Annotated in this window: 60 protein-coding genes (1 of these 60 only partly in view); 19 read left to right on the forward strand and 41 right to left on the reverse strand. The window is 51.5% G+C overall.

Annotated elements, in window-relative coordinates:
* From BEA93_RS08860 to fkpA, 9 genes are all read right to left on the reverse strand, one after another.
* Positions 1–221, reverse strand: a 221-nt coding sequence (locus tag BEA93_RS08860) for a GTP-binding protein (protein ID WP_000031665.1), incomplete at its 3' end; no start/stop codon positions are given.
* 70 nt (positions 222–291) lie between these two features.
* Positions 292–2406 (reverse strand): elongation factor G, encoded by a 2115-nt coding sequence (fusA, locus tag BEA93_RS08865; protein WP_000124700.1) that lies wholly within the window; start codon positions 2404–2406, stop codon positions 292–294.
* Positions 2407–2502: 96 nt separating this feature from the next.
* Complete coding sequence (gene rpsG, locus BEA93_RS08870) at positions 2503–2973, reverse strand: 30S ribosomal protein S7 (protein WP_001138043.1); 471 nt, start codon at positions 2971–2973, stop codon at positions 2503–2505.
* 95 nt (positions 2974–3068) lie between these two features.
* Entirely contained in the window at positions 3069–3443 is a 375-nt protein-coding gene (gene rpsL / locus BEA93_RS08875; protein ID WP_000246815.1) for a 30S ribosomal protein S12, read from the reverse strand.
* Between the two features lie 125 nt (positions 3444–3568).
* Positions 3569–3856 carry a sulfurtransferase complex subunit TusB gene (gene tusB, locus BEA93_RS08880; protein ID WP_000903393.1) on the reverse strand — a complete coding sequence of 96 codons (288 nt, stop codon included), beginning with the start codon at positions 3854–3856 and terminating at the stop codon, positions 3569–3571.
* Between the two features lie 7 nt (positions 3857–3863).
* The gene (gene tusC / locus BEA93_RS08885; RefSeq protein WP_001517204.1) at positions 3864–4223 is read right to left on the reverse strand and encodes a sulfurtransferase complex subunit TusC; all 360 of its coding nucleotides are present in this window, start codon (positions 4221–4223) and stop codon (positions 3864–3866) included.
* On the reverse strand, positions 4223–4609 hold the full coding sequence (gene tusD / locus BEA93_RS08890) for a sulfurtransferase complex subunit TusD (protein ID WP_001209699.1): 387 nt from the start codon (positions 4607–4609) through the stop codon (positions 4223–4225). Before tusD ends, tusC begins: the two co-directional genes overlap by 1 nt.
* Positions 4609–5331, reverse strand: coding sequence for a helix-turn-helix transcriptional regulator (locus tag BEA93_RS08895; protein WP_000091466.1), 723 nt, complete (start codon positions 5329–5331; stop codon positions 4609–4611). The genes tusD and BEA93_RS08895 overlap by 1 nt, the downstream gene beginning before the upstream one ends.
* A 166-nt stretch (positions 5332–5497) precedes the next feature.
* Positions 5498–6310, reverse strand: coding sequence for an FKBP-type peptidyl-prolyl cis-trans isomerase (fkpA, locus tag BEA93_RS08900; protein WP_000838277.1), 813 nt, complete (start codon positions 6308–6310; stop codon positions 5498–5500).
* Between the two features lie 219 nt (positions 6311–6529).
* Between fkpA and BEA93_RS08905 the strand changes: the two genes are divergently transcribed.
* Complete coding sequence (locus tag BEA93_RS08905; protein ID WP_001153620.1) at positions 6530–6748, forward strand: protein SlyX; 219 nt, start codon at positions 6530–6532, stop codon at positions 6746–6748.
* A 48-nt stretch (positions 6749–6796) separates the two neighbouring features.
* On the opposite strand, the gene slyD is transcribed toward BEA93_RS08905, so the two are convergent.
* The 4 genes from slyD to kefG form a co-directional block, all read right to left on the reverse strand.
* Positions 6797–7387, reverse strand: a complete 591-nt coding sequence (slyD, locus tag BEA93_RS08910; protein WP_000861334.1) for a peptidylprolyl isomerase — start codon at positions 7385–7387, stop codon at positions 6797–6799.
* A 94-nt stretch (positions 7388–7481) separates the two neighbouring features.
* Positions 7482–7682 (reverse strand): YheV family putative zinc ribbon protein, encoded by a 201-nt coding sequence (locus tag BEA93_RS08915; RefSeq protein ID WP_001007731.1) that lies wholly within the window; start codon positions 7680–7682, stop codon positions 7482–7484.
* Positions 7683–7691: 9 nt separating this feature from the next.
* On the reverse strand, positions 7692–9497 hold the full coding sequence (kefB, locus tag BEA93_RS08920) for a glutathione-regulated potassium-efflux system protein KefB (protein WP_000399145.1): 1806 nt from the start codon (positions 9495–9497) through the stop codon (positions 7692–7694).
* On the reverse strand, positions 9497–10048 hold the full coding sequence (kefG, locus tag BEA93_RS08925) for a glutathione-regulated potassium-efflux system ancillary protein KefG (RefSeq protein WP_001517205.1): 552 nt from the start codon (positions 10046–10048) through the stop codon (positions 9497–9499). Before kefG ends, kefB begins: the two co-directional genes overlap by 1 nt.
* Positions 10049–10177: 129 nt before the next feature.
* On the opposite strand from kefG, the gene BEA93_RS08935 reads away from it, so the two are divergent.
* Genes BEA93_RS08935 through BEA93_RS08950 form a run of 4 tightly spaced genes read left to right on the forward strand, consistent with a single transcriptional unit; the run spans position 10178 to position 14248 of the window.
* Positions 10178–12091: an ABC transporter ATP-binding protein gene (locus tag BEA93_RS08935; protein WP_000634831.1), complete on the forward strand. Its 1914-nt coding sequence runs from the start codon at positions 10178–10180 to the stop codon at positions 12089–12091.
* Entirely contained in the window at positions 12091–13113 is a 1023-nt protein-coding gene (locus BEA93_RS08940; protein WP_000079999.1) for a hydrolase, read from the forward strand. The genes BEA93_RS08935 and BEA93_RS08940 overlap by 1 nt, the downstream gene beginning before the upstream one ends.
* A complete protein-coding gene (locus BEA93_RS08945) occupies positions 13107–13325 on the forward strand; it encodes a YheU family protein (protein ID WP_000907082.1) in 219 nt (72 codons plus the stop codon). Before BEA93_RS08940 ends, BEA93_RS08945 begins: the two co-directional genes overlap by 7 nt.
* Positions 13326–13378: 53 nt before the next feature.
* Positions 13379–14248: a phosphoribulokinase gene (locus BEA93_RS08950; RefSeq protein WP_001274686.1), complete on the forward strand. Its 870-nt coding sequence runs from the start codon at positions 13379–13381 to the stop codon at positions 14246–14248.
* Between the two features lie 54 nt (positions 14249–14302).
* On the opposite strand, the gene BEA93_RS08955 is transcribed toward BEA93_RS08950, so the two are convergent.
* Positions 14303–14707 carry an OsmC family protein gene (locus BEA93_RS08955; protein WP_001148907.1) on the reverse strand — a complete coding sequence of 135 codons (405 nt, stop codon included), beginning with the start codon at positions 14705–14707 and terminating at the stop codon, positions 14303–14305.
* Positions 14708–15008: 301 nt separating this feature from the next.
* Between BEA93_RS08955 and crp the strand changes: the two genes are divergently transcribed.
* On the forward strand, positions 15009–15641 hold the full coding sequence (crp, locus tag BEA93_RS08965; protein ID WP_000242755.1) for a cAMP-activated global transcriptional regulator CRP: 633 nt from the start codon (positions 15009–15011) through the stop codon (positions 15639–15641).
* 50 nt (positions 15642–15691) lie between these two features.
* Complete coding sequence (locus BEA93_RS08970) at positions 15692–17782, forward strand: YccS/YhfK family putative transporter (RefSeq protein WP_001517208.1); 2091 nt, start codon at positions 15692–15694, stop codon at positions 17780–17782.
* 109 nt (positions 17783–17891) lie between these two features.
* Here BEA93_RS08970 and argD read toward each other — a convergent pair whose 3' ends face one another.
* The 5 genes from argD to ppiA form a co-directional block, all read right to left on the reverse strand.
* On the reverse strand, positions 17892–19112 hold the full coding sequence (gene argD, locus BEA93_RS08975) for a bifunctional acetylornithine/succinyldiaminopimelate transaminase (protein ID WP_000190011.1): 1221 nt from the start codon (positions 19110–19112) through the stop codon (positions 17892–17894).
* Between the two features lie 85 nt (positions 19113–19197).
* On the reverse strand, positions 19198–19761 hold the full coding sequence (pabA, locus tag BEA93_RS08980) for an aminodeoxychorismate synthase component 2 (RefSeq protein WP_000601889.1): 564 nt from the start codon (positions 19759–19761) through the stop codon (positions 19198–19200).
* A gap of 31 nt (positions 19762–19792) precedes the next feature.
* A complete protein-coding gene (locus BEA93_RS08985) occupies positions 19793–20395 on the reverse strand; it encodes a putative adenosine monophosphate-protein transferase Fic (RefSeq protein ID WP_016249274.1) in 603 nt (200 codons plus the stop codon).
* On the reverse strand, positions 20385–20552 hold the full coding sequence (locus tag BEA93_RS08990) for a YhfG family protein (RefSeq protein ID WP_000736867.1): 168 nt from the start codon (positions 20550–20552) through the stop codon (positions 20385–20387). Before BEA93_RS08990 ends, BEA93_RS08985 begins: the two co-directional genes overlap by 11 nt.
* 104 nt (positions 20553–20656) lie before the next feature.
* On the reverse strand, positions 20657–21229 hold the full coding sequence (gene ppiA, locus BEA93_RS08995) for a peptidylprolyl isomerase A (RefSeq protein ID WP_105224513.1): 573 nt from the start codon (positions 21227–21229) through the stop codon (positions 20657–20659).
* Between the two features lie 264 nt (positions 21230–21493).
* Between ppiA and tsgA the strand changes: the two genes are divergently transcribed.
* The 6 genes from tsgA to BEA93_RS09030 all read left to right on the forward strand — a co-directional run bounded on the left by tsgA (position 21494) and on the right by BEA93_RS09030 (position 28568).
* Positions 21494–22675 carry an MFS transporter TsgA gene (gene tsgA, locus BEA93_RS09000; protein ID WP_105224512.1) on the forward strand — a complete coding sequence of 394 codons (1182 nt, stop codon included), beginning with the start codon at positions 21494–21496 and terminating at the stop codon, positions 22673–22675.
* Between the two features lie 260 nt (positions 22676–22935).
* A complete protein-coding gene (gene nirB, locus BEA93_RS09010; RefSeq protein ID WP_000049234.1) occupies positions 22936–25479 on the forward strand; it encodes an NADPH-nitrite reductase large subunit in 2544 nt (847 codons plus the stop codon).
* Positions 25476–25802, forward strand: coding sequence for a nitrite reductase small subunit NirD (nirD, locus tag BEA93_RS09015; protein WP_000084764.1), 327 nt, complete (start codon positions 25476–25478; stop codon positions 25800–25802). The genes nirB and nirD overlap by 4 nt, the downstream gene beginning before the upstream one ends.
* 124 nt (positions 25803–25926) lie before the next feature.
* The gene (gene nirC, locus BEA93_RS09020; RefSeq protein ID WP_000493561.1) at positions 25927–26733 is read left to right on the forward strand and encodes a nitrite transporter NirC; all 807 of its coding nucleotides are present in this window, start codon (positions 25927–25929) and stop codon (positions 26731–26733) included.
* Positions 26734–26750: 17 nt separating this feature from the next.
* Positions 26751–28124 (forward strand): siroheme synthase CysG, encoded by a 1374-nt coding sequence (cysG, locus tag BEA93_RS09025; RefSeq protein ID WP_000349875.1) that lies wholly within the window; start codon positions 26751–26753, stop codon positions 28122–28124.
* 276 nt (positions 28125–28400) lie between these two features.
* Positions 28401–28568 (forward strand): YhfL family protein, encoded by a 168-nt coding sequence (locus tag BEA93_RS09030; protein WP_001031834.1) that lies wholly within the window; start codon positions 28401–28403, stop codon positions 28566–28568.
* Between the two features lie 108 nt (positions 28569–28676).
* On the opposite strand, the gene BEA93_RS09035 is transcribed toward BEA93_RS09030, so the two are convergent.
* The 20 genes from BEA93_RS09035 to hofM all read right to left on the reverse strand — a co-directional run bounded on the left by BEA93_RS09035 (position 28677) and on the right by hofM (position 46502).
* Entirely contained in the window at positions 28677–29762 is a 1086-nt protein-coding gene (locus BEA93_RS09035) for an aminotransferase class I/II-fold pyridoxal phosphate-dependent enzyme (protein ID WP_000847166.1), read from the reverse strand.
* 11 nt (positions 29763–29773) lie between these two features.
* Complete coding sequence (locus BEA93_RS09040) at positions 29774–31078, reverse strand: YhfT family protein (RefSeq protein WP_000366842.1); 1305 nt, start codon at positions 31076–31078, stop codon at positions 29774–29776.
* Positions 31079–31089: 11 nt separating this feature from the next.
* Positions 31090–31443 (reverse strand): DUF2620 domain-containing protein, encoded by a 354-nt coding sequence (locus tag BEA93_RS09045; protein WP_001517214.1) that lies wholly within the window; start codon positions 31441–31443, stop codon positions 31090–31092.
* 10 nt (positions 31444–31453) lie between these two features.
* Positions 31454–32332 carry a phosphotriesterase-related protein gene (locus tag BEA93_RS09050; RefSeq protein WP_000151144.1) on the reverse strand — a complete coding sequence of 293 codons (879 nt, stop codon included), beginning with the start codon at positions 32330–32332 and terminating at the stop codon, positions 31454–31456.
* Positions 32329–33555 carry a phosphopentomutase gene (locus BEA93_RS09055; RefSeq protein WP_001517216.1) on the reverse strand — a complete coding sequence of 409 codons (1227 nt, stop codon included), beginning with the start codon at positions 33553–33555 and terminating at the stop codon, positions 32329–32331. Before BEA93_RS09055 ends, BEA93_RS09050 begins: the two co-directional genes overlap by 4 nt.
* Entirely contained in the window at positions 33556–34719 is a 1164-nt protein-coding gene (locus BEA93_RS09060) for a YhfX family PLP-dependent enzyme (RefSeq protein WP_001517217.1), read from the reverse strand.
* A gap of 83 nt (positions 34720–34802) precedes the next feature.
* Positions 34803–35165: a hypothetical protein gene (locus BEA93_RS09065; protein WP_000450044.1), complete on the reverse strand. Its 363-nt coding sequence runs from the start codon at positions 35163–35165 to the stop codon at positions 34803–34805.
* Positions 35166–35181: 16 nt separating this feature from the next.
* Positions 35182–36087 (reverse strand): GntR family transcriptional regulator YhfZ, encoded by a 906-nt coding sequence (gene yhfZ, locus BEA93_RS09070; RefSeq protein WP_001254804.1) that lies wholly within the window; start codon positions 36085–36087, stop codon positions 35182–35184.
* 282 nt (positions 36088–36369) lie between these two features.
* Positions 36370–37374 (reverse strand): tryptophan--tRNA ligase, encoded by a 1005-nt coding sequence (gene trpS, locus BEA93_RS09080; RefSeq protein WP_000165548.1) that lies wholly within the window; start codon positions 37372–37374, stop codon positions 36370–36372.
* Positions 37367–38125, reverse strand: a complete 759-nt coding sequence (gene gph, locus BEA93_RS09085) for a phosphoglycolate phosphatase (RefSeq protein WP_001517219.1) — start codon at positions 38123–38125, stop codon at positions 37367–37369. The genes trpS and gph overlap by 8 nt, the downstream gene beginning before the upstream one ends.
* Positions 38118–38795: a ribulose-phosphate 3-epimerase gene (gene rpe / locus BEA93_RS09090; RefSeq protein ID WP_000816280.1), complete on the reverse strand. Its 678-nt coding sequence runs from the start codon at positions 38793–38795 to the stop codon at positions 38118–38120. Before rpe ends, gph begins: the two co-directional genes overlap by 8 nt.
* Positions 38796–38812: 17 nt before the next feature.
* The gene (dam, locus tag BEA93_RS09095; protein WP_000742158.1) at positions 38813–39649 is read right to left on the reverse strand and encodes an adenine-specific DNA-methyltransferase; all 837 of its coding nucleotides are present in this window, start codon (positions 39647–39649) and stop codon (positions 38813–38815) included.
* 106 nt (positions 39650–39755) lie between these two features.
* The gene (gene damX, locus BEA93_RS09100) at positions 39756–41054 is read right to left on the reverse strand and encodes a cell division protein DamX (protein WP_016249277.1); all 1299 of its coding nucleotides are present in this window, start codon (positions 41052–41054) and stop codon (positions 39756–39758) included.
* Between the two features lie 91 nt (positions 41055–41145).
* Positions 41146–42234, reverse strand: coding sequence for a 3-dehydroquinate synthase (aroB, locus tag BEA93_RS09105; protein WP_000439860.1), 1089 nt, complete (start codon positions 42232–42234; stop codon positions 41146–41148).
* A gap of 56 nt (positions 42235–42290) precedes the next feature.
* Entirely contained in the window at positions 42291–42812 is a 522-nt protein-coding gene (gene aroK, locus BEA93_RS09110; RefSeq protein WP_000818619.1) for a shikimate kinase AroK, read from the reverse strand.
* A gap of 400 nt (positions 42813–43212) precedes the next feature.
* A complete protein-coding gene (hofQ, locus tag BEA93_RS09115) occupies positions 43213–44454 on the reverse strand; it encodes a DNA uptake porin HofQ (protein WP_000815959.1) in 1242 nt (413 codons plus the stop codon).
* On the reverse strand, positions 44363–44770 hold the full coding sequence (locus BEA93_RS09120; RefSeq protein ID WP_016249278.1) for a HofP DNA utilization family protein: 408 nt from the start codon (positions 44768–44770) through the stop codon (positions 44363–44365). Before BEA93_RS09120 ends, hofQ begins: the two co-directional genes overlap by 92 nt.
* Positions 44760–45200, reverse strand: coding sequence for a HofO family protein (locus BEA93_RS09125; RefSeq protein WP_001517223.1), 441 nt, complete (start codon positions 45198–45200; stop codon positions 44760–44762). The genes BEA93_RS09120 and BEA93_RS09125 overlap by 11 nt, the downstream gene beginning before the upstream one ends.
* Positions 45184–45723 carry a PilN domain-containing protein gene (locus BEA93_RS09130; protein WP_105224511.1) on the reverse strand — a complete coding sequence of 180 codons (540 nt, stop codon included), beginning with the start codon at positions 45721–45723 and terminating at the stop codon, positions 45184–45186. The genes BEA93_RS09125 and BEA93_RS09130 overlap by 17 nt, the downstream gene beginning before the upstream one ends.
* On the reverse strand, positions 45723–46502 hold the full coding sequence (gene hofM / locus BEA93_RS09135) for a DNA utilization protein HofM (protein ID WP_105224510.1): 780 nt from the start codon (positions 46500–46502) through the stop codon (positions 45723–45725). Before hofM ends, BEA93_RS09130 begins: the two co-directional genes overlap by 1 nt.
* A 119-nt stretch (positions 46503–46621) precedes the next feature.
* Here hofM and mrcA point away from each other — a divergent pair, with 119 nt between their 5' ends.
* Positions 46622–49174, forward strand: a complete 2553-nt coding sequence (gene mrcA, locus BEA93_RS09140; protein ID WP_016262610.1) for a peptidoglycan glycosyltransferase/peptidoglycan DD-transpeptidase MrcA — start codon at positions 46622–46624, stop codon at positions 49172–49174.
* A gap of 151 nt (positions 49175–49325) precedes the next feature.
* Here the strand turns inward: mrcA and nudE are convergent, their stop codons facing one another.
* A complete protein-coding gene (nudE, locus tag BEA93_RS09145; RefSeq protein ID WP_000045743.1) occupies positions 49326–49886 on the reverse strand; it encodes an ADP compounds hydrolase NudE in 561 nt (186 codons plus the stop codon).
* A gap of 321 nt (positions 49887–50207) precedes the next feature.
* On the opposite strand from nudE, the gene igaA reads away from it, so the two are divergent.
* The 4 genes from igaA to hslO all read left to right on the forward strand — a co-directional run bounded on the left by igaA (position 50208) and on the right by hslO (position 54390).
* Complete coding sequence (gene igaA / locus BEA93_RS09150) at positions 50208–52343, forward strand: intracellular growth attenuator protein IgaA (protein ID WP_105224509.1); 2136 nt, start codon at positions 50208–50210, stop codon at positions 52341–52343.
* A 63-nt stretch (positions 52344–52406) separates the two neighbouring features.
* Entirely contained in the window at positions 52407–53075 is a 669-nt protein-coding gene (gene yrfG, locus BEA93_RS09155) for a GMP/IMP nucleotidase (RefSeq protein ID WP_000547898.1), read from the forward strand.
* A gap of 10 nt (positions 53076–53085) precedes the next feature.
* Positions 53086–53487 (forward strand): ribosome-associated heat shock protein Hsp15, encoded by a 402-nt coding sequence (hslR, locus tag BEA93_RS09160; RefSeq protein WP_000660493.1) that lies wholly within the window; start codon positions 53086–53088, stop codon positions 53485–53487.
* A 24-nt stretch (positions 53488–53511) separates the two neighbouring features.
* Positions 53512–54390 (forward strand): Hsp33 family molecular chaperone HslO, encoded by an 879-nt coding sequence (gene hslO / locus BEA93_RS09165; protein ID WP_105224516.1) that lies wholly within the window; start codon positions 53512–53514, stop codon positions 54388–54390.
* 149 nt (positions 54391–54539) lie between these two features.
* Here hslO and BEA93_RS09170 read toward each other — a convergent pair whose 3' ends face one another.
* Positions 54540–56264, reverse strand: coding sequence for a DUF4153 domain-containing protein (locus BEA93_RS09170; RefSeq protein ID WP_105224508.1), 1725 nt, complete (start codon positions 56262–56264; stop codon positions 54540–54542).
* A 377-nt stretch (positions 56265–56641) separates the two neighbouring features.
* On the opposite strand from BEA93_RS09170, the gene pckA reads away from it, so the two are divergent.
* A protein-coding gene (gene pckA / locus BEA93_RS09175; RefSeq protein ID WP_001517232.1) for a phosphoenolpyruvate carboxykinase (ATP) crosses the window boundary here: on the forward strand, positions 56642–56853 show its 5' end (the start). Its footprint extends 1411 nt past the window's final position; only the first 212 of its 1623 coding nucleotides appear in the window; the start codon lies at positions 56642–56644; its stop codon lies off the right edge, out of view.

Consider the following 56853-nt stretch of genomic DNA (forward strand, 5'->3'; position numbering starts at 1 on the left):
GTCGGGGTGTCGTATTCAACGTGAGAAGTGTTGATGGTGATACCACGAGCTTTTTCTTCCGGCGCGTTATCGATCTGGTCGAATGCACGAGCAGCACCGCCGTAGGTTTTAGCCAGTACGGTGGTGATTGCAGCGGTCAGAGTAGTTTTACCGTGGTCAACGTGGCCGATAGTACCAACGTTAACGTGCGGTTTTGTACGTTCAAATTTTTCTTTAGACACGGCTATATTCCTTACTATAGTGCTCTCCCCTTCAGGAGAGAGCACGGGACTTTGGTATTAACCCTGAGGCTTATTTACCACGGGCTTCAATTACGGCCTGAGCAACGTTACTCGGCGCTTCATCATACTTCAGGAATTCCATAGTGTATGATGCGCGACCTTTGGTCAGAGAGCGCAGCTGAGTTGCATATCCGAACATTTCAGACAGCGGTACTTCAGCGTGGATCTTAACGCCAGTAACTTCAGATTCCTGACCTTTGAGCATACCACGACGACGGCTCAAGTCACCGATAACGTCACCGGTGTTCTCTTCAGGAGTTTCTACTTCAACCTTCATGATCGGCTCAAGCAGAACTGGTTTCGCTTTCTTAAAGCCTTCTTTAAAGGCGATAGAAGCAGCCAGTTTAAACGCCAGTTCAGAGGAGTCAACGTCATGGTAAGAACCGAAGTGCAGACGAATACCCATGTCTACTACCGGGTAGCCTGCCAGCGGGCCAGCTTTCAGTTGTTCCTGGATACCTTTATCAACGGCCGGGATGTATTCGCCAGGGATTACACCACCTTTAATGTCGTTGATGAACTCGTAGCCTTTCGGGTTTGAACCCGGCTCCAGCGGGTACATGTCGATAACAACATGACCATACTGACCACGACCACCAGACTGTTTCGCGTGTTTACCTTCAACATCGGTAACTTTCTGGCGGATAGTTTCACGGTAAGCAACCTGCGGTTTACCTACGTTCGCTTCAACGTTGAATTCACGCTTCATACGGTCAACGATGATGTCGAGGTGCAGCTCACCCATACCCGCGATGATGGTCTGGTTAGATTCTTCGTCAGTCCATACACGGAAAGACGGGTCTTCTTTAGCCAGACGGCCCAGAGCCAGACCCATTTTTTCCTGGTCAGCTTTGGTTTTCGGTTCTACTGCGATGGAGATTACCGGCTCAGGGAATTCCATACGTTCCAGAATGATCGGCGCATCCGGGTCACACAGGGTGTCACCAGTGGTTACGTCTTTCAGACCGATTGCAGCAGCGATGTCGCCCGCGCGAACTTCTTTGATCTCTTCACGTTTGTTAGCATGCATCTGAACGATACGGCCGAAACGCTCACGTGCAGCTTTCACGGAGTTCAGTACGGTATCACCAGAGTTAACCACACCGGAGTACACACGGAAGAAGGTCAGGTTACCAACAAACGGGTCGGTAGCAATTTTGAACGCCAGTGCAGAGAACGGCTCGTCATCACTTGCGTGACGTTCAGCCGGAGTGTCTTTACCGTCGTCCAGGATACCGTTGATCGCAGGTACGTCAACCGGGGATGGCAGGTAATCAATTACCGCATCCAGCATCGCCTGAACACCTTTGTTCTTGAACGCAGAACCACAGGTTACCAGGATGATTTCGTTGTTCAGAACGCGCTGACGCAGAGCACCTTTGATTTCTGCTTCAGTCAGTTCTTCACCACCCAGGTATTTTTCCATCAGCTCTTCAGAAGCTTCAGCCGCGGATTCGATCAGGTTCTGGTGCCATTCGTTAGCCAGTTCAACCATGTCTGCCGGGATATCTTCGTATTCGAAGGTTACGCCCTGGTCAGCATCGTTCCAGTTGATAGCTTTCATTTTCACCAGGTCAACAACACCGGTGAAATGTTCTTCAGCACCAATCGCCAACTGCAGCGGAACCGGGTTCGCGCCCAGACGGGTTTTGATCTGGTTAACAACTTTCAGGAAGTTCGCACCCATGCGGTCCATTTTGTTAACGAACGCAATGCGCGGAACTTTATATTTGTTTGCCTGACGCCATACGGTTTCAGACTGCGGCTGAACACCACCAACTGCGCAGTAAACCATTACCGCACCATCGAGAACACGCATGGAACGTTCTACTTCGATTGTGAAGTCAACGTGCCCCGGGGTGTCGATGATGTTGATGCGATGCGGCTCATACTGCTTAGCCATACCAGACCAGAATGCAGTAGTCGCAGCGGAAGTGATGGTAATACCACGTTCCTGCTCCTGCTCCATCCAGTCCATGGTTGCAGCGCCGTCATGAACTTCACCGATTTTATGGTTTACACCGGTGTAGAACAGAATACGTTCGGTAGTAGTGGTTTTACCGGCGTCGATGTGCGCACTGATACCGATGTTACGGTAGCGTGCGATGGGTGTTGTACGAGCCATTTGTTTCCTCGTTTATCTTTTAGGCGTTCAATTTAAGTAGCCCAAAGCGGGCTGCTTACTGGAAGCGCCCGCCTGGTGACTAAAACTCCGAAGGGATTACCAACGGTAGTGTGCGAACGCCTTGTTGGCTTCGGCCATACGGTGAACGTCTTCACGTTTCTTAACTGCAGTGCCTTTGTTTTCTGCAGCATCGGAAAGTTCGTTCGCCAGGCGCAGAGCCATGGATTTATCACCGCGTTTACGAGCAGCTTCAACGATCCAACGCATTGCCAGAGCATTACGACGAACCGGACGGACTTCAACTGGGACCTGATAAGTAGAACCACCAACGCGGCGAGACTTAACTTCGACAGTCGGGCGCACGTTTTCGAGAGCTACTTCGAATGCTTCCAGTTCAGATTTACCAGAACGCTGAGCCAGGGTCTCCAGCGCGCTGTATACGATAGATTCAGCAGTAGATTTTTTACCATCTACCATCAGGATATTTACAAATTTAGCCAGCAGTTCTGATCCGAACTTCGGATCTGGCAGAATTTTACGCTGACCAATGACGCGACGACGTGGCATGGAAATACTCCGTTGTTAATTCAGGATTGTCCAAAACTCTACGAGTTTAGTTTGACATTAATTTAAAACGTTTGGCCTTACTTAACGGAGAACCATTAAGCCTTAGGACGCTTCACGCCATACTTGGAACGAGCCTGCTTACGGTCTTTAACGCCGGAGCAGTCAAGCGCACCACGTACGGTGTGGTAACGAACACCCGGGAGGTCTTTAACACGACCGCCACGGATCAGGATCACGGAGTGTTCCTGCAAGTTGTGACCTTCACCACCGATGTAGGAAGTCACTTCGAAACCGTTAGTCAGACGAACACGGCATACTTTACGCAGTGCGGAGTTCGGTTTTTTAGGAGTGGTAGTATATACACGAGTACATACGCCACGTTTTTGCGGGCATGCTTCCAGCGCAGGCACGTTGCTTTTCGCAACTTTGCGAGCACGTGGTTTGCGTACCAGCTGGTTAACTGTTGCCATTAAATAGCTCCTGGTTTTAGCTTTTGCTTCGTAAACACGTAATAAAACGTCCTCACACAATATGAGGACGCCGAATTTTAGGGCGGTGTCGAAAAGGTGTCAAGAAATATACAACGATCCCGCCGTCACCAGGCCATCTGACTGGTGTGCTTAACCGTAAGTCTGACGAAATCAGTATAGTCAATTCGGATGATATCGTTCGAAATTTGACCACTCAAACCGCGAGCAATGAGGTCTTCGTTCAGGGCATAGACCTTAATGGGGGCATTACGTAGACTTTCAAGGTAGCGGTTACCGTCAACTGCGGCAGTTACGCCATCCTGCAATAACAGCAGTTCGTCGCCCTCGCCGAGCAGACGCAGCAGTGCAGAAAAATCCGTCAACCAGGGGGAGCGATGTAATGTGTGCAGCATGGACGCCTCAAAATCTTAAAATAACATCATAATTGCCAAGCTCACGACGTAATGTTTCAGCTTCGAGCGGCGTGGCTTCCACGACCAATGGTGTCTCCGGATTTAACCCGCGTTCACGTAGTGAAGCCGCACAAACCCAACACTGTTCAATGTCGTAAAGCCCTAGCAGTTTAAAGGTAGCGATGTAATCACGCGCCAGCACTACATCGGGCTTTTGGCCTGGCAGAATTTGAAAAACACCATCGGCAATAAAGAAAACTGCAATATCGTCAGTTAATGCGGAGGTTGCGAGTAATGCATCTAATCCTTCACGGCCAGCCGCTGTGCCGTGGGGTGCAGTAGAAAAGACAAACGCAATTCGTTTCATCAGAACTGTACCACCCTGTCGCAGGTCAGCGAGGCTTCCGCCAGAGCGCCAAGGCCACTTAAGGTAAAGCCCGGCTGGAGATTAGCTGATGCCAGACCTAATCTTCCAGCCTCAGTTTCATCGACAATACCGCGACGTAATGCTGCCGCCACACAGATATTCAGCATCACGCCGTGTTGTGTATTCAATTGCTGCCAGCCGCGCACAAGGTCAAATTCATCACTCGCGGGAGAGGTCAACTGGTTGGCGTTGTAGACACCTTCCCGGTAGAAAAAGACGCTACTCAGCTCATGACCTTCGGCTATCAGCGCCTGCGCAAACTGAAAAGCACTACTCGCCTGTTGCGTACCGTATGCTGGCCCGGTTACCACGATGGCAAAACGCATTACTTATCTTGCCCCTGGAAATCACCGCTCTTGAACTGACGGATATAGAGATAGACAGTATGTTTGGAGATATTCAGACGGTCAGCCACCTGGTTGATCGCGTCTTTGATGTCGAAGATGCCTTTCTCGTAAAGATTCAGCACGATCTGGCGATTTTTGGCGTTATTAGAAACATTGCGATCGGCGTTCACTTCTTCAATGGTGAACTCCAGCGTTTGGGTAACCAGATCTTCAACAGAAGAGGCAAAGTTGACGCTTGAACCGACATCCGGGGTTTCTGGCGGCACAAAAGTGCTCATAATCTGCGAGAAAGGAACATCAAGATTCATATTGATACATAGCAGACCAATCACTCGCTGTTCGCGGTTACGAATGGCGATTGTCAGGGACTTCATTAATACTCCGCTTTTGGCGCGAGTAAAGTAGCATTTAGAAACGCTGCTATCCGCCCCCGTCATATCGTGCAGCATACGCAGCGCCAGATCGGTAATTGGCGAACCAATCTTCCGGCCTGTATGTTCACCGTTGGCAATACGAATGGCTGAACATTTTAAATCCTGCAAAGAGTGCAAAACGATTTCACAGTGGGAGCCAATGAGCATCGCTAACCCGTCCACCACCGCTTCGTAGGATTTCAGAATATCAAAATCGGTCTGGTCGAAAGGACGTTGATCCAGTAAATCCAACTCACTGGTTTCGTTGGTTAAAAGCGACCTGGACATGAAAAAAAACACTCCTTTTCAGGAGCCTGTCGTTAACTTTTCAGGGCAGGCTCATTAATGATGCGGGTAATTAAATTAATACAGCGGAGGTTCCGCTTTCCAGCACTAATTATATCCGGCCTGCAATAAAAAAACCGCCGCCTGGTCAGGCGGCGGTTTTTAATGCTTATTTTTTAGCAGAATCTGCTGCTTTAGCATCTGCTTCTGGCTTCGTATCAGCCTTCGGCGCTGGTTTCACATCCAGCAGCTCTACGTCAAACACCAGGGTAGAATTCGGTGGGATCCCCGGAACACCCGCTTTGCCGTAAGCCAGTTCTGGTGGAATAACCAGCTTAATCTTGCCGCCTTTCTTAATGTTCTTCAGACCTTCAGTCCAGCCCGGGATTACACCATCCAGACGGAAGGAGAGCGGTTCACCACGGGTGTAAGAGTTATCGAACTCTTTACCGTCGATCAGCGTACCTTTGTAGTTCACCACAACAGTGTCGCTGTCTTTCGGTGCTTCACCTTTACCGGCATCCAGGACTTGATACACCAGGCCAGTAGAAGAGGTTTTCACACCTTTCTCTTTGGCAAATTTCTCGCGGTACTCTTTACCTTTCGCTTCGTTATCAGCCGCATCTTTTTCCATCTTCGCCTGAGCGGAGGATTTCACGCGTGCTTCAAACGCTTGCAGAGTCTGTTCGATCTCTTGATCGGAAAGTTTGCTCTTATCAGCAAATGCATCCTGAACGCCAGCGATCAGCTGATCTTTATCCAGTTTAATGCCCAACTTTTCTTGTTCTTTCAGAGAATTTTCCATGTAACGACCCAGCGAAGCGCCCAGTGCGTAAGCTGATTTCTGATCGTCATTTTTGAACGCTGCTTTGCTGTCAGCAGTTGTAGCAGGTTTCGCCGCTTCGGCAGCAAAAGTGATTGGTGTATGCAGGGCAACAGCCATTGTGGTCGCCAGCAGCGTTACTTTAAACAGTGATTTCATCCATATCTCCAGGATCGGGGCATCTCACCCCAGGGTTAACTATTATCAGAAGGGTACTATAAAGCGTTGTCGGATAAATCTACATACAGACACGCCCTATTATCATCTATTTTCAGACTCTTTTTGTTTAAATTAGTTTCGATGCAACAAAATGAGTGCTGTCTCTGGCAACAAAGTTAAGTAGAATCCGCGGCGACCATTCGACAAAAGAGGTGAATCATGCAGGATTTATCAATGGAAGCACGCCTGGCAGAGCTGGAGAGCCGACTGGCTTTTCAGGAAATCACCATTGAAGAACTGAACGTCACGGTGACCGCTCATGAAATGGAGATGGCAAAACTGCGCGATCATCTGCGTCTGCTGACCGAGAAGTTAAAAGCCAGTCAGCCGTCGAACATCGCGTCACAGGCTGAAGAAACGCCACCTCCGCACTATTGAGGCGAAAAAAAGCGGGGAATTCCCCGCTTTTTTGTCACCTGTTCTGCCTTAGTGGCAACCGCAACCGCCGTTACCTTTACCGCCACAGCAACCTTCGCCACCGTGTTCATGACCGTGATCGTGGCCATGACCGCCGCAGCAACCGTCGTGGTCGTGATCGTGGTGATGATCGTGCGCACCATGAACGTGACCGTGAGCCAGTTCCTCTTCGGTCGCTTCACGAATCGCCACAACTTCAACGTTGAATTTCAGATTCTGACCAGCCAGCATGTGGTTACCGTCAACCACAACGTGATCGTCTTCAACGGCAGTGATTTCAACCGGTACTGGCCCCTGGTCGGTTTCAGCCAGGAAGCGCATACCCACCTGCAGTTCGTCAACGCCCATAAATACGTCTTTAGGAACGCGCTGAACCAGGTTTTCGTCGTACTGACCGTAAGCGTCGTTCGCGCCAACAGCGACATCAAATTTGTCGCCAACTTCATGACCTTCCAGCGCCGTTTCCAGGCCAGAGATCAGGGAACCGTGACCATGCAGGTAGTCCAGCGGCGCACTCACCGGAGACTCATCAACCAACACACCGTCTTCTGTACGTACCTGATAGGCCAGGCTGACCACCAGGTCTTTTGCTACTTTCATGATATCTCCTGAGCATGGGAAGAATTGTGGCGCAGATTGTAGCGGAATTCTGCAGCCGTGTACTCACTAGCTTAAAAAAACTCAGCGCATATCGCTAGTCCGGATAAAAAATCCCGATAACTTGCTCATCTTTGCGAACGTGATCGCGGGCTTCTTTATCCGCTTCCCGCATTTGGTGTCCGCACTTAACGCATTCAACAATATCAATATTATTTTCGCGCCACATCGCCATTGAATCCTGCGCCTGACAGGCTGGACATTTTGCACCAGCGATAAAGCGTTTTCGTATTGCCATATTCACCCTCTACTCAAATTCATCCCAGCCGTCGAACTGACGTCGTTCTTGTTGCATCTCACGCTGGAAAATCTCTTCCAGTTCGCGTCGGGCTTCCCTGGCGCGAGAAATTTGTACGGTATCGGCATGCATCGGGATTAACTCCCGCAACATACGCATATCCAGGCGACGAAAATGGAGCTGTGCCCGCTGTGCCTGATGCGGGTGCATCCCAAGCGTAACCAGCGTTTTGCGCCCCAGCTCTAACGCACTGGAGAATGTTTCACGGGAAAACTGCGTCACCCCTGCCTGTAATAACTCATGCGCTTCCACACGTCCGCGCGCTCGCGCAAGAATATGCAAATGCGGGAAGTGTTGCTGGCATATTTCCACCAGTTTCATGGTGTCTTCCGGTTCATTGCAGGTAATGACGATGGATTCTGCGGCTTCTGCACCCGCAGAGCGCAACAGGTCAACTTGCGTAGCGTCGCCGTAATATACTTTGTAGCCATATTTGCGCATCAGGTTAACCGCGCTGATATCCCGCTCCAGCACGGTAATGCGCATTTTATTCGCCATCAGCAAACGACCAATCACCTGACCAAAACGTCCGAAGCCCACCACAATCACTTGCGGTTTATCATCGTTTACCCACGGTTTTTCATCCTCTTCTTCCGGGGCGTTGAACTGGCGGGATAGCCACTTATCCACAAGCTTCATCAACAGCGGTGTGGTCATCATGGAAAGCGTAACTGTCACCAACAACAGCGCCATCTGATCGCCCTGAAACAATCGTTGTGAAGAGGCTGTAGAAAAGAGCACAAAGGCAAACTCACCGCCCTGACTCAGCACACCAGCAAACTGCATCCGCTCGGAGCTGCGCACGCCATACAGCCTCGCCAGCAGATACAGCACGAGAATTTTCACCGCTACCAGCACAACCACACTTATCACCACCCACAGAAGATGGGTATAAAGCACCCCAAGGTTGAGCGACATCCCGACGGAGATAAAAAACAGTCCAAGCAGCAAGCCTTTAAACGGATCGATAGCCGTTTCCAGTTCATGGCGATATTCGCTCTCCGCCAGCAACACGCCCGCAATAAACGTACCGAGCGCCATCGACAGCCCCAGCGCATCCATAAATAACGCAGACCCCAGCACCAGCAGTAACGTCGCGGCGGTGAATACTTCCCGCACACCTGAAGCCGCAATAAAACGAAATACCGGGCGCAGCAAATAGCGCCCGCCGATCAACATGCCGACAAACGCCAGCACCTTCATACCGACCTTCATCCAGTCGAAATGTTCGTCTGCCGATCCCGCCAATAACGGCACTAACGCCAGCGCCGGGATCACCGCCAGATCCTGAAACAGCAACACCGAGAAACCTAACTGACCGGATTCGCTGCGATTCATCCCTTTCTCGCGCATTAGCTGCAACGCCATTGCGGTTGAAGACATCGCCAGACCAATTCCCCCCACAACTGCCGCCTGCCAGGCGAAATCCGTCAGCATCAATAATCCTGCCAGCAACGCCGCGCTTAACAGCACCTGCGCTGCGCCGACGCCAAAAATGGAGCGCCGCAATTGCCAGAGCTTGGAAGGATTCAACTCGAGCCCGATGATAAACATCAGGAACACCACGCCAAGTTCCGAAAAGTGGAGGATCTCATCGACGTCGCTAATAAACCCCAGTCCCCACGGACCAATCGCAATTCCAGCCAGCAAATATCCCAACACCGCACCAATGCCCAGCCGCGATGCCAGTGGCACCGCAGCCACCGCCGCGAAGAGAAACAGCACTCCTGCAAGTAAAAAATCGGAACCTTCCATCAGCGACCTCCCACGGGCAGCGGATTTGCCAGCCAGTCGCTGTAGGCTCTGGCGTGACTCGCCAGCTCCTGTGCGCTTTGCCGTCTCGCCCAGTAAATAATGATGGGGCTTAACCAATGCATCCGGCACATGCCCGCCGCCAGTTCAAAGGGGCGCAGAACATCGCTCATCGGATAACGATTCAGCGCGTCATAACGGTAGGCACTTTCTGGTTCGCCGGTGGTGATCACGCTACGCCAGTACTTTCCCGCCAGTTGGTTTCCTCCCGGCCCGCTGGCAAACCCACGGCTTAACACCCGGTCAAGCCACTCTTTCAGTAACGCCGGGCAACTGTAGGTATAAAGCGGATGCTGAAAAACAATCACCTCGTGCTCACGCAGTAATGCCTGCTCACGGGGAATATCAATAAAAAAATCGGGATAGTGCGCGTAAAGGTCGTGCACGGTAACATTGCTGAGCTGCGTGGCCGGTTTAAGCAGTACCCGGTTTGCCACCGAGTCCTGAGATTCCGGATGGGCATACAGCAGCAAAACTTTCGCTGGCTGAGACATCATCCCCCTCCCGGTATGGTTTTGTGTATAGTCGCTGTTTTGGGCTACCATTGCGCCCGGAGCGGCAGCTCGCCCATACACTACATTATCATAATGATAATTTAACATAGTCTGAACATACGGCGCCTTATGATTGTTTTCTCCTCGTTACAAATTCGTCGCGGCGTGCGCGTCCTGCTGGATAATGCCACCGCCACTATTAACCCTGGCCAGAAAGTCGGCCTGGTGGGTAAAAACGGCTGCGGTAAATCTACCCTACTGGCATTGCTGAAAAATGAAATCAGCGCCGACGGCGGCAGCTACACCTTTCCTGGTAGCTGGCAACTGGCGTGGGTGAATCAGGAAACGCCGGCGCTACCGCAAGCGGCACTGGAATATGTCATTGATGGCGACCGCGAATATCGCCAACTGGAAGCGCAACTTCAGGATGCTAACGAACGTAACGACGGACATGCCATTGCGACCATTCACGGCAAGCTGGATGCTATCGACGCGTGGAGTATTCGCTCCCGCGCCGCCAGCCTGCTGCATGGCCTCGGTTTCAGCAATGAGCAACTGGAGTATCCGGTGAGCGATTTCTCTGGTGGCTGGCGAATGCGCCTTAACCTCGCCCAGGCACTGATTTGCCGTTCAGACTTGCTGCTGCTCGACGAACCGACTAACCACCTCGATCTCGATGCAGTTATCTGGCTGGAAAAATGGCTGAAGAGCTATCAGGGCACGCTGATCCTTATCTCTCACGACCGCGACTTCCTCGATCCGATCGTCGATAAAATCATTCATATCGAACAGCAAAGCATGTTCGAGTACACCGGCAACTACAGTTCGTTTGAAGTGCAGCGCGCCACCCGTCTGGCGCAGCAACAGGCGATGTACGAAAGCCAACAGGAGCGCGTGGCGCATCTGCAAAGTTATATCGACCGTTTCCGCGCCAAAGCCACCAAAGCGAAGCAAGCCCAGAGCCGCATTAAGATGCTCGAGCGCATGGAGCTGATTGCCCCCGCGCACGTCGATAACCCTTTCCGTTTTAGCTTCCGCGCGCCGGAAAGCCTGCCTAATCCATTGCTGAAGATGGAAAAGGTCAGCGCGGGTTATGGCGATCGCATTATTCTCGACTCGATCAAACTGAATCTGGTCCCCGGTTCGCGCATTGGTCTGTTAGGCCGCAACGGCGCAGGTAAATCAACATTAATCAAATTGTTAGCCGGTGAACTTGCGCCGATTAGCGGTGAAATTGGCCTGGCGAAAGGGATTAAACTCGGTTACTTCGCCCAGCATCAACTGGAATACCTGCGCGCAGATGAATCGCCCATTCAACATCTGGCGCGTTTAGCACCGCAAGAGCTGGAACAAAAACTGCGAGACTACCTCGGCGGCTTTGGTTTCCAGGGCGATAAAGTAACGGAAGAAACCCGCCGTTTCTCCGGTGGGGAAAAAGCACGGCTGGTGCTGGCGCTGATCGTCTGGCAGCGTCCGAATCTGCTGCTGCTCGACGAACCGACCAACCACCTTGACCTCGACATGCGCCAGGCACTAACCGAAGCGTTGATCGAGTTTGAAGGCGCACTGGTTGTCGTTTCGCACGACCGTCACTTACTGCGTTCCACCACTGACGATCTCTATCTGGTTCACGATCGTAAAGTCGAACCGTTCGATGGCGATCTGGAGGATTATCAACAGTGGTTGAGCGACGTTCAGAAGCAGGAAAACCAATCTGACGAAGCGCCGAAAGAAAACGCTAACAGCGCCCAGGCACGTAAAGATCAGAAGCGTCGGGAAGCAGAGCTGCGTGCGCAAACCCAGCCGCTACGTAAAGAAATCGCCCGTCTGGAAAAAGAGATGGAAAAGCTGAATGCACAACTGGCACAGGCAGAAGAAAAATTGGGCGACAGCGAGCTATACGACCAGAGCCGTAAAGCAGAACTGACCGCTTGTCTGCAACAGCAAGCCAGCGCCAAATCCGGGCTGGAAGAGTGCGAAATGGCATGGCTGGAAGCCCAGGAGCAACTGGAACAAATGCTGCTGGAAGGCCAAAGCAACTAATGGCGCAAGTAACGACGACCGATCTTAACGACGCCAGCAGTAGTGCTGAATTCACCCCCATGCGCGGCTTCAGTAATTGCCATTTGCAAACCATGCTACCGCGTCTGTTTCGTCGTCAGGTGAAATTCACCCCACACTGGCAGCGGCTGGAATTGCCTGACGGTGATTTTGTCGATCTCGCGTGGAGTGAAGATCCCACACAAGCGCAACATAAACCGCGTCTGGTGGTTTTTCATGGTCTCGAAGGCAGTCTGAATAGCCCTTACGCACATGGTCTGGTCGAGGCAGCGCAAAAGCGTGGTTGGCTTGGCGTAGTGATGCATTTTCGCGGTTGTAGCGGTGAACCAAACCGGATGCACCGCATTTATCACTCTGGTGAAACGGAAGATGCCAGTTGGTTTTTACGCTGGCTACAACGCGAATTTGGTCATGCGCCAACGGCTGCCGTGGGCTATTCGCTTGGCGGTAATATGCTGGCTTGTCTGCTGGCTAAAGAAGGCAATGACGTCCCGATTGAGGCGGCGGTAATTGTCTCCGCGCCGTTTATGCTGGAAGCCTGTAGCTATCACATGGATAAAGGCTTCTCCCGCGTTTATCAGCGTTACCTGGTGAATCTGTTAAAAGCCAATGCAGCGCGTAAACTGAAGGCGTACCCCGGAACACTGCCGATAGATCTCTCGCAGTTGAAATCGGTGCGCCGCATCCGCGAATTTGACGATCTGATCACCGCCAAAATTCACGGCTATGCTGACGCCATCGACTATTATCGTCAGTGTAGCGCCATGCCGCTGCTCAATCGGATCGCCAAACCGACACTAATTATTCATGCCAAAGACGATCCGTTTATGGATCATCAGGTGATCCCTAAACCGGAAAATTTACCCACGCAGGTGGAGTATCAACTGACCGAACATGGCGGTCACGTTGGCTTCATTAGCGGTACGTTACTCCACCCGCAAATGTGGCTTGAGTCACGTATTCCTGACTGGTTATCAATGTATCTGGAGGCGAAATCATGTTGATTCCCTGGCAAGACCTCTCCCCCGAAACGCTGGAAAATTTAATTGAAAGTTTTGTGTTACGCGAAGGCACAGATTATGGTGAACATGAGCGTACACTTGAACAGAAAACCGCCGACGTCAAACGCCAGCTACAATGCGGAGAAGCGGTGCTGGTATGGTCGGAGCTGCACGAAACGGTCAATATCATGCCGCGTAGTCAGTTTCGCGAATAACCTGCAACCGTCGGCGGACAAGATAATAATGATAGCCAGGTCATGGAGTTACTATGTCTGCCAAACATCCGGTCATTGCAGTAACAGGATCCAGCGGCGCGGGGACCACCACCACCAGCCTCGCGTTTCGTAAAATATTCGCGCAGTTAAATCTGCATGCAGCCGAGGTGGAAGGCGACAGTTTTCACCGTTACACCCGCCCGGAAATGGACATGGCGATCCGCAAAGCGCGCGATGCCGGGCGGCATATCAGCTACTTCGGTCCCGAGGCCAACGACTTCGGCCTGCTGGAACAAACCTTCACTGAATACGGGCTGAGCGGCAAAGGCCAGTCGCGCAAATATCTGCACACCTACGATGAAGCCGTGCCGTGGAACCAGGTGCCCGGTACGTTTACCCCGTGGCAGGCGCTGCCAGAACCGACCGATGTGCTGTTTTATGAAGGATTGCACGGCGGCGTGGTTACGCCACAACATAACGTCGCGCAGCATGTAGATTTATTGGTTGGGGTCGTGCCTATCGTTAACCTGGAGTGGATTCAAAAACTCATCCGCGATACTGGCGAGCGCGGACACTCACGAGAAGCAGTGATGGACTCGGTAGTGCGCTCAATGGAAGACTATATCAACTACATCACGCCGCAGTTTTCCCGAACTCATATCAACTTCCAGCGCGTCCCCACTGTTGACACGTCTAACCCTTTCGCTGCAAAAGGCATCCCGTCGTTGGATGAAAGTTTTGTGGTGATTCATTTTCGTAATCTGGAAGGGATCGATTTCCCCTGGCTGCTGGCGATGTTACAAGGCTCATTCATTTCCCACATCAATACGTTAGTGGTGCCGGGAGGTAAAATGGGTCTGGCAATGGAGTTAATTATGCTGCCGCTGGTACAACGACTGATGGAAGGGAAGAAAATCGAGTAAATGTTCTTATATGCCGGATAAAATAATATCCGGCATCATATTTTAATCATTAAATCACGCGGCTATCACTTCATAGGAGTGGGTAATATTCACGGCTTTCTCTAGCATCAGCGCTACCGAACAATACTTCTCGGCAGAGAGATCCACCGCTCGCGAAACCGCCGCGTCCTTCAGGTCGTGACCTGTGACGATAAAATGCAAATTGATGTGCGTAAACAGGCGCGGTGCCTCTTCGCGGCGTTCAGAGGTTAATTTTACTTCACAATCGACCACATCCTGACGCCCTTTTTGCAGGATAGAAACCACATCAATGGCGCTGCAACCGCCTGCCGCCATCAACACCATTTCCATCGGACTTGGCGCTTTATCGCCAGAGTTACCGTCCATTAAAATCTGGTGACCCGAGGCGGACTCGCCCAAAAAAGTTAACCCTTCGACCCACTTCACACGCGCTTGCATAATCGGAACTCCATTGCGTCAATTTTCCTGACAGAGTACGCGTACTGACCAAATCGCGCAACGGAAGGCGACCTGGGTCATGCTGAAGCGAGACACCAGGAGACACAACGCGAAAGCTATGCTAAAACAGTCAGGATGCTACAGTAATACATTGATGTACTGCATGTATGTAAAGGACGTCACATTACCGTGCAGTTCAGTTGATAGCCCCTTCCCAGGTAGCGGGAAGCACATTTCGGCAATCCAGAGACAGCGGCGTTTTCTGGCTCTGGAGAAAGCTTATAACAGAGGATAACCGCGCATGGTGCTTGGCAAACCGCAAACAGACCCGACTCTCGAATGGTTCTTGTCTCATTGCCACATTCATAAGTACCCATCCAAGAGCACGCTTATTCACCAGGGTGAAAAAGCGGAAACGCTGTATTACATCGTTAAAGGCTCTGTGGCAGTGCTGATTAAAGACGAGGAGGGTAAAGAAATGATCCTCTCCTATCTGAATCAGGGTGATTTTATTGGCGAATTGGGCCTGTTTGAAGAAGGCCAGGAACGTAGCGCATGGGTACGTGCGAAAACCGCCTGTGAAGTAGCTGAGATTTCCTACAAAAAATTCCGTCAATTAATTCAGGTGAACCCGGATATTCTGATGCGTCTCTCCGCACAGATGGCACGTCGTCTGCAAGTCACTTCAGAGAAAGTGGGCAACCTGGCATTCCTTGACGTTACAGGTCGTATTGCACAGACACTGCTGAATCTGGCGAAACAACCCGATGCCATGACTCACCCGGACGGTATGCAAATCAAAATTACCCGTCAGGAAATCGGTCAGATTGTTGGCTGTTCTCGTGAAACCGTGGGACGTATTCTGAAGATGCTGGAAGATCAGAACCTGATCTCTGCACACGGAAAAACCATCGTCGTTTACGGCACCCGTTGATCCCATCGGAGTGGCGCGTTACCTGGTAGCGCGCCGTTTTGTTTAAGCCGATGTGGCGCAGACTGATTTATCATCCCGACATCAACTACGCACTACGACAAACACTGGTGCTATGTTTGCCCGTGGCCGTTGGTCTATTGCTTGGCGAATTAAGACTCGGGCTGCTCTTTTCTCTCGTCCCCGCCTGTTGCAATATTGCGGGGCTTGATACTCCTCATAAGCGTTTTTTCAAACGCTTAATCATTGGTGCGTCGCTGTTTGCCACTTGTAGCTTGCTAACGCAACTGCTGCTGGAAAAAGATATCCCCCTACCCTTTCTGCTGACGGGGTTAACGTTGATACTTGGCGTCACTGCTGAGTTAGGGCCATTGCACGCAAAATTACTTCCCGCATCGCTACTCGCCGCCATTTTTACCCTCAGTCTGGCGGGATATATGCCGGTCTGGGAACCGTTGCTCATCTACGCGTTAGGCACGCTCTGGTATGGACTGTTTAACTGGTTCTGGTTCTGGCTCTGGCGTGAGCAACCGTTACGCGAGTCGCTTAGCCTGCTGTACCGTGAACTGGCGGATTACTGTGAAGCCAAATACAGCCTGCTTACTCAGCACACCGATCCCGAAAATGCTCTGCCACCATTGTTGGTGCGTCAGCAAAAAGCGGTCGATTTAATTACCCAGTGTTATCAGCAAATGCATATGCTTTCCGCGCAAAATAATACGGACTACAAGCGGATGCTGCGTATTTTCCAGGAGGCGCTGGACTTACAAGAACATATCTCGGTCAGTTTGCATCAGCCGGAAGAGGTGCAAAAGCTGGTCGAGCGGAGCCATGCGGAGGAGGTTATCCGCTGGAATGCACAAACTGTCGCCGCCCGCCTGCGCGTGCTGGCTGATGACATTCTTTATCATCGCCTGCCGACACGTTTTACGATGGATAAGCAAATTGGCGCGCTGGAAAAAATCGCCCGCCAGCATCCGGATAACCCCGTGGGACAATTTTGCTACTGGCACTTTAGTCGCATCGCCCGCGTGCTACGAACGCAAAAACCACTTTATGCCCGCGATCTGCTGGCAGATAAACAGCGGCGAATGCCGTTACTCCCGGCGCTGAAAAGCTATCTTTCCCTGAAATCGCCAGCGCTGCGTAATGCCGGACGATTGAGTGTGATGCTAAGTGTTGCCAGCCTGATGGGCACCGCGCTGCATTTGCCGAAATCCTATTGGATATTAATGACGGTATTGTTGGTGACGCAAAATGGTTATGGCGCTACTCGCCTGCGGATTGTGAATCGTTCTGTGGGAACCGTGGTCGGGTTAATCATTGCGGGTGTTGCGCTGCACTTTAAAATTCCCGAAGGTTACACCCTGACGTTGATGCTGATTACCACGCTCGCCAGCTATCTGATATTGCGTAAGAACTACGGCTGGGCGACGGTCGGTTTTACCATTACCGCTGTGTATACCCTGCAACTGCTGTGGCTGAATGGTGAGCAATATATCATCCCACGCCTCATTGATACCATCATCGGCTGTCTGATTGCCTTCGGTGGCACGGTATGGCTGTGGCCGCAGTGGCAGAGTGGTTTACTGCGCAAGAACGCCCATGACGCCTTAGAAACTTACCAGGAGGCTATTCGTCTGATCCTCAGTAAAGATCCGCAACCCACGCCACTTGCCTGGCAGCGAATGCGGGTGAATCAGGCGCATAACACCCTGTATAACTCGCTGAATCAGGCGATGCAGGAACCGGCGTTTAACAGCCATTATCTGGCAGACATGAAACTGTGGGTAACACATAGTCAGTTTATTGTTGAACATATCAATGCCATGACCACACTGGCGCGGGAACACCGGTCATTGCCGCCGGAACTGGCGCAGGAATACTTGCAGTCTTGTGAAATCGCCATTCAGCGTTGTCAGCAACGACTGGAATATGATGAACCGGGTAGTTCTGGTGACGCCAATATCATCGACTCGCCAGAGATGCTGCCACACGAAGGTGCGTCCGGCACGCTGGAGCAGCATTTACAACGCGTTATTGGCCATCTGAATACGATGCACACCATTTCAGCAATGGCCTGGCGGCAGCGACCACACCACGGGATTTGGTTGAGTCGCAAGTTGCGGGATTCGAAGGCGTAATTTATTCATCGCCAGAACAAAATCGAGGGTCAGATAAGGCACATACACCGTATCCGACGCCCTTTGCCTGGTGCGACGCTTACCGCGTCTTATCAGGCTTACTCCCGTTTTACGCCGCAATCACCTTCGCCACTGCGCGGGCAAAACGCTGCATCCCTTCGTCGATATCCGCATCTTCCACCACCAGCGACGGCGCAAAACGCACCACATCTGGTCCGGCGTTCAGCACCATTACACCTGCATCCGCACCCGCATAAAGGAAATCACGCGCCTTACCTTTGTATTGTGGTTTCAACTCCGCACCAATCAACAGCCCCATGCCGCGAATATCGCTAAACACATCGTACTGCTGATCAATCTTCTGCAAATGCTCAACAAAACGCTGACGTTTCGCCTGAATGCCTTCCAGCACGACCGGCGTATTGATGATATCAAACGCCGCCCCAGCGACCGCACAGGCTAGTGGATTACCACCGTAGGTGGAACCGTGCGAGCCAGGATGAAACGCAGACGCAATCTCCGCCGTGGTCAGCATGGTGCTAATCGGGAAACCACCGCCTAACGCTTTGGCGGAGGTCAGAATATCCGGCGTCACACCGTAGTGCATATAGGCAAATAAATCGCCTGTCCGCCCCATCCCGCACTGCACTTCATCAAATACCAGCAATGCCTGATGTTGATCGCACAGTTCACGCAAGCCCTGCAGAAACTCCGGCGTCGCAGCCGTCACGCCGCCCTCGCCCTGAATCGGCTCAACAACCACTGCGCAGGTATGATCATCCATCACTGCTTTCACCGCGTGGAGATCGTTAAAGGGAACATGAATAATGTCTGCCGGTTTTGGCCCAAAGCCGTCAGAATATTTCGGCTGGCCGCCCACCGAGACGGTAAACAATGATCGGCCATGAAAGGCGTTATGGAAGGCAATAATTTTGGTTTTGAACGGGCTATGGCGCACACAAGCGTAATGACGTGCCAGTTTAAAGGCAGTTTCGTTGGCTTCCGTCCCGGAGTTCATAAACACCACTCGTTCGGCAAAGGTCGCCTCAATCAGTTTACGCCCAAGACGTAATGCTGGTTCATTGGTGAAAACGTTGCTGATATGCCACAAGGTTTCGCCCTGGGTTTTTAACGCTTCCACCAGCGCCGGATGGCAATGACCTAACGCCGTAACCGCAATCCCCCCCGCGAAATCGACATACTCCTTACCCTGTTGATCCCAGATTCGGCTACCCTGGCCTTTTACTGGAATAAACTCTGCCGGTGCATAAATCGGCAGAATCACTTCATCGAAAGTCGCGCGTGTAATTGCTGTTTGTTCAGTTGCCATCTCATGATCACCCTGTTACGCATAAATCATTATGAAATTATAATCACAAAATATGCATAAAAAATCATTAAATGGCAACCAGAAATCAGCGATGCAGGAAATTAGCCAGCAACTGATGCCCCTGTTCGCTAAGAATACTTTCCGGATGAAATTGCACCCCTTCGAGATCCCACTGGCGATGGCGAATCCCCATAATCTCGTGGGTCTCGCTCCAGGCGGTCACTTCAAAACACTCCGGCAGCGAGTCGGGGTCCACCACCAGTGAATGGTAGCGCGTCACGGTTAATGGATTTGCCAGCCCCTGAAATACGCCTTCGCCGTTATGCGTAATGGGTGAGGTTTTGCCGTGCATTACCTTTGCGGCGCGTACCACTTTAGCGCCGAAAACCTGCGCCATCGCCTGATGCCCCAGGCAAACGCCAAGAATCGGCAACCGTCCGGCATAGTGACGAATAACCTCAAGGGAAATCCCGGCTTCATCTGGCGTACAGGGTCCAGGCGATATGACAATTTTCTGCGGTTTAAGGGCGTCAATATCCGTCAGCGTCAACGCATCGTTGCGCTTAACCAGCACATCCGTCCCCAGTTCACAAAAATACTGGTAGAGGTTCCAGGTGAAAGAATCGTAGTTATCAATAAGCAGGATCATGGCGGCTCCGGTACGAAAGAACCGCGCTATTTTACTCAGATTCCCCGGCTTCGCTTACCACTTTGCTAAATATCGTCTTCAGCGCAGAGAGATCGCCCATTGCCCCGCTCTGATTAGCCTGATTCCACACCTCTTTTTCGATGCCCTGCCAGCTCAATTGATAGCCAGCATGAATCGCCAGTTGTTCGAAGAAGATACGCTGCGCAAGGCCACTTCCCGCGCGGAATGGGTGCAGGACGTTGATTTCACAATAGTAGTGTGCCAGCCGCTCAACGAACTTCTCTTTCTCAAGGCCGACCAGATAACCTTCTTCCTCCAGATCCTGCATCAGGGCATTGCCCTCTTTTTCGATATAGGCAAAGTGGCAGAATGGTGTATCTCCTTGATAAATGTCAACTTCGCGTAATTGGCCCGCCCAGTCGAAAATATCCTGATAAAGCTGGCGATGAATAGCACGCAAATGGGGTAAACCGCGCATCAGCGGACCAAGCTCAATGGTCGCGGCGCGCAGCGCCGTCATTTCGTAAGCGGCCTGCTCCAGTCGCTGCTGTTGGCGGATATCCAGTCGGTTACGCATGATGTCGAGGCCAGGATAAAGATACGGGTCGCGCCCTTCTCCGAACTTATCGCTCATAGTGCCTCCTTAGCTCTTCAAGGCGCACCAAAGCCTCAGCGGCAGTAAGCGTCACCAAGGGGCTCTCGACACCTTCGAGACGGCGGCTGGCCTGGAAATTACGATTACGCTGAAGTTCCCAAAGACGGGACTTTTGCTTATCGGTGAGTTTCTTCACTTGATGCCTCCCTGAACGTGTCCGTTTGCCACAAGTATAAGCGGCAAATGCAGGTTACGCCGGGAGAGCAGATGCGCGGACAATATTGCCCGCGCGAGAAATCGTTACGGCAGGACTTTAGCGGAAAGGATAACGACCGGCTTTGACGGCACATTCTGGTATGGACCAACATCATGAGTCGGCACCTGGGAAATCTTGTCTGCGACATCCATCCCTTTTACCACTTTACCAAAGACGGCGTAGCCGAAATCACGCTGACCGTGGTCGAGGAAGGCGTTATCGGCAACGTTAATAAAAAACTGGCTGGTTGCGCTGTCTTTATCAGCAGTACGCGCCATAGCAATCGTGCCGCGCGTGTTGCGCAGACCGTTATCAGCTTCATTTTTGATCGGCGGATTCGGTTTTTTCTGCTGCATCTGCTCGGTGAAACCGCCGCCCTGAATCATAAAGCCCGGGATCACCCGGTGAAAAGTGGTGTTGTTATAAAAACCGCTGTTCACATAATCGACAAAGTTTTTCACTGATACCGGTGCTTTCTGGCTATCCAGCTCCAGTTCGATATTACCAGCAGAGGTTGTTAACAATACGTGCGGGTCCCCTTTCGCTGCCATTGCTACAGGTGAGAGAGCAGAAAGAGCGAAAACAGCTACAAAAGCTGCCAGGGTCGATTTGAACATGAGATTTCCTTAACAGAGCAGAAAAAAAGCAAGTGAAGAGATTCTAAATAGCCTTCAATGACAAGGCCATTCCTTTACCTAATTTTACGTACTTGAAATATATGTAACCTGATGATCACTTATATTCCGTGATCAGAATCACTTTAAATATTGCAAATTAGCAACCGTTTGCAATTAGATATTTAATCAGATCACAAAATCACCTAAAATCGCCCGCTCGCGGCATACCCACTATGCCATTTTCTCTTTCAACGCAGGCCAATCATGACTAACAGCAATCGCATTAAGCTCACATGGATTAGCTTTCTTTCCTACGCACTCACCGGTGCGTTGGTTATTGTCACCGGGATGGTGATGGGGAATATTGCAGATTATTTCCATCTGCCCGTTTCCAGTATGAGTAACACCTTCACCTTCCTCAATGCCGGAATTTTAATCTCTATCTTCCTCAACGCCTGGCTGATGGAAATCGTCCCGCTGAAAACGCAGTTACGTTTTGGCTTTCTCCTGATGGTGCTGGCGGTTGCTGGTTTGATGTTCAGCCACAGTCTGGCGTTGTTCTCGGCGGCGATGTTCATCCTCGGGGTGGTCAGTGGTATCACCATGTCGATTGGTACGTTCCTGGTTACACAAATGTATGAAGGGCGTCAGCGCGGTTCTCGCTTGCTGTTTACCGACTCCTTCTTCAGTATGGCCGGGATGATTTTCCCGATGATCGCGGCATTTTTGCTGGCACGTAGCATTGAGTGGTACTGGGTTTATGCCTGCATCGGGCTGGTGTACGTCGCTATTTTTATTCTGACCTTCGGCTGTGAGTTCCCGGCACTGGGCAAACATGCGCCAAAAAATGACGTTCCGGTAGTGAAAGAAAAATGGGGAATTGGCGTGCTGTTTCTCTCCATTGCGGCGCTGTGCTACATCCTCGGTCAGTTAGGTTTTATCTCCTGGGTGCCGGAGTACGCCAAAGGTCTGGGCATGGGCCTGAACGACGCAGGAACGCTGGTAAGCAACTTCTGGATGTCGTACATGGTCGGCATGTGGGCCTTCAGCTTTATTCTGCGTTTCTTTGACCTGCAACGTATTCTGACCGTGCTGGCAGGACTGGCCGCGATTCTGATGTATGTCTTTAACACTGGAACACCGGCACATATGGCGTGGTCTATTCTCGCTCTGGGCTTCTTCTCCAGCGCGATCTATACCACCATCATCACCCTGGGTTCACAGCAAACCAAAGTGCCGTCCCCAAAACTGGTTAACTTCGTCCTCACCTGCGGAACCATCGGCACCATGCTGACCTTTGTGGTTACTGGCCCGATTGTAGAGCATAGCGGTCCACAGGCGGCGCTGCTCACTGCAAATGGTCTGTACGCTGTGGTATTCGTGATGTGCTTCCTGCTGGGTTTTGTCAGCCGTCACCGTCAGCATAACACCCTGACCTCTCATTAATTGCCAATATCGGGCGGCGCTTTCGTCGTCCGGTTTTTTCCTCTCTTCCCCTCAACCTATCCTCATATCTTTAAACTCTCTTATTTTGTCTATTTTTTGCACACACACGAAATGTCAGACAATTCCGTAACTTAAGAATATTTATACAAATCAGTAATATACCCCTTAAGAGGTATATAAAGGTGAATTTGATTTGCATCAATAAGTGGGGTTGCTGAATCGTTAAGGTAGGCGGTAATAGAAAAGAAATCGAGGCAAAAATGAGCAAAGTCAGACTCGCAATTATCGGTAACGGTATGGTCGGCCATCGCTTTATCGAAGATCTTCTTGATAAATCTGATGCGGCCAACTTTGATATTACCGTTTTCTGTGAAGAACCGCGCATCGCTTATGACCGCGTACACCTCTCGTCTTACTTCTCTCACCACACTGCCGAAGAGCTGTCGCTGGTGCGCGAAGGCTTTTATGAGAAACACGGCATTAAAGTTCTGGTCGGTGAGCGCGCGATTACCATCAACCGTCAGGAGAAGGTGATCCACTCCAGCGCCGGACGTACCGTTTATTATGACAAGCTGATCATGGCGACCGGTTCCTACCCGTGGATCCCGCCGATCAAAGGTTCTGATACCCAGGACTGTTTTGTCTATCGCACCATTGAAGACCTCAACGCCATTGAATCCTGCGCCCGTCGCAGCAAGCGCGGTGCCGTTGTTGGTGGCGGCCTGTTAGGTCTGGAAGCCGCTGGCGCGCTGAAAAACTTAGGCATTGAAACCCACGTTATCGAATTTGCCCCTATGCTGATGGCGGAACAGCTTGATCAGATGGGCGGCGAACAGCTTCGTCGCAAAATCGAAAGCATGGGCGTGCGCGTTCACACCAGCAAAAACACCCTCGAAATTGTGCAGGAAGGTGTCGAAGCACGTAAAACCATGCGTTTTGCCGACGGTAGCGAGCTGGAAGTTGACTTTATTGTCTTCTCTACCGGTATCCGTCCGCGCGATAAGCTGGCGACTCAGTGTGGCCTGGACGTGGCTCCGCGTGGGGGTATCGTTATTAACGATTCCTGCCAGACTTCCGATCCGGATATCTACGCCATCGGTGAATGCGCAAGCTGGAACAACCGTGTGTTTGGTCTGGTAGCACCGGGCTACAAAATGGCTCAGGTGGCTGTTGACCACATTCTTGGTAGCGAAAACGCATTTGAAGGTGCAGATCTTAGCGCCAAGCTGAAACTGCTGGGCGTAGACGTGGGCGGTATTGGCGATGCGCATGGTCGTACACCAGGCGCGCGTAGCTATGTTTACCTCGACGAAAGCAAAGAGATTTACAAACGTCTGGTTGTCAGCGAAGACAACAAAACGTTGCTCGGTGCGGTACTGGTGGGCGATACCAGCGACTATGGCAACCTGCTGCAACTGGTACTGAACGCCATTGAACTGCCGGAAAACCCGGACTCGCTGATCCTGCCTGCCCACTCTGGCAGCGGTAAACCATCTATCGGTGTTGATAAACTGCCGGACAGCGCGCAAATCTGCTCCTGCTTCGACGTCACCAAAGGCGATCTGATTGCTGCCATCAACAAAGGCTGCCACACCGTTGCAGCGCTGAAAGCCGAAACCAAAGCGGGTACAGGCTGCGGTGGTTGCATTCCGTTGGTTACTCAGGTGCTGAACGCCGAACTGGCGAAACAGGGCATCGAAGTCAACAACAACCTGTGCGAACACTTCCCATATTCGCGCCAGGAACTGTTCCATTTGATTCGCGTTGAAGGCATTAAAACCTTCGAAGAACTGCTGGCAAAACACGGCAAAGGCTACGGTTGTGAAGTGTGTAAACCCACCATCGGTTCGCTGCTGGCGTCCTGCTGGAACGAATACATTCTGAAACCGCAGCATACTCCGTTGCAGGATTCTAACGATAACTTCCTCGCTAATATCCAGAAAGACGGCACCTATTCGGTGATCCCGCGTTCTCCGGGTGGTGAAATTACCCCGGAAGGTTTGATGGCTGTAGGTCGTATCGCACGTGAATTTAATCTCTACACCAAAATCACCGGCTCCCAACGTATTGCGATGTTTGGTGCACAGAAAGACGATCTGCCGGAGATCTGGCGTCAACTGATTGAAGCGGGATTCGAAACCGGTCATGCCTATGCGAAAGCGCTGCGTATGGCGAAAACCTGCGTGGGTAGCACCTGGTGCCGCTACGGTGTTGGCGACAGCGTCGGCCTCGGCGTAGAACTGGAAAACCGCTACAAAGGCATCCGCGCACCGCACAAAATCAAGTTCGGTGTCTCTGGTTGTACCCGTGAATGTTCAGAAGCGCAGGGCAAAGACGTAGGTATCATCGCCACTGAAAAAGGCTGGAACCTGTACGTTTGCGGTAACGGCGGCATGAAACCGCGTCATGCGGATCTGCTGGCAGCGGATATCGATCGCGAAACGCTGCTCAAATATCTCGACCGCTTCATGATGTTCTACATCCGTACTGCCGACAAACTGACCCGTACCGCACCGTGGTTAGAAAACCTCGAAGGCGGCATCGATTACCTGAAAGCGGTGATCATTGATGACAAACTGGGTCTGAACGCACATCTGGAAGAAGAGATGGCGCGCCTGCGTGAAGCTGTAGTGTGTGAGTGGACTGAAACGGTCAATACGCCGTCTGCACAGACTCGCTTCAAGCACTTCATCAACAGCGACAAGCGTGACCCGAATGTGCAGATGGTGCCTGAGCGCGAACAGCACCGTCCGGCAACGCCGTATGAACGTATTCCGGTAACTCTGGTGGAGGACAACGCATGAGCCAGTGGAAAGACATCTGCAAAATCGATGACATCCTGCCTGAAACCGGCGTCTGCGCGCTGTTAGGTGACGAGCAGGTGGCAATTTTCCGTCCGTATCACAGCGACCAGGTGTTTGCTATCAGCAATATCGATCCGTTCTTCGAATCCAGCGTACTGTCACGCGGGCTGATTGCGGAACATCAGGGTGAGCTGTGGGTAGCCAGCCCGCTGAAAAAACAGCGTTTTCGCTTAAGCGACGGCTTGTGCATGGAGGACGAACAGTTCTCCGTCAAGCATTACGAAGCACGAGTGAAAGACGGCGTAGTACAACTGCGCGGTTAATGTTTTAACGGGAGGCGCAATGCCTCCCCTTTTTGCATTGTCCTGTAATAACCTTCGGTATATTGCAGGACATTTTTTAAACTCTTTGTTTTATTTTTTGTTTTTATTTTTTAAGGATAATCAAATGTTTACAGACACTATCAATAAGTGTGCGGCGAACGCTGCGCGCATCGCACGCCTGTCGGCAAATAACCCGCTTGGCTTTTGGGTCAGCTCCGCAATGGCGGGAGCTTATGTGGGTCTTGGGATCATCCTGATTTTCACGCTCGGCAATTTGCTCGATCCGTCCGTGCGTCCGCTGGTGATGGGGGCAACTTTTGGTATCGCCTTAACGCTGGTGATTATCGCCGGTTCTGAACTGTTCACCGGACACACCATGTTCCTCACCTTTGGGGTGAAAGCTGGCACCATCAGCCACGGGCAAATGTGGGCAATTCTGCCGCAAACCTGGCTGGGTAATCTGGTCGGTTCCATCTTCGTAGCGATGCTCTATAGCTGGGGCGGCGGTAGCCTGCTACCGGTGGATACCAGCATCGTCCATTCTGTCGCGCTGGCCAAAACCACCGCACCGGCGATGGTACTGTTCTTCAAAGGCGCATTGTGTAACTGGCTGGTTTGCCTGGCAATCTGGATGGCGCTGCGCACCGAAGGCGCGGCGAAATTTATCGCTATCTGGTGGTGTCTGCTGGCGTTTATCGCCTCCGGCTATGAGCACTCCGTTGCCAACATGACGCTGTTCGCCCTCTCCTGGTTCGGCAACCATAGCGAAGCCTACACTCTGGCGGGCATTGGTCATAACCTGCTGTGGGTGACGCTGGGTAATACTTTATCTGGCGCCGTATTCATGGGATTGGGTTATTGGTATGCTACGCCGAAAGCTAATCGTCCGATTGCGGACAAATTTAATCAAACTGAAACGGCTGCAGGTTAATCAGTAAGGGGTTTTACGTGGATCATTTGCCTATATTTTGCCAATTACGCGATCGCGACTGTCTGATTGTCGGCGGCGGTGATGTCGCGGAACGCAAAGCCAGGTTGCTGTTGGACGCAGGCGCTCGCTTAACGGTGAATGCATTAGCGTTTATTCCGCAGTTTACCGCATGGGCAGATGCTGGCATGTTAACCCTCGTCGAGGGGCCATTTGATGAAAGCCTTCTCGATACCTGTTGGCTGGCGATTGCGGCTACTGATGATGATGCGCTTAACCAGCGCGTCAGCGAAGCCGCTGAATCTCGTCGTATCTTCTGTAACGTGGTAGATGCACCGAAAGCCGCCAGTTTCATTATGCCGTCCATTATCGACCGCTCACCGCTAATGGTAGCGGTCTCCTCCGGCGGCACATCTCCAGTCCTGGCGCGCCTGCTGCGCGAAAAACTCGAATCACTACTGCCTCTCCATCTGGGTCAGGTGGCAAAATATGCCGGACAGTTACGCGGTCGGGTGAAACAGCAGTTCGCCACAATGGGTGAGCGTCGCCGTTTCTGGGAAAAACTGTTCGTCAATGACCGTCTGGCGCAGTCGCTGGCGAACAACGATCAGAAAGCCATTACTGAAACGACCGAACAGTTAATCAATGAGCCGCTCGATCATCGTGGTGAAGTGGTGCTGGTTGGCGCAGGTCCAGGCGATGCCGGGCTACTGACGCTGAAAGGCCTGCAACAAATTCAGCAGGCTGATGTGGTGGTCTACGACCGTCTGGTTTCTGACGATATTATGAATCTGGTACGCCGCGATGCTGACCGCGTTTTCGTCGGTAAACGCGCGGGATACCACTGCGTACCGCAGGAAGAGATTAACCAGATCCTGTTGCGGGAAGCGCAAAAAGGCAAACGCGTGGTGCGTCTGAAAGGCGGCGATCCGTTTATTTTCGGGCGTGGCGGCGAAGAGCTGGAAACGCTGTGCAATGCAGGCATTCCGTTCTCGGTGGTTCCGGGCATTACCGCAGCTTCTGGTTGCTCTGCCTATTCGGGTATTCCGCTAACACATCGCGATTACGCCCAGAGCGTGCGCTTAATCACCGGGCACTTAAAAACGGGTGGCGAGCTGGACTGGGAGAATCTGGCGGCAGAAAAACAGACGCTGGTGTTCTATATGGGGCTGAATCAGGCCGCGACCATTCAGCAAAAGCTGATTGAATACGGAATGCCAGGTGAAATGCCGGTGGCGATTGTCGAAAACGGTACGGCGGTTACGCAACGCGTGATTGACGGTACGCTCGCGCAACTCGGTGAACTTGCGCAGCAAATGAACAGCCCGTCTTTGATTATTATTGGTCGGGTCGTTGGCCTGCGCGATAAATTAAACTGGTTCTCTAACCATTAATTTAAAAAAAATTATCTAAGGCCGGATATTTCTGGCCTTTTTATTTACAATAATCACCATATTAATTTTTATTTTCAGCAGACATAAAACAACTTTTTAACTAATTTGTTTTTTAACAACTCCCCACAGTTACAGTGGCTTACAAATATAATTGAATTATTAATAGTCCACTCACTGACGTGTCATAGATATTCCTGTATTGTCTCTAACGAGCTATTTGCTTATATTCACATAATTAATGAATATTACTCGATATATTTTACATAGGGAATGAGAATGAACAAGTTTATTAAAGTAGCATTGGTAGGTGCGGTACTGGCAACGTTAACTGCATGTACTGGTCATATTGAAAACCGTGACAAAAACTGCTCTTATGATTACCTTCTGCATCCGGCAATTTCTATTTCTAAAATCATTGGCGGCTGCGGTCCGACTGCACAGTAATCTCTTAACAGAGATCGGTTAATGCTGTTTTAATTACCTGACGCCCTCTATTTTTACCAGAGGGCGTATTTGTTTTTACCTTGCCTTTAAAAATATCGTTCACAGCAGTTAAATACAGGCAATACTCTCGCGCAAAATACGCAGCACTGTCTCCTCACCACTACGATTAGGATTAATACGAATCGCACAATGTTCTAATTGTGGATTCGCCTGACGAAATGTCCCGGAAAGACGATAAAAGAGCGGCGGAATTTCATATTTCGACTCCGCACCAACTGGATATGGCAATGCACCGCGTTTCTGCGCTTCTTCCAGTACCCTTGCAGCAATCGGCTGATGGAACTCCACAATCAACACCTTCGACTGCGCATTGGCAATGACGGCGCTTTTAACTTGTGGCACTGCGCCACCGTTGAGCAAGGTCAGCAACCTTTCAGATACCCTCGCCTGTACCGCATGCATCACCGGCGCAAAAACCAGTCCGCGCAAGACTTCCAGCGCCTGAGCGCCCTGAATCTGGCTGCCTCCGGAGTAAAGCGTGGCACGAATACGGTTGATGGCATCAGCATCGCCTACCACCGCACCAACACCCTCCGGCCCAAACAGCTTGAAGCAGGAAAAAGTTGAGACATTCGCCCCGCATTCGCAGCCAATCCGCGCCACCTTCATCACCGCATAGTTGTCATCAGTTAACGCTGGAACACCCGCCAGGCGCAACGTTGCCAGCACATCTGCCAGAATGTAGCGATCCTGCGGCTGCTGGCGTGTATGTTGTACCAGTGCCGCATCTGGTTGTTGCTCTTCGACGATTTGCTTAAGTGCCGACAGGTCATTGAAATCAGCGGTAATAAGCGTCAGCCCCATCTGCTCAATAATGACCCGCGTAGTCGGATAAACAGGCGCATCATGTACCAGAAGACGCTGCCCGGGCTTGAGCAAAGCTGCCAGCCCGGCACGGATCGCCCCAGTGCCAGCGCCTTGCACCAGCGCCGCCGCTTGCGCATGAAACACACCCGCCAGTACCTGTTCCACACGTTGAGTAATGCGCGGTTGATTCAACCCCGGCGTTAATCCCAAATCACCACAGGTAAGGAACTCACCGCCAGGGAAATAGCGGCAAATCGTGTCCACCAGCGCAAACTGCTTTTGCTGTGCTTCAGCAAGAGTCAGGCTTTGCAAGGGAAACGTCTTCATAAGTGCATTCCTTAAGCCGGAACAAACAAGCCAAGCCAGTAAAGAACATTCAGCAGAATGCCGGTGATCATCACTGCCACCACAGGTGCCGCCATTTTCTGTACCGGACGCCCCAGAGATTCGTTGAGGAAGTAAATGGCGACCGCAATAGAGAATCCGGTATAACCCGCCATTTTGATTGCCGCGAAAATCGAACCGACCAACAGAGCCACTTCCATCAGCATATTCATGGCGTTACGAATGTTATCCGACGCATTACGCACTGACGGGTAGCGCCCCAGCCATTTACCTATCGACCGTAACAACAAAACTTCCGCCGAAATAACCACTGCGCCCAATACCGCCGCAACCATCGGATTAGGCGAGAGATAGCCCACCGCATAGACAAAGGTAAAGCCAGCAACCGCATACACCCCCGTGGCTAACGCAGTGGTGGCAATCAACGGCACAAAACCCAGCCCGCGCATAAATTCTGCCAGCGCCGCCTGATTGATCAGCGTTTGCGATTGCTCCGGCGTGACGCCTGCGGAGTACGCTTTCTCAAGGGTGAAGATCGACACTTCGCTACCAGCAAAAATTTTCATACTGGCAACAGCAGCGATCAGCGCTCCGACAATGGCGATATACGGAAGATTTTTGATAATCCGCGACGTGCGCTCTTCAAAGACCGAAAATCCGCTGGCATCGATATCATTTTCATCACGATGACGCAGGTCGTGAGTTATCGCGATCCCCAGCAGCATTACCATGCCAATAAAGATTTCGATGGATTCCGGATTAAGATGCGGGAAATAACGCACCACCACGACGCGAGTCATCAACACGACGGCGGCAGCGATCAGGCTTTGCTTCCAGCCAAACTGGTAGAAAATCGCCACCAGCGGGAAGAGTGCAAAAGCAGAAACTACCGGAGAGCTTAATTCCCCCAGACTACCTAAAACATCAACCGGCAGCGCAGTCAGCAACTGGTTTACCGGCAGCAGGCAGGTGAGGATCAGTATCCCCCAGATTGCGCCAAGGCCAAACGCCATCAGGCTGTTTATCGCCAGTACGCCGAGGATATCGGTAGGAAGAAAAAGTAACCATGCGTTGAGCAGGCCGGTTTTCAGGGTAAAGGAGATCCCCACCGATGCCACAAAACCAATACTCAAACCGAAAGCGATACTCCCCGCCTCGCGACGGTTCATATAGCCTTCAATCAATTGTGGCAGGATCGGGCGAATACCATCATGAAATACGGCCGCCGAGCGATGTGCCAGAAGTGATGTCATACCGGTCAGGCACGCCACCACGATAATCTGAATATACAGATCCATAGTCGTGCCTTTTATTTCAGATGGTTAATCAGCATCGGAATCGCGTGTTCAACGTGCTCAACGGAAAGCCCAAACGCCACCTTTCCTTCAGCGATCATTTTGGCGATATGCTCGTCTTTCGCTTTAATACCAGGCCTGGCAATGGTGCAACTTTTGTTATAACCAATCACCGCGATAGCAATCGACAATGCCGCACCTGCGCCGGTATTACACGCGCCGATGTAGTAATCCAGTTGCCCGGATTTCACTTTCATTGCCGCTTCCATGTCGTTATAAATGAAAACTTCAAAACAGCCAGGAGCCGTCGTTTCAATGGTTTTTTTAATCTGCTCACGCTGTAAGCCTGCAACGCCAATCTTTTTCATGAGTCTGTCCTTATTGGAAAAATTGAGAGGGAGTTTCACGTAACATCACATCCACATCGGCCTGACTGAATCCTGACTGGCGCAACTGCGGAATAAAGGTGGTAAATAAAAAGTCATAGCCATAACCACCGTTGGCTTTTAAATGGGAACGACGAGTAATATCCATCGACAGCATGACGCGGTTAAGCAATCCACGGTCGCGGAGCGCGTGAAGCATCGCAATACGCTTCTCATCCGGGTAGTAACTGTTCTTGCCAATGGTGTCGAACTGCACATACGCGCCGAGATCGATCATCTTTAAAATGTTGTCGAGGTTGTCTTTAAGATCGCAGTGCCCGAGGGTGACCCGCGAAAGATCGACACCGTGGGATTGCAGTAGAGCCAGTTGTTCCAACCCCATAGTGCTAAAAGATGTATGAGTGGAAATGGGCCGTCCGGTCTGGTTATGCGCCAACGCGGCGGCAATGAAAACTTTCTCTTCCAGCGGCGTGATTTTGCCCTCACTGGAGCCAATCTCCGCGATGATCCCGGCTTTCAATTCCGTGCCATCGATACCCTGTTCAATTTCATCGACCATCTCTTGCGCCAGCTCCTGCACGCTGCGGGTCGCCACATGCTCCGGGAAAAAGGCATCCTGGTAATAACCAGTACAAGGCACCACGTTGATTCCCGTCTCACGCATCACATCGAGCATAAATTGCGCATTGCGGCCCATGTAACGATTGGTCATCTCAATCACATTACGAACGCCCTGCGCCATCAGGTCGTTCATCTCCTGGCAAATGAACGCATATTGATCAAGGCGGCAATCCACGTTGTTTTTAAAGCCGGAGAGATCAATATGCAGATGCTCATGAGCAAGGGTGTAGCCGGTCGAATCGATGGTCATAAAGAGTCACCCTGAAAGCGAAGGGAAGATAAAAAAGAGCTGCCGTTTTGTGGCGGCGAAGCACGGAAAAATTCACATACTGTGGCTCCAACATCAGAGAGCGTGGGATACACACCCAGACGAGTGGCAGCCAATCCACGCTGATAAACCAGCACAGGCACTACTTCGCGGGTATGGTGGCTGTGGCCGATAGTCGGATCGTTACCGTGATCAGCCATGACGATCAGGCAATCATCCGGCTGCATCGCCTCAACAAGCCGGGCAAGATTACGGTCAACGACCTGCAAACGTTCGGCATAACGTGCGACGTCTTCTGCGTGGCCGGCGAGGTCGGTTTCCTGAATATTGGTGCAAATAAAGGCTGTCGGATGGGCGTTAAATTCGTCGAGAGTGATATCCATAATCCGTTGGCTATCCACCAAATTTTGCCAGCTCATTCCATGAGGATTGCTGACGATATCCGCCACCTTACCCACCAGCACCGTAGGTACGCCTACCTGATGCAGTTGTTGCGGCACCTGCACTTTTTCATCGACACCGTAGCCCATATGTACAACCTGGAAACCGCTGTCATAAGCGCCGGAACGCGGTGCATTTATGCCAATAAAACGCCCTTCCTTGCTTTCTGCGGCATCAAGAATGCGCTGGCTGTCCTGCAACAGGCCGCCAAAAGTAATAACCCTGCCAACCTGTACCTGCTCACGCACCACACGACCAATCTTGACAACTTCATCGAACGGTATCGCAGAGAGATTGGCGGTAACGTTATAGACCTGGCCTAAATCCGCTTCGAGATTGTCGCCAACTGCCACGGCCTGGTTTACCCACAGAAATTGCAACGCATCGCCACGGCGTTCGACCTGCCAGCCCGCAGCCATTAAGGCTCGTTCAACACGATCAATAACGTCGCGAAAGGGCATCCGCAGCGGCGGCAAGGGGCGCGTACCTAAAATTTCCTGATGCCCCATAAAGGTATCGCCACCTTCATGTTGCAGTTCTGCTACGCCCCAGACTGCGCAATCCGATGGCTGCATATCACCCGGCGCATAACCCAATGCATTGATTAGCCCCAACTTCTCAAGAGTCGGCAACTGTAAATGCGGCAACTGGCTAAGAATGTGACCACAGGTATTCGCCCCGGCATCCTGTGGGCGTACCCGCGCAACATCTTTCATTGCGCCTACGCCAAAACTATCGATCACTAACACCACAAATCGCGCCATTTACGCCTCCAGAAGGTTGCCGAGGCTGTCATAGCGACCAACAATTTCCGCCGCGCCGCGCTGAATACCGGACACCAACACCACATCGCTACGGGTGACAAAAATCTGCGTACGAAAACAGAGCACCACCGCGCTACTTACCGGAAACTCACCAGCCAACGGCAGGTAATAGTCGATACTGTTGTCATCCACTGTTTTGAGAAGTGTTTCTGTGATGCTTTGATTTTCTGGAGTAAAAATAAGAGCGTGATGTGCATGACCACGGCGATAGTAACCACCGCCATAGCAATAACTGTCGCCACGGAAGTGGTGGGAAATTTCACTTAACCAAAGCATGGCGATACGTTCGGGTTGATCGCCCTGCTGGTTTGCCGGAATAGTGCCGGTCAGCGCATGACCAGGTTCGGCATGGGTAACACCATATTGCGCTAACACCGGCAACGAAGTGCAACTGGTCGCTGAAGGCGCGTTTAGTTGCTCAAGGGCAGTGCCAGATTTAGCCAGTTGATCCCGCGCCTGTACCAGCGTGTGAAGATTCGGCGTGGGTAAAACTTTCCCGCTTGTTTCATCCCAAAGCAGGCAAGGGAAATGGGTAAGTCCCGCTAAATGTAGTCCTGGTAGTTTTTGGATTTCAGCGACAATGTCATGCAGCGTATTTTGGGTAAAACCGCTCTCCTGCCCTGGATAAAGGAAATCATCGTCGCTATAAACTTTGAGCAGCACAGACTGTACGCATCCAGCCTTCACCGCTGCCGCAGAAATTTCCCGTGCTTTATCGAGGGTAAACACAGTGATAACACCGGTTCCCTGTTCAACGGTGTCAGATACCTGGTGACAAGGGATTTGTACCAGATGCCCCTGATGCGCCACCGGCAAACCGGCGCGACGCATCACTCGTGCCTCTTTGTAGTCCACCGCCACAATGCCGCTGTAGCCCAGCGCCAGCAGCTTTTCCGCCAGCCACGGGTTACGACCGAACTGCTTAGTCATCAGATACAGTTCAATACCGTAAAGCCGTGCTGTCTCAATGAGCCGCTTACCGTTTTCCAGTACCTGATCCACGTCGATCACCCAACAGTCCGGGGCGATCTTGCCCTGCTGCCACAGGCTTAATGCGGCAGAAATCAGCGCCGGGTTCTGGCGTTTCAATGCTTCTACAAACATCTTGTTGCCTCGTTTCCGTTCCTTAATTCAAATATTCATTTTTTTGAATATTTAAGATGTACGACGTGGATTTGCCATGTGCTTCAAAGGTCTTCGTTAGCGGCCATCCATAATCCATAAAGGTTGGCCAGCAGATATCCTTCTTCACACGGGTTAACTTCCAACGCGAATCCCTGCAATAACACCCGATGCAACTGCATGATCGCTGGCCAGTGGCTGGATTGCGCCAGTTCCGTCAGTAATTCGTCATCCAGCGGCAGTATCTGTTCACCGCGACGGCTGCGCATCAGCGCACTCGCCATATGCGTCATCGCCATCGTTCCCTGCTCGCTACGTATGGGCAGATGACATTCTGTTTCCAGAATCTTGACAACCTGCATCATGCCTTTACAGATGTCCTTATCTATGACCCCTGCATCGCAAAGCAGGTTGAGTCTGGTTTCCATTTTAGATGCCTTTTATTTAATAACTGGGTTCCTGTTCCCCGCTGACCACCCGCTGTTGATGGGCAAGCAGGGCGTGTTTATCAACAACCGCACGCAGTAATTGTTGCATTGGGTAATCATCAGCTCGCGTCAGGATCACGGCTTCGGTGGCCTGCAAAAATCGCGGATCGTCTGTGAGCGGCGTCGCTTCTAATCCAAGCATGGCCAGTTCGCTTTCTGCCACCACATTCCAGATCACCGCATCGACATCACCTTTGACAATGCGCTGCAAACTCTCGTGATAGGAGAGATCGACGCGCTCCACACTGCGATCACCAAAAAAGACATCGGTCATGATTTTCTGATCCGCCGAGCGACTATCCAGCCCAACACGCTGCACATTACCGGATTCACCTTTGCGACAAATCAACTGGTGCTCGCCAACGTAGGTGTGCGGCCCCAACTCCAGTGCGAGGCATAAACCTTTTTGTGTGAGATAACTTTCTGCCGCCAGCCGGGAAACCACTGCCATGTCATACACACCGTTAAGCAAACACTCCACGCGAATATCCGCGCCGCGCATATGCGCATAGTAAAAAGGAATGCCATCAAACTGGGCTTTTAACCCGCTCGCCAACCCTTCGTACAGACGGGTATAAGGCAGAGGCATCGCACAGACTACATTGTTGATATCGACATGGCTCAACAGCGCTTTGTTATCCATCTCCGCCAGGAAACTGCCATTACGCCCGCGACGTTCAATGCGTATCGCGCCGCTTGATTCCAGCGTTTTTAGCGCGGCCTGCGTCAGGCCAACGGACGAGCGGCATTCAGTTGCCAGCTCATCAATCGTTTTCAGGCGATTACCGCATTTTTCACCCAACAAATAACGGGCCAGCGTCGTGATGACGACACCTTCTTTTTTGATAAACGTTCGGCGCATAGTAAATTTTCAATAAAGTGAATATTTATATATTCATTAAAATGAAGATAAGTGGCAACCACGAGAGATGGAAACGGCGAGATGCTTCACATTTTTCCGGATTACTGCGAAAAAGGGACAAAAAAACCGGGTTTCCCCGGTTTCAGAGTGATGATAAAAGCAAAACTACATGATGCGCTACGCTTTCCTTCAACATGTTGAATTTACAACATTTTGTAGGCCAGATAAGGCGTTCACGTCGCATCTGGCATAAACAAAGCGCACTTTGCCAACAATGTTGAATTACGGCTTCGCTACAAAACCAATTGCTTCGTAAACCGCTTTCAGCGTGCGGGAAGCGTGTGCGCTGGCTTTTTCTGCGCCGTCTTTCATCACCTGTTGCAGGAAGGCTTCGTCATTGCGGAAACGGTGATAACGCTCCTGCAATTCAGTCAACATTCCGGAAACCGCTTCTGCCACTTCGCCTTTCAAATGACCATACATTTTGCCTTCGAACTGTTTTTCCAGCTCCGGGATGCTCTGGCCAGTCACTGCAGAAAGGATATCCAGCAGGTTAGAAACCCCCGCTTTGTTCTGCACGTCGTAGCGAACTACTGGCGGCTCGTCGGAATCAGTGACCGCACGCTTGATTTTCTTCACTACCGATTTCGGATCTTCCAGCAGGCCGATAACGTTATTGCGGTTATCGTCAGACTTGGACATCTTTTTGGTCGGCTCCAGCAAAGACATTACGCGCGCGCCAGATTTCGGAATATACGGCTCTGGCACTTTAAAGATATCGCCATACAGCGCGTTGAAACGCTGGGCGATATCACGGCTCAGTTCCAGGTGCTGTTTCTGATCCTCACCGACCGGCACCAGGTTGGTTTGATACAGCAGGATATCTGCTGCCATCAGCACCGGATAGTCAAACAGACCAGCGTTGATATTCTCAGCGTAACGTGCAGATTTATCTTTGAACTGAGTCATGCGGCTCAGCTCACCGAAATAGGTATAGCAGTTCAGCGCCCAACCTAACTGTGCGTGTTCCGGTACGTGGGACTGAACAAAGATGGTGCTTTTCTCAGGATCGATGCCACAAGCCAGATACAGTGCCAACGTATCCAGCGTCGCTTTACGCAGCTTCTGTGCATCCTGGCGCACGGTAATAGCGTGTTGGTCAACGATACAGTAAATGCAATGGTAGTCATCCTGCATGTTTACCCACTGACGCAGCGCACCCATGTAGTTACCAATGGTCAATTCACCTGAAGGCTGTGCGCCACTAAAAACGATGGGCTTAGTCATTTTTCGATTCCTGATTTTCGCTTTGCGGAAGCCCTAATGCGGGCAGAAGGTCATTGAGAGACTGATAAATTACATCAGGCTGGCTAAGTTCGATAGCCTCGCCGTAGTTATATCCATAGGTTAAGCCAACAGAAGGACAACCGGCCGCTTTTGCCGCCTGAATATCATTGCGAGAGTCGCCAACAAACAGCATTTGTTGTGGAGCAATGCCCATACGTTCAGCCACCAGTAACAGCGGATCCGGATGCGGCTTTTTGTTTTGTACGTCATCGCCACCGATGACCACGCTAAAGTATTTGGCGATATCTAAAGCTTCAAGCAATGGCGCAACAAACGGCGTCGGTTTGTTCGTGACCAGACCTAACGGCAAGCCTTTGGCCTGCAACGCACCGAGCGTATCGGCAACGTGTGGAAACAAAAACGTCCCTTCTTCAGCAACCTCGCCATAGTAGCGGTCAAACAGCTTACGCATAATACGCACCTGTTCTTGCAATGGGATGTCGTCATCAACAGGCGGCTTACCCATCGTTTTACGCAGGGTCGCACGTTCCTGACGCGCCCAGGTCAGTGCTCGTTCCATCAGAACATCTGCGCCGTTACCAATCCAGGTAATAACTCTTTCTTCGCCTGCGACAGGTAACTCCAGCGCGTACAGCGCCATATCTACCGCGGCAGCAAGACCGGGAGCACTGTCAACCAGCGTGCCATCGAGATCGAAGGCAACGCCCCGAATATCTTCAAACTTATTCATGACTTACCTTTGCCAGTTCACTGCGCATTTCATCAATGACTTTTTTGTAGTCTGGCTGGTCGAAAATGGCCGAACCAGCGACGAACATATCCGCACCCGCCGCAGCGATTTCGCCAATGTTATTAACCTTCACTCCGCCATCCACTTCCAGGCGGATATCGAAACCAGACTCGTCGATGCGGCGACGCACTTCGCGTAGTTTATCTAACGTTTGCGGAATGAAAGACTGACCGCCAAAACCGGGGTTAACTGACATCAGCAGGATCACATCCAGCTTATCCATCACATAGTCCAGATAACTCAACGGCGTGGCCGGGTTGAACACCAGACCCGCTTTACAGCCATTTTCTTTAATCAGTTGCAGCGTGCGATCAACGTGCTCTGAGGCTTCAGGATGAAAGGTAATGATGCTGGCACCTGCGGCAGCGAAATCCGGCACAATGCGATCAACCGGTTTCACCATCAAATGTACATCAATAGGGGCGGTAATGCCGTAGTTACGCAAGGATTTCAGCACCATAGGTCCAATCGTCAGGTTGGGAACGTAGTGGTTATCCATGACATCAAAATGCACGACATCAGCGCCGGCTGCCAGGGCTTTTGCGGTATCTTCACCCAGGCGGGCAAAATCAGCCGACAGAATTGAGGGGGCAATCAAATACTGTTTCATCCGCTTCTCCTTGAGAATTATTTTTTCGCGGGTGAAACGACTCCTGGTTTGTACAAAGCCAGCAGTTCGTCCACCTTTTTACGTGTGCCGCCGTTGCTGCTTATACTGCGTCGAACTTTGACGACATGCAATTTTGCGCGCTGATACCACTCGCGCGTTAGCGCAGTATCATGATTGGAAATCAGTACCGGGATCTGGCGATCAACCAAACCTTCAGCAATCTCCGCCAGATGCGCTTGTTGTTCAAGAGTAAAACTATTTGTGTGATACGCCGTAAAGTTGGCGGTTGCAGAAAGTGGTGCATAAGGCGGATCGCAATAAACGACGGATGCATCATCCGCGCGCGCCATGCTGTCGGCGTAAGACTCACAATAGAAAAAGGCATTCTGCGCTTTTTCGGCAAAGTGATACAACTCTGCTTCCGGGAAATAGGGTTTTTTGTAACGGCCGAATGGCACATTAAATTCACCGCGCAGATTGTAACGGCACAGACCGTTGTACCCGTAGCGATTCAGATATAAAAACAGTACCGCCCGGCGGAAGGGATCCTGACTTTTGTTGAACTCTTCGCGGAACTGATAGTAGACCTCAGCGCAATTTGTCTCAGGAACAAACAGCTCGTGAGCAGCCTGTACGTACTCATCGGTACGCGTCTTCACAATGTTGTAGAGACTGATCAGGTCGCTATTGATATCAGCAAGGACATAACGAGAAAAGTCGGTGTTGAGAAACACCGACCCGGCACCCACAAAAGGCTCAACCAAACATTCGCCCTTAGGCAAATGTCGTTTAATATCATCAAGCAGGGGATATTTGCCCCCTGCCCACTTCAAAAAAGCGCGATTTTTCTTCATGCTGACTAACTAATTACACCTTCTCCGGCTGTGGAGAAAGCTCCGACAGCATCCAGCGCTTCAGGCAGTTCCCGCAACGGTAAACCATTGCGGGAAATAGCCTTGATTACTTCAAATCGGCCTGTACCTGACGCAGCGGTTTCGCCCACGGGTTTTTGGCCTGAACATCGGCTGGCAATGTAGATACCGCTTTTTTCGCTTCTTCTTTCGAAGCGTACACGCCAGAAACCAAGACATACCACGGCTGACCGTTACGCGTCGTTTCATAGACAACGTAGTTTTTCAGATTCTCTTTCTTCGCCCAACCGTTCAGGTTGTCGTAGTTAGAAGAACTGCTTAGCTGCAGAGTGTAATGGCTGGACGGTGCCGATTTCAACGAGCCGACATTGCCTGTGGTCTTCGCCCCAGCGGCTGGTGTTGCCGTGGTTTGCGCCGGAGATGCCGTTTGTGCAGGCTCCGTGCTGGCGGTCGCTTTTGGCGCAGGCGTTGCTACTGGCGTAGAAGTCGCAGCAGGTGCCCTGGTGCTCACCACTGGCGCAGCCGGTTCAGTATGCTTCGGCTGTTGTGCTACTGGCTTCGGTTCCGTTTTCACGGTTGCTTGCGGTTTCTTCGGTTCAATCACCGTCTGCTGACGTGCCGGACGCGTGGTGGTCGGACGTTCAGCAGTTTGCGTTTTCGCCGTATCACGCGATGCATTGCCATTGCGAACTGGGGCTACAGTCGCAGGTTCGGTCGGCAGCGTGGAGTTGACCGCCACATTGTTCAACTGCTGCTGATTTTGTGGTTGTGTCAGCGCGTTATTCAGATCGCCCTGCACTTCAACACGTTGCTGCCCATCCATTGCCGCCGGGGATTGCCCCTGAGTCGGCGTAGAAGAGATCGGTGGCAGAGAAACATCCTGCTGGGTATTTTGCGCAGACGTGGTTCCCGGCGCTGGCTGCACACCATTCGCCTGATCGACCGCATTACCAGAAAGATCAATACTCTTCTCACCAGACGCAGTTTGATCGCTGGAAGAGGTCGAGGGGGCTTTTAGCGCAGAACCGATACCGATGATCAACAACAACAGAACCAGAATGCCGACGCCCATCATCATATACTGACGAGAAGCCGGTTTGCTGGCTGCTTTTTTACGCTTACGCGGACGACGCTCTACGCGCTCTTCATCCACAGCTTCATCTTCGGAATCATCAATTTCTTCTTCGATTTCCGGTTCCTCATTGCGCTCTTTTTGCGCACGAGTCGGACGGCGATCGTCAGTGTCATCAAGTTCAATATCATCAAAATTGATCTGCGGTTCGCCACGTTCAGTACGTTCTGAACGCTCAGAAGATTGACGAGAACGACCAGTACGACGATCGCTGGGATCGGGTTTCAGCTCGTCTTCTGGTTTGAATTCATCCATTTAACACCCCACTAAAAGGTTAATGCTTACCACGTTGCAATTAACCTGAAGCTAATAGACCACTTAATAAGCGGCCTGACCTTTCTTGTTGTTACGCTGATTGACAATCGGCAATAGCATTAAGAACAAGCTCGTGCGATACGCCGCCGCGAACTTCGCTTTTACCAATTGCCAACGGAAGAATTAAGCGCATTTCTCCCGCAAGGACTTTCTTGTCACGCAGCATATGCGGTAAATATGCCTGCGCGGACATTTCGCGCGGCCCATTAACCGGTAACCCAGCCCGCGTGAGCAGAGTAATAATACGCTGCGTTTCGGCAGAACTGAACTGCCCAAGACGTTCCGACGTCCGCGCCGCCATCACCATACCTGCAGCAACCGCTTCGCCGTGTAACCAATTGCCATAGCCCATTTCAGCTTCAATGGCATGACCAAAGGTATGTCCCAGATTCAGTAAAGCACGTAAGCCGGATTCGCGCTCGTCGGCAGCAACAACTTCTGCTTTCAGCTCGCAACAACGACGAATACAGTACGCCATTGCCGAACCATCCAGACCGAGCAATGCATCCAGATTATCTTCCAGCCAGTTGAAAAACTCACCGTCAAGAATAATGCCGTATTTGATGACTTCCGCCAGCCCCGAAGCTAACTCTCGCGGGGGAAGCGTTTTCAGACAGTCGAGATCCACCACCACGGATGCTGGCTGATAAAAAGCGCCAATCATATTTTTACCGAGGGGATGGTTGACTGCGGTTTTGCCGCCGACGGAAGAGTCCACCTGCGACAGCAGTGTCGTCGGGACTTGAATGAAGCGAACACCGCGCTGATAGCTCGCCGCTGCAAAACCGGTAAGATCGCCCACTACACCGCCGCCAAGCGCTACCAGCGTCGTATCGCGACCGTGCGGCTTTTGCAACAACGCCGTAAAAACGGTGTCGAGCACTGCCAGGCTTTTATACTGCTCGCCGTCAGGAAGGATAACGCTATCAACGTTAACACCCGCCTGTTCAAGTACGCCGCGAACCTTATCGAGATACAAGGGAGCCAGGGTTTCGTTGGTGACCAACATCACCTGCTCGCCCGATTTCAGCGGTAAGAATGAAGCTGGTTCGTTAAACAAACCAGATGCGATGGTAATTGGGTAACTACGTTCCCCGAGAGTAACGACTATCCTCTCCATAACGCGACATCCACCTTAATTACTGTACCCGCAGACGAGTGTATATAAAGCCAGAATTAGTTGCTTTCCAGCATGTGAATAATCTGGTTTGCGACCACTTTGGCGCTTTGATCATCAGTACGAATGGTCACGTCGGCAATCTCTTCATACAGCGGATTGCGTTCATTAGCCAACGCTTCCAGAACTTCACGCGGCGGCGTTTCAACGTGCAGCAACGGGCGTTTTTTATCACGCTGCGTGCGCGCAAGTTGCTTTTCGATGGTCGTTTCAAGATAAACGACAACACCACGTGCGGAAAGACGGTTACGCGTTTCGCGGGATTTCACAGAGCCGCCGCCAGTAGCCAGCACAATACCCTGCTTCTCGGTCAACTCATTGATGACCTTTTCTTCGCGTTCGCGGAAGCCTTCTTCGCCTTCTAAATCGAAAACCCAGCCCACATCAGCTCCGGTTCGTTTCTCAATCTCTTGATCGGAATCGTAAAATTCCATATTGAGTTGTTGAGCTAACTGGCGCCCAATAGTGCTTTTTCCGGCACCCATAGGCCCAACCAGAAAGATATTGCGTTTCTCTGCCATTTTTTCGGTACTACTAAGACTATTCGTTAATGATAAACCCGCTTCGCTCAGAGAGCGCCGCAGGACATGAACTGAAACCTCATAAGATATTGCGAGAGTCAGACTGAAAATTATCTCAATACTCCAGCGGGTTTGGCAACTGAATAAATCGCCCCTCCCTCTGCATATCTGGTCGTTGCAGGTGCACTGCCTTGCTATCACCGCTCTGGCGATAAATCACCGGGTAAGATTAGCGTAAAAAAGACAGCAAAATGCCGCGTGAAAGATAAATCACCATCATATAACGCAGGCAGCAAGGAACACCGACTCTCAAATCGGTACTCCTTGTATGCTAAATACCTGCGCACGTCAAATAGATGAAACATGTTCAGCATAAAAACATCGCCGTTTTTGCGGTGATTTACTCACTGGAAACCAACCGTGGCGTGATAAACACCACTAACTCACGTCGTTCATCTTCTTTTCCGTCATGACGAAATAATTGCCCGAACCAGGGGATATCGCCCAGCAGCGGTACGCTATCCTGTCCCGATTTATTTTTACGGGTAAAGATGCCGCCCAGTGCCAGCGTTTCTCCGCTTTTGACTTCAACCTGCGTTTCGATCTCCTGTTTATCAATCGCCAGCACTTCGCCATCGGCCTGTTGTAGTACTTGCCCCGGCACGTTCTGGCTGATGTGTAATTTCAACCGGATGCGGCCTTTTTGTAACACTGTAGGCGTGACCTCCATTCCCAGTACGGCCTCTTTAAATTCCACCGACGTCGCGCCGCTTTCACCGCTGGAAACCTGATACGGGATCTCGCTTCCTTGTTTAATGCTGGCAGGCTGGAGATGCGAGGCCAGCAGACGCGGGCTGGCGATAATATCCAGTTGCTGTTTTTGTTCGAGTGCGGAAAGCTCCAAATCCAGTAAACGCCCGTTGATGCGCCCAATGTTAAACCCGATATGCGTCGTCGCCGTCGCCACGGAAAGATCGCTTCCAAGTGCGGTCACTTGCCCAACGCCGCCAGCTTGTTGCGCATCTGCCAGCGTCCATTTCACCCCCAATTCCCGCAAACTTTTTTTATTAATAGTGACAATGTGCGCCGACAGTTCAACTTGCCCGACCGGCAAATCCATTTGCGCAACCCACTGTTCCAGCGCAGTTAACGCAGCTTTGTTATCACGTAGCAAAAGGCGATTGGTGCGTTTATCGACGGTCATACTGCCTTTGGCGCTAAGCAACTTCTCCCCTGCTTTCGCCAGCTCTCCGGCATCTGCGTATTGCAGAGTAATATTGCGATTTTCCAGCGGAAGATTCGCCTGCGCCCGCGCCTGTTCAGCCTCCTGACGGGCGATATTGTCATTCTGCCAGGCAACAGAATGCACCGAGAGAATGTTGCCTTCCTGGCGCGTTATCAGCCCGGCGCTTTTCACTACGGTTTGTAGTGCCTGCTTCCAGGGAACGTCAGTGAGATGTAATGACACCGTACCGTTGACGTCAGGCGAGACCACCAGGTTTAACTTTTCCTGTTCAGCCAGTGCCTGTAAAACCTGAGCTACCGGAACATCATCCACCATCAGCGTGACTTTTTGCGGCTTTGCCGCCTGTACGATGGGTATCATGATTATCAGCAGTAGCGCGGCTATCCATTGCTTCATTTTTATCTCCTTGCCGTTGCCACAACCACTGTGGCGGTTCGCAGTTTTTTCCGGTTCTCAGCGTTAATGTTTCTGGCGTCAGTTGAAAAATCGTCCAGCCATTCTCCAGCACATCGTTTTGCTGTACCCGTCGCCATTTCTTTTGGCCATCTTTTATTACGCCAATAACGCGGTCGCCTCGCCCTATTATTCCCTGATAACGCCACTGGCTGAGTTCGCTAATCCGGCATATATCCTCCGACGGTTTAAAAGGGTCACGCATCCCCGTTAAAAGGCATAATGCAACACCCGCCAACAACCAGCGTTTACCCCTCATGTGGCGTCTCCAGTTGTAGCGTGAACAAAAGTTCATCACCTTCCACGCTTAACGAAAAACGGCTCACGCTGACATTGCGTTCTGCCAGGCGTGTAAATGCAGACGGCACCGCTTCCCAAAGCGTTTTCAACGCCAACTCGCCTCCCTGGGCGGACGGGTGCCAGTAAACCAGTTGCGCGCCGGGCAACTGAAAATCCAGCGGCGAAAATGGCAATGTCTTTTCTTCGCTGATGAGAGTGGTATCTACCAGGCGATACAGTGCGACGGATTGCTGGTGATTCGTTGCTCGCAGTCGGGTTAATGCATCGCTCTCTTCCTGGCGTGCCAATGAAAGAAAGAGGAGCGTGAATAACACCAGCAACCAGAGCGTCCACCCAAACAGGCGGATACGGGGTGATGTGGCATACCACCAGTCAAAGAACGTGTTCATCGCTAACTTTCCTTGTTAACCGATACTCAAATTGCCAGCGTCCTTGTGCATCCTGCTGCGTGGCCCCACGCTGGTTGAGCTGAAAAGTAGCATCCTGACGAAGTGACGTTTCCAGCGCATTTAACGCGGTAATGTTCGCCGTAAGTCCCTTTACCTCCAGCGTTCCCTGCTGCCAGCTTATCGTGGTCAGCCAGGCGTGCTCCGGTAAAAGCGTCGCCAGTGACTCCAGTGCAGATTGCCAGTCGCGGGTAAATTGTCGCTGGCGCTGACGTTGCAAACGCTGTTCGCGAAATTGTTGGCGCTCCAGCAAACGCGGCTTAGTAACCTGTAAGCCACGGGCAATTTGCTGTTCTGCCTGAAGTAAAACAGCATCTACGCGAGCTTCGGCGTTGCTTGTCAGACGCAGCATTTGCGTTATCACAACAGCCAACAGCAAAGGAGCAACGAACATCAGCAACCAGAAGCGAAAAAAGGTTGTCCGGCGTTGCTGTCGCCAGGGCAAAAAATTGATTGGCGGATTCATCAGCGCGTCTCCCCAAGCGCCAGACCCAGCGCAATAGCGAAGTCTCCACCAGGCGGCGGTAGCGGCGGCTGACGAACAGAAACCGCGTCCCAGGGGTCAAACCCACCTTCACCACATATCGCGACACTTTCGGGGTCAACAGCTAACGCCGCCGCCAGCTCATTCGCGCTTGTCATCCCTACCGCCAGTTTGCGCCCCCAGCTATAACGCATCGCCCATAGCCACTGTTCGTTATCACGCCAGGCCAGGCACCGCTGATGAGAGGGTAAAAAAGGCAGGAATCGCTGCAAAGCGCAGGCGTCTGGGGTAATCGCACTAACGTGAACACGCAATCTTTCTGCCAGGGTAAGCAGCGTCGCCAGCTCTTTGCTTTGCGCAGCGGTCACGTTATAAGCAGGGCTTAGCGAATCTTCGCTGTAATCAAAGCGCAGGGAGTCCGGTTCCATATCCAGCTCGCGGGCCATCGTACCTGTCAGCCAGGCCGTTTGCTCCCGTTCACCGAGGGACATCGCCGGACGCGGTATTGCCCTCTGTAACGTGCGGCTGGCAGGAAATGCCAACATAATGTGATGACGGCGCGGCAGTTCACGACTCCACGGTAACAACGTTTTGGCCAGCCGTTCCGCGTCAATAATGCGCCCATCTTTGATAATGTCTGTTGCCAGCGGCAAGCGCCACCAGCGTTGTAAAAAGCATTCTTTAGCGCCACGCACGATAGCAACCGCCACCGCTTCTTGCTGTTGTAAATGCAAACCAATTTGCCAGATCTTAAATGCCATTGTGATGATCTCCTTATCCCCCGTCACTCTGACGGGTATATCAATGCGTCTGGCTTGCCTTTATACTACCGCGCGTTTGTTTATAAACTGCCCAAATGAAACTAAATGGGAAATTTCCAGTGAAGTTCGTAAAGTATTTATTGATCCTTGCAGTCTGTTGCATTCTGCTGGGAGCAGGCTCGATTTATGGCCTCTACCGCTACATCGAGCCACAACTGCCGGATGTGGCGACATTAAAAGATGTACGCCTGCAAATTCCGATGCAGATTTACAGTGCCGATGGCGAGCTAATTGCTCAATACGGTGAAAAACGTCGTATTCCGGTTACGTTGGATCAAATCCCGCCGGAAATGGTGAAAGCCTTTATTGCGACGGAAGACAGCCGCTTCTACGAGCATCACGGTGTTGACCCGGTGGGGATCTTCCGTGCGGCAAGCGTGGCGCTGTTCTCCGGCCACGCATCACAAGGGGCGAGCACCATCACCCAACAACTGGCGAGAAACTTCTTCCTGAGTCCAGAACGCACGTTGATGCGTAAAATTAAGGAAGTCTTCCTTGCGATTCGTATTGAACAGTTGCTGACGAAAGACGAAATCCTCGAGCTTTATCTGAACAAGATTTACCTCGGTTACCGCGCCTATGGTGTCGGTGCTGCGGCACAAGTCTATTTCGGTAAAACGGTCGATCAATTGACGCTGAACGAAATGGCGGTGATTGCCGGGCTACCGAAAGCCCCCTCCACCTTCAACCCGCTCTACTCTATGGATCGTGCCGTTGCGCGACGGAACGTCGTGCTGTCGCGAATGTTGGACGAAGGGTATATCACTCAACAGCAGTACGCTCAGACACGCACTGAGCCGGTTAACGCCAACTATCACGCACCGGAGATCGCCTTCTCAGCGCCGTATCTCACCGAAATGGTACGCCAGGAGATGTATAACCGTTACGGCGAAAGCGCTTATGAAGACGGTTATCGCATTTACACTACCATTACCCGCAAAGTGCAGCAGGCCGCACAGCAAGCAGTACGTAATAACGTTCTGGACTACGACATGCGTCATGGCTATCGCGGCCCAGCCAATGTGCTGTGGAAAGCAGGTGAGTCAGCGTGGGATGACAAAAAGATTACCGATACGCTGAAGGCGCTGCCGACCTATGGTCCGCTGCTGCCTGCCGCGGTCACCCGCGCCAACCCGCAGGAAGCGACAGCAATGCTGGCGGACGGAACATCTGTAACGCTGCGAATGGAAGGAGTGCGCTGGGCGCGGCCTTATCGTTCAGATACTCAGCAGGGACCGACGCCGCGTAAAGTGAGCGATGTTGTGCAAACAGGTCAGCAAATCTGGGTTCGCCAGATGGGCGATGCCTGGTGGCTGGCACAGGTGCCGGAAGTGAACTCTGCGCTGGTATCTATCAATCCACAAAACGGCGCGGTTATGGCGCTGGTCGGTGGCTTTGACTTCAACCAGAGCAAATTTAACCGCGCCACCCAGGCGCTGCGTCAGGTTGGTTCGAATATCAAGCCTTTCCTCTACACCGCAGCGATGGATAAAGGTCTGACGCTGGCAAGTATGTTGAACGATGTGCCGATTTCCCGCTGGGATGCAGGCGCGGGTTCAGACTGGCAGCCGAAAAACTCACCACCGCAGTATGCCGGTCCAATCCGTTTACGCCAGGGGCTGGGTCAGTCGAAAAACGTGGTAATGGTACGAGCGATGCGTGCGATGGGCGTGGACTATGCCGCAGAGTATTTGCAACGCTTCGGCTTCCCGGCACAAAACATTGTCCACACTGAATCGCTGGCGCTGGGTTCTGCTTCCTTCACGCCGCTACAGGTGGCGCGTGGGTACGCAGTGATGGCTAATGGTGGCTTCCTGGTTGACCCCTGGTTTATCAGCAAAATTGAAAACGACCAGGGTGGCGTGATTTTCGAAGCTAAACCGAAAGTAGCCTGCCCGGAATGTGATATTCCGGTGATTTACGGTGATACGCAAAAATCGAACGTGCTGGAAAATAGCGACGTTGAAGATGTTGCTACCTCTCGCTCGCAGCAGAATGTTTCCGTTCCAATGCCGCAACTGGAGCAGGCTAATCAGACATTAGTGGCGAAGACTGGCGCGCCAGAGTACGCACCGCACGTCATCAGCACACCGCTGGCATTCCTGATTAAGAGCGCCCTGAACACCAATATCTTTGGTGAACCAGGTTGGCAGGGCACCGGCTGGCGCGCAGGCCGTGATTTACAACGTCATGATATTGGCGGGAAAACCGGGACAACCAACAGCTCGAAAGATGCGTGGTTTTCGGGTTACGGTCCAGGCGTTGTGACCTCGGTATGGATTGGCTTTGACGATCACCGCCGCAATCTCGGCCACACCACGGCTTCCGGCGCGATTAAAGATCAGATCTCGGGTTATGAAGGTGGAGCGAAGAGCGCGCAGCCAGCATGGGATGCTTATATGAAAGCCGTGCTGGAAGGCGTGCCGGAACAACCATTGACACCGCCACCAGGCATTGTGACGGTGAATATCGATCGCAGCACCGGGCAACTGGCTAATGGTGGCAACAGCCGCGAAGAGTATTTCATCGAAGGTACGCAGCCTACACAGCAGGCGGTGCGCGAGGTGGGAACGACCATTATCGATAATGGTGAGGCGCAGGAATTGTTCTAAAAACGACGCCCGGCAACGTTAATGTTGTCGGGCTTTTTTTGCCGGATGCGGCACAAGTGCCTTATCTGGTCTACAAAATCGTGAACACTCAATATATTGCAGGAACCGCGTAGGCCTGATAAACGTAGCGCATCAGGCAAGCCTCACGTATTTACAACCGCCCCTGCCCCTTCAACCACTCACGTACCAGGAACAGCGCACTGACATTGCGCGCTTCGTTGAAATCAGGGTCTTCGAGCAAATCCATCATATGCGCCAGCGGCCAGCGCACTTGCGGCAGCGGCTCTGGCTCATCGCCTTCCAGCGATTCAGGGTAGAGATCCTGCGCCACCACGATATTCATTTTGCTGGAAAAGTAAGACGGTGCCATGCTGAGCTTCTTCAAGAAAGTCAGATCGTTCGCACCAAATCCCACTTCTTCTTTTAGCTCGCGGTTAGCGGCTTCATAGACACTTTCACCGGGGTCAATTAACCCTTTCGAAAATCCTAACTCGTAGGATTCAGTTCCCACTGCGTATTCGCGGATCAAAATCAGGTGATCGTCCACAATCGGCACAATCATCACGGCTTCCCGGTTGGTTGGACGCATTCGTTCATAAACACGCCGCACGCCGTTGCTGAACTCCAGATCCACGCTTTCGACGGTAAACAATCGGGAACGGGCTACAGTTTCAACATTCAGAATGGTGGGTTTTTGTAATGATTTGCTCATCGTGGAATCTATGCTGTGAAATCAGCAGTTATTGTGCGATATCGGACACGCTTTCGGCAATGTGAATTGCATGTTATTTACATTTACGTAACCTAATAAATAATCATTCTCAAATCAAATAAAAAGTCAATAGGTTGAAATAAGTCCAGGAATTTGCTGATATTCCGCCCTCAGAGGGTTTGCTATGATCAGCGGTTACTGGGATGCGCTTAATGATGCTCAAGTTCAACTCCACGCTTGCCGATAGCCAACCGCAGAATCCTATATTGTGTCCAGGATGCGACTAACCACACCTGACAAATTAAGTAAGATGGGGAAAGCATGAGCACCATTGTGATTTTTTTAGCTGCTTTGCTGGCCTGCTCACTACTTGCAGGATGGCTGATAAAAGTACGCTCCAGGCGACGTCCACTGTCCTGGGCTAACGCCTTCGCTGATGCGCAAACGCGCAAACTCACTTCTGAAGAACGTAGCGCCGTTGAAAATTATCTCGACAGTCTGACGCAGGTTTTGCAGGTTCCCGGCCCAACGGGTGCCAGCACGGCTCCTGTTTCTCTGACCCTGAACGCCGAAAGCAACAACGTCATGATGTTGACGCACGCCATCACGCGTTATGGCATTTCTACCGACGATCCAAACAAATGGCGTTACTATCTCGATTCGGTGGAAGTCCACCTGCCCCCGTTCTGGGAGCAGTACATCAACGATGAAAATACCGTTGAACTGATCCATACCGATTCGCTGCCGCTGGTTATTTCACTCAACGGTCATACGCTGCAAGAGTACATGCAGGAAACTCGCGGCTATGCGTTACAGCCAGTCCCGTCAACGCAGGCGTCTATTCGCGGAGAAGAAAGCGAACAAATTGAATTACTCAATATTCGCAAAGAAACGCACGAAGAGTATGCGCTTAGTCGCCCGCGTGGGCTGCGTGAAGCGTTACTGATTGTCGCCTCCTTCCTGATGTTCTTTTTCTGCCTGATTACCCCGGATGTCTTTGTTCCGTGGCTGGCTGGTGGCGCATTACTGCTGCTGGGAGCAGGCCTGTGGGGGCTATTTGCGCCGCCGGCAAAATCATCCCTGCGGGAGATCCACTGTCTGCGTGGTACGCCGCGTCGTTGGGGATTATTTGGCGAAAACGATCAGGAACAAATCAACAATATCTCGCTCGGTATTATCGACCTGGTCTATCCCGCGCACTGGCAGCCTTATATTGCCCAGGATCTGGGGCAGCAAACGGATATCGATATCTACCTTGATCGGCATGTGGTACGCCAGGGACGCTATCTTTCGCTGCATGACGAAGTGAAAAACTTCCCGCTGCAACACTGGCTACGCAGTACGGTTATCGCTGCCGGATCGCTGCTGGTGCTGTTTATGCTGCTGTTCTGGATCCCGCTGGATATGCCGCTGAAATTCACCCTCTCCTGGATGAAAGGCGCGCAGACCATTGAGGCCACCAGCGTTAAACAACTGGCAGATGCCGGAGTACGTGTAGGCGATACCTTACGTCTTAGCGGTACAGGGATGTGTAATATCCGCACTTCCGGCACCTGGAGCGCGAAAACCAATTCACCGTTTTTGCCATTTGACTGCTCGCAGATCATCTGGAATGACGCCCGTTCATTGCCATTACCAGAGTCTGAACTGGTCAACAAGGCCACGGCACTGACCGAGGCAGTAAACCGCCAGTTGCACCCGAAACCGGATGATGAATCTCGCGTCAGCGCCTCATTGCGTTCAGCAATTCAGAAATCCGGCATGGTACTGCTTGATGACTTTGGCGACATTGTGCTGAAGACGGCTGATCTCTGTGCTGCCAAAGATGATTGTGTACGGTTGAAAAATGCGCTGGTAAATCTCGGCAACAGTAAGGACTGGGACGCACTGGTAAAACGCGCCAACGCCGGAAAACTCGACGGTGTCAATGTGTTACTCCGCCCGGTGAGTGCAGAATCACTCGATAACCTGGTGGAAACCTCTACAGCACCATTCATCACTCATGAAACGGCGCGAGCGGCGCAATCACTGAATAGCCCGGCACCGGGAGGATTCCTGATTGTCAGCGACGAAGGCAGTGATTTAGTCGATCAACCGTGGCCTGCGGTTTCGCTTTATGATTATCCGCCACAAGAGCAGTGGAACGCCTTCCAGAAGCTGGCACAAATGTTGATGCATACGCCTTTTAACGCCGAGGGGATCGTCACCAAAATTTTCACCGACGCCAACGGCACGCAGCATATCGGCCTGCACCCCATCCCGGATCGCTCCGGACTGTGGCGCTATCTGGGCACGACATTGCTGTTGCTAACGATGCTGGGCAGCACCATCTATAATGGCGTGCAGGCCTGGCGACGATGCCAGCGTCACCGTACCCGTATGCTAAAAATTCAGGAATACTACGAAAACTGCCTGAATTCGAAACTGCTGACATCTTCAGAAAGCCTCATCGAATAACACGTTTGCGCGGCAGGTTATGCTACCCTGTCGCGCAAATTGCTTCACTCTGGAGATTCCCCCATGCATATCAACATTGCCTGGCAGGACGTAGACACCGTTCTGCTGGATATGGACGGCACACTGCTCGACCTCGCTTTCGATAACTATTTCTGGCAAAAGCTGGTGCCCGAAACCTGGGGCGCGCAGAACGGTGTCACGCCACAAGAAGCGATGGAATATATGCGCCAGCAATATCACGACGTGCAGCATACGCTAAACTGGTACTGTCTTGATTACTGGAGTGAGCAACTGGGCCTGGATATTTGCGCGATGACCACCGAAATGGGGCCACGCGCCGTGCTGCGTGAAGATACCATTCCGTTTCTTGAAGCTCTGAAAGCCAGCGGCAAGCGGCGAATTTTGCTCACTAACGCCCATCCGCACAATCTGGCGGTAAAACTCGAGCATACCGGTCTGGACGCACACCTTGATTTATTACTTTCCACCCACACATTTGGTTATCCGAAAGAGGATCAGCGGTTATGGCATGCGGTGGCCGAAGCTACGGGTCTGAAAGCTGAAAGAACGCTGTTTATTGATGACAGCGAAGCGATTCTCGACGCTGCCGCGCAATTTGGTATTCGTTACTGCCTCGGCGTTACTAATCCCGACTCAGGGATTGCTGAAAAACAGTATGAGCGCCATCCGTCACTGAATGACTACCGCCGCCTGATCCCCTCGCTAATGTGAAGGAGACGCCATGAAAGAAAAACCTGCTGTTGAGGTTCGACTGGATAAATGGCTATGGGCCGCCCGTTTTTATAAAACCCGCGCGCTGGCCCGCGAAATGATTGAAGGCGGTAAGGTGCATTACAACGGGCAGCGCAGCAAGCCGAGTAAAGTCGTCGAACTGAATGCCACGCTCACACTGCGCCAGGGAAATGACGAGCGAACAGTAATTGTGAAGGCGATTACTGAGCAGCGTCGCCCCGCCAGCGAGGCGGTCTTGCTGTATGAAGAGACTGCGGAAAGTGTAGAGAAACGCGAAAAAATGGCGCTGGCACGTAAACTTAATGCCTTAACCATGCCGCACCCGGACCGACGCCCGGACAAAAAAGAGCGCCGCGACCTGTTACGATTTAAACACGGCGACAGTGAATAACTGTCACCTGCAAGAGAGATGATTATGCCGCAACATGACCAATTACATCGCTATCTGTTTGAAAACTTTGCCGTGCGCGGCGAACTGGTAACCGTTTCGGAAACCCTGCAACAGCTCCTTGAGAATCACGATTATCCGCAGCCGGTGAAAAACGTGCTGGCAGAACTGCTGGTCGCAACCAGCCTGCTGACCGCTACACTGAAGTTTGATGGTGATATCACCGTGCAACTACAAGGCGACGGCCCGATGAATCTGGCGGTCATCAACGGAAACAACAAACAGCAGATGCGCGGCGTCGCACGCGTGCAGGGCGAAATTCCAGAAAATGCCGATCTGAAAACGCTGGTCGGTAACGGTTATGTGGTAATTACCATTACGCCGAGCGAAGGCGAACGCTATCAGGGCGTCGTTGGTCTGGAAGGTGATACCCTGGCAGCTTGCCTGGAAGATTACTTTATGCGTTCTGAACAGTTGCCGACGCGCCTGTTTATTCGCACCGGCGAAGTAGATGGTAAGCCTGCCGCTGGCGGCATGCTGTTGCAGGTGATGCCTGCGCAAAATGCCCAGCAGGATGACTTCAATCACCTGGCGACACTGACCGAAACCATCAAAACCGAAGAACTGCTGACCTTACCGGCAAACGAGGTTTTGTGGCGTTTGTATCACGAAGAAGAAGTGACGGTTTACGATCCGCAGGATGTTGAGTTCAAATGCACCTGCTCGCGTGAACGTTGCGCCGACGCGCTGAAAACGCTGCCGGATGAAGAAGTAGATAGCATCCTGGCGGAAGAAGGCGAAATTGACATGCATTGTGATTACTGTGGTAACCACTATGTGTTCAATGCGATGGATATTGCCGGGATCCGCAACAACGCATCTCCGGCAGACCCGCAGGTTCATTAATTAGTAAATCCGGCAGAGACAACTCTGCCGGATTTTTTGTCTTAATAGCCTGATGTGCTGCGCTTATCAGGCCTACGGTATAAATCGCAAGTTATTGTAGGTCAGATAAGGCGTTCGCACCGAATCCGGCAAAAATCAGATGCGCGTTGTCACTCATTCAGATTCAAATCCAGCGTTTCACCATCCACCGTAAGATCGCGCCACGCTTTAGGCTTCGTCCCCAGTTTTCCCTCCTTCGCAGCAGTGAGTAATTTTTCTTTCGTTATTTCGCGCGGAAGTAAACTCATCGTAAGCTCTTGCCATTCTTTCTTGTCAGGATCAAAGCCATAAACAATATATCTTTCACTATTAAAAGCGAAAAGAATCCCCTCAGCCCTGCCATCACTATTCAGATCTTGCTCAACCAGTACACAGGCGTCTTTTTCAATACATATCATCGCGTTATAGAGATTTTTCATCACTGCCGACCAGAATGTCGCATCCGGTTTGCCAGAACCTGGGGCAATTAATACATTATCGGCTAATGCTTTTTCCGATATCCGCTGCTGAAGACGCTGGACTCCATCAAACGCCATAAGCAGACTCCGTCTGCGTTTCGGCTCTTTCATATACTCGACATCGCTTTTCAGCGACTCGAGCGCCGCACGTCCATAGCGACCGCTCTGTTCGAGCATGTAGATACTCACCTGGTCTGGCGTGTTTTTGCCGCTCTGATAACGCGCCATATGACTGTTCACGCTAATGCGCATACTGTCCAGCACTGGAGAATTAAGCAATACCAGTATCACCAGCACCAGCAACGAAACCGCAAGATTCACTTTACCCTGAAGAACAAGGGGATTTTGCCCTTTACGCCAGACAATACTGACAAAATATCCCAGCGACCAAACCAGTAACACCACCACAGCCAGCGCACCATGCAAGCGTTCGGCAGTCCAGCCGTACTGAGCAACCCGCAACCATAACGCCCAGGCGGCAATCAGCACATACAGCGGCGTAACCAGCAGAGCGGTTTTAATCAGGTAACGCAACGGTTCAGCCCAGGGAATTGATGCTTTTTGCGGATCGCGGACAACGGCCATTAAAAGCAGTTGCAAAAAGGCCAGCGTCAAAAGCAACCCGGCGGCAGAGATATGGCGAGAAATCGCATTCAGGCCCGCAAACGGCAGGGTGATAATAAACAGCAGCGTCAGCAATGACACCAACGGCAGTAAACCCGTGGCAATTAACGTGAACAACTTTTGAATTGAGTCAATTAAACGTGACTGTGTCCGCGCCAGGATCACCGCCAGCGCAGTAACCAGCCCCAGCGTAAGATAAATAAACCAGTCGGTTGAAAAAAAGAGCGTTTTGAAAAACGTGATGCCAACAAGTTTAAATAACTCACTCCACAGTAAAAGCACCAGCCACGTCAGGCCATTGGTGATAAAAATCACTAATAATACAAGTACGTTATGCCATACCGACTGGTAAAAATAGCTATAGCGGGTAATGTCATTGTGCACACGCAGGCTCTGTTGTATCCACGGCAGCAACATCACTCCCATCAACAGCAGATAACAACCAAAATCCCAAAGCGCCTTTTCCGCTCTCCAGGGACTCATGCCATCAATTTGCCACTTCAGCCAGCCGCTCATCCCGAGAGTGGCAATCAACACTATCGCCAACCATCCCCAAAGTCGCTTCTGTTTGAAGGACACCACGGTGAAGAGTAAAACAGATGAAAGCGCCAGGGTCGCAGGCACACCATAGACAATCCAACTGTTATTTTTTCCGGCAAGCCAGGTTATCAGCAAGTAGCAAACCAGCCCCTGGAGTAATCCGGTAGCAACCATTCCCCAGCGTGTTACGGGTGAAAGTTCAACGTTGTCCATGTTGGTATCCAGATTCGAAAGGAGAGTTAATTATCGCATCCAGGCAGGACTAATTTGCTTTTTTCAGAAAATAATCAAAAAAAGTTAGCGTGGTGAATCGATACTTTATCTATTGAATTTTCATCAGTTTCATAAATGAATGCGATTACGCTCACAATATCCCTGCCATATAAACCAATTTTTAACCTTTTAAGAACATTTTCCACACCGGGAATGCTATTTCTGCGATAATAGCAACCGTTTCGTGACAGGAATCACGGAGTTTTTTGTCAAATATGAATTTCTCCAGATACGTAAATCTATGAGCCTTGTCGCGGTTAACACCCCCAAAAAGACTTTACTATTCAGGCAATACATATTGGCTAAGGAGCAGTGAAATGCGCGTTAACAATGGTTTGACCCCGCAAGAACTCGAGGCTTATGGTATCAGTGACGTACATGATATCGTTTACAACCCAAGCTATGATCTGTTGTATCAGGAAGAGCTTGATCCAAACCTGACCGGTTATGAGCGCGGGGTGTTAACTAACCTGGGTGCTGTTGCCGTCGATACCGGGATCTTCACCGGCCGCTCACCAAAAGATAAGTA

This window comes from Escherichia sp. MOD1-EC5950 (assembly GCF_002965345.1).
Lineage (GTDB): Bacteria > Pseudomonadota > Gammaproteobacteria > Enterobacterales > Enterobacteriaceae > Escherichia > Escherichia marmotae.

What these genes read in the sequence shown, in the direction of transcription:
- fusA (WP_000124700.1), bottom strand. Translation starts at nt 2,406, where the DNA reads ATGGCTCGTACAACACCCATCGCACGCTACCGTAACATCGGTATCAGT.
- rpsG (WP_001138043.1), bottom strand. Translation starts at nt 2,973, where the DNA reads ATGCCACGTCGTCGCGTCATTGGTCAGCGTAAAATTCTGCCAGATCCG.
- rpsL (WP_000246815.1), bottom strand. Translation starts at nt 3,443, where the DNA reads ATGGCAACAGTTAACCAGCTGGTACGCAAACCACGTGCTCGCAAAGTT.
- tusB (WP_000903393.1), bottom strand. Translation starts at nt 3,856, where the DNA reads ATGCTGCACACATTACATCGCTCCCCCTGGTTGACGGATTTTTCTGCA.
- tusC (WP_001517204.1), bottom strand. Translation starts at nt 4,223, where the DNA reads ATGAAACGAATTGCGTTTGTCTTTTCTACTGCACCCCACGGCACAGCG.
- tusD (WP_001209699.1), bottom strand. Translation starts at nt 4,609, where the DNA reads ATGCGTTTTGCCATCGTGGTAACCGGGCCAGCATACGGTACGCAACAG.
- BEA93_RS08895 (WP_000091466.1), bottom strand. Translation starts at nt 5,331, where the DNA reads ATGTCCAGGTCGCTTTTAACCAACGAAACCAGTGAGTTGGATTTACTG.
- fkpA (WP_000838277.1), bottom strand. Translation starts at nt 6,310, where the DNA reads ATGAAATCACTGTTTAAAGTAACGCTGCTGGCGACCACAATGGCTGTT.
- BEA93_RS08905 (WP_001153620.1), top strand. Translation starts at nt 6,530, where the DNA reads ATGCAGGATTTATCAATGGAAGCACGCCTGGCAGAGCTGGAGAGCCGA.
- slyD (WP_000861334.1), bottom strand. Translation starts at nt 7,387, where the DNA reads ATGAAAGTAGCAAAAGACCTGGTGGTCAGCCTGGCCTATCAGGTACGT.
- BEA93_RS08915 (WP_001007731.1), bottom strand. Translation starts at nt 7,682, where the DNA reads ATGGCAATACGAAAACGCTTTATCGCTGGTGCAAAATGTCCAGCCTGT.
- kefB (WP_000399145.1), bottom strand. Translation starts at nt 9,497, where the DNA reads ATGGAAGGTTCCGATTTTTTACTTGCAGGAGTGCTGTTTCTCTTCGCG.
- kefG (WP_001517205.1), bottom strand. Translation starts at nt 10,048, where the DNA reads ATGTCTCAGCCAGCGAAAGTTTTGCTGCTGTATGCCCATCCGGAATCT.
- BEA93_RS08935 (WP_000634831.1), top strand. Translation starts at nt 10,178, where the DNA reads ATGATTGTTTTCTCCTCGTTACAAATTCGTCGCGGCGTGCGCGTCCTG.
- BEA93_RS08940 (WP_000079999.1), top strand. Translation starts at nt 12,091, where the DNA reads ATGGCGCAAGTAACGACGACCGATCTTAACGACGCCAGCAGTAGTGCT.
- BEA93_RS08945 (WP_000907082.1), top strand. Translation starts at nt 13,107, where the DNA reads ATGTTGATTCCCTGGCAAGACCTCTCCCCCGAAACGCTGGAAAATTTA.
- BEA93_RS08950 (WP_001274686.1), top strand. Translation starts at nt 13,379, where the DNA reads ATGTCTGCCAAACATCCGGTCATTGCAGTAACAGGATCCAGCGGCGCG.
- BEA93_RS08955 (WP_001148907.1), bottom strand. Translation starts at nt 14,707, where the DNA reads ATGCAAGCGCGTGTGAAGTGGGTCGAAGGGTTAACTTTTTTGGGCGAG.
- crp (WP_000242755.1), top strand. Translation starts at nt 15,009, where the DNA reads ATGGTGCTTGGCAAACCGCAAACAGACCCGACTCTCGAATGGTTCTTG.
- BEA93_RS08970 (WP_001517208.1), top strand. Translation starts at nt 15,692, where the DNA reads ATGTGGCGCAGACTGATTTATCATCCCGACATCAACTACGCACTACGA.
- argD (WP_000190011.1), bottom strand. Translation starts at nt 19,112, where the DNA reads ATGGCAACTGAACAAACAGCAATTACACGCGCGACTTTCGATGAAGTG.
- pabA (WP_000601889.1), bottom strand. Translation starts at nt 19,761, where the DNA reads ATGATCCTGCTTATTGATAACTACGATTCTTTCACCTGGAACCTCTAC.
- BEA93_RS08985 (WP_016249274.1), bottom strand. Translation starts at nt 20,395, where the DNA reads ATGAGCGATAAGTTCGGAGAAGGGCGCGACCCGTATCTTTATCCTGGC.
- ppiA (WP_105224513.1), bottom strand. Translation starts at nt 21,229, where the DNA reads ATGTTCAAATCGACCCTGGCAGCTTTTGTAGCTGTTTTCGCTCTTTCT.
- tsgA (WP_105224512.1), top strand. Translation starts at nt 21,494, where the DNA reads ATGACTAACAGCAATCGCATTAAGCTCACATGGATTAGCTTTCTTTCC.
- nirB (WP_000049234.1), top strand. Translation starts at nt 22,936, where the DNA reads ATGAGCAAAGTCAGACTCGCAATTATCGGTAACGGTATGGTCGGCCAT.
- nirD (WP_000084764.1), top strand. Translation starts at nt 25,476, where the DNA reads ATGAGCCAGTGGAAAGACATCTGCAAAATCGATGACATCCTGCCTGAA.
- nirC (WP_000493561.1), top strand. Translation starts at nt 25,927, where the DNA reads ATGTTTACAGACACTATCAATAAGTGTGCGGCGAACGCTGCGCGCATC.
- BEA93_RS09030 (WP_001031834.1), top strand. Translation starts at nt 28,401, where the DNA reads ATGAACAAGTTTATTAAAGTAGCATTGGTAGGTGCGGTACTGGCAACG.
- BEA93_RS09035 (WP_000847166.1), bottom strand. Translation starts at nt 29,762, where the DNA reads ATGAAGACGTTTCCCTTGCAAAGCCTGACTCTTGCTGAAGCACAGCAA.
- BEA93_RS09040 (WP_000366842.1), bottom strand. Translation starts at nt 31,078, where the DNA reads ATGGATCTGTATATTCAGATTATCGTGGTGGCGTGCCTGACCGGTATG.
- BEA93_RS09045 (WP_001517214.1), bottom strand. Translation starts at nt 31,443, where the DNA reads ATGAAAAAGATTGGCGTTGCAGGCTTACAGCGTGAGCAGATTAAAAAA.
- BEA93_RS09050 (WP_000151144.1), bottom strand. Translation starts at nt 32,332, where the DNA reads ATGACCATCGATTCGACCGGCTACACCCTTGCTCATGAGCATCTGCAT.
- BEA93_RS09055 (WP_001517216.1), bottom strand. Translation starts at nt 33,555, where the DNA reads ATGGCGCGATTTGTGGTGTTAGTGATCGATAGTTTTGGCGTAGGCGCA.
- BEA93_RS09060 (WP_001517217.1), bottom strand. Translation starts at nt 34,719, where the DNA reads ATGTTTGTAGAAGCATTGAAACGCCAGAACCCGGCGCTGATTTCTGCC.
- BEA93_RS09065 (WP_000450044.1), bottom strand. Translation starts at nt 35,165, where the DNA reads ATGGAAACCAGACTCAACCTGCTTTGCGATGCAGGGGTCATAGATAAG.
- yhfZ (WP_001254804.1), bottom strand. Translation starts at nt 36,087, where the DNA reads ATGCGCCGAACGTTTATCAAAAAAGAAGGTGTCGTCATCACGACGCTG.
- trpS (WP_000165548.1), bottom strand. Translation starts at nt 37,374, where the DNA reads ATGACTAAGCCCATCGTTTTTAGTGGCGCACAGCCTTCAGGTGAATTG.
- gph (WP_001517219.1), bottom strand. Translation starts at nt 38,125, where the DNA reads ATGAATAAGTTTGAAGATATTCGGGGCGTTGCCTTCGATCTCGATGGC.
- rpe (WP_000816280.1), bottom strand. Translation starts at nt 38,795, where the DNA reads ATGAAACAGTATTTGATTGCCCCCTCAATTCTGTCGGCTGATTTTGCC.
- dam (WP_000742158.1), bottom strand. Translation starts at nt 39,649, where the DNA reads ATGAAGAAAAATCGCGCTTTTTTGAAGTGGGCAGGGGGCAAATATCCC.
- damX (WP_016249277.1), bottom strand. Translation starts at nt 41,054, where the DNA reads ATGGATGAATTCAAACCAGAAGACGAGCTGAAACCCGATCCCAGCGAT.
- aroB (WP_000439860.1), bottom strand. Translation starts at nt 42,234, where the DNA reads ATGGAGAGGATAGTCGTTACTCTCGGGGAACGTAGTTACCCAATTACC.
- aroK (WP_000818619.1), bottom strand. Translation starts at nt 42,812, where the DNA reads ATGGCAGAGAAACGCAATATCTTTCTGGTTGGGCCTATGGGTGCCGGA.
- hofQ (WP_000815959.1), bottom strand. Translation starts at nt 44,454, where the DNA reads ATGAAGCAATGGATAGCCGCGCTACTGCTGATAATCATGATACCCATC.
- BEA93_RS09120 (WP_016249278.1), bottom strand. Translation starts at nt 44,770, where the DNA reads ATGAGGGGTAAACGCTGGTTGTTGGCGGGTGTTGCATTATGCCTTTTA.
- BEA93_RS09125 (WP_001517223.1), bottom strand. Translation starts at nt 45,200, where the DNA reads ATGAACACGTTCTTTGACTGGTGGTATGCCACATCACCCCGTATCCGC.
- BEA93_RS09130 (WP_105224511.1), bottom strand. Translation starts at nt 45,723, where the DNA reads ATGAATCCGCCAATCAATTTTTTGCCCTGGCGACAGCAACGCCGGACA.
- hofM (WP_105224510.1), bottom strand. Translation starts at nt 46,502, where the DNA reads ATGGCATTTAAGATCTGGCAAATTGGTTTGCATTTACAACAGCAAGAA.
- nudE (WP_000045743.1), bottom strand. Translation starts at nt 49,886, where the DNA reads ATGAGCAAATCATTACAAAAACCCACCATTCTGAATGTTGAAACTGTA.
- igaA (WP_105224509.1), top strand. Translation starts at nt 50,208, where the DNA reads ATGAGCACCATTGTGATTTTTTTAGCTGCTTTGCTGGCCTGCTCACTA.
- yrfG (WP_000547898.1), top strand. Translation starts at nt 52,407, where the DNA reads ATGCATATCAACATTGCCTGGCAGGACGTAGACACCGTTCTGCTGGAT.
- hslR (WP_000660493.1), top strand. Translation starts at nt 53,086, where the DNA reads ATGAAAGAAAAACCTGCTGTTGAGGTTCGACTGGATAAATGGCTATGG.
- hslO (WP_105224516.1), top strand. Translation starts at nt 53,512, where the DNA reads ATGCCGCAACATGACCAATTACATCGCTATCTGTTTGAAAACTTTGCC.
- BEA93_RS09170 (WP_105224508.1), bottom strand. Translation starts at nt 56,264, where the DNA reads ATGGACAACGTTGAACTTTCACCCGTAACACGCTGGGGAATGGTTGCT.